43 protein-coding genes and 1 other annotated feature are annotated in these 48,234 nt (G+C 40.2%); of the genes, 37 read left to right on the top strand and 6 right to left on the bottom strand.

The features are described 5' to 3' along the window. Positions 1 to 513 precede the first annotated feature (513 nt). Positions 514 to 1,896 (bottom strand): MocR-like pyridoxine biosynthesis transcription factor PdxR, encoded by a 1,383-nt coding sequence (gene pdxR / locus CD126_RS06360; RefSeq protein ID WP_049408672.1) that lies wholly within the window; start codon positions 1,894 to 1,896, stop codon positions 514 to 516. A gap of 211 nt (positions 1,897 to 2,107) precedes the next feature. Here pdxR and pdxS point away from each other — a divergent pair, with 211 nt between their 5' ends. Further along, positions 2,108 to 2,995, top strand: coding sequence for a pyridoxal 5'-phosphate synthase lyase subunit PdxS (gene pdxS / locus CD126_RS06355; protein WP_002471502.1), 888 nt, complete (start codon positions 2,108 to 2,110; stop codon positions 2,993 to 2,995). Between the two features lies 1 nt (position 2,996). Next, positions 2,997 to 3,572, top strand: coding sequence for a pyridoxal 5'-phosphate synthase glutaminase subunit PdxT (gene pdxT / locus CD126_RS06350; RefSeq protein ID WP_049408670.1), 576 nt, complete (start codon positions 2,997 to 2,999; stop codon positions 3,570 to 3,572). Positions 3,573 to 3,883: 311 nt separating this feature from the next. Here pdxT and CD126_RS06345 read toward each other — a convergent pair whose 3' ends face one another. Beyond that, positions 3,884 to 5,098 carry a NupC/NupG family nucleoside CNT transporter gene (locus CD126_RS06345; protein WP_049408668.1) on the bottom strand — a complete coding sequence of 405 codons (1,215 nt, stop codon included), beginning with the start codon at positions 5,096 to 5,098 and terminating at the stop codon, positions 3,884 to 3,886. 160 nt (positions 5,099 to 5,258) lie between these two features. On the opposite strand from CD126_RS06345, the gene CD126_RS06340 reads away from it, so the two are divergent. The 23 genes from CD126_RS06340 to rpoC all read left to right on the top strand — a co-directional run bounded on the left by CD126_RS06340 (position 5,259) and on the right by rpoC (position 32,193). Then, positions 5,259 to 5,717, top strand: a complete 459-nt coding sequence (locus CD126_RS06340; protein WP_103370211.1) for a CtsR family transcriptional regulator — start codon at positions 5,259 to 5,261, stop codon at positions 5,715 to 5,717. 16 nt (positions 5,718 to 5,733) lie between these two features. Continuing rightward, a complete protein-coding gene (locus CD126_RS06335) occupies positions 5,734 to 6,282 on the top strand; it encodes a UvrB/UvrC motif-containing protein (RefSeq protein WP_103370210.1) in 549 nt (182 codons plus the stop codon). A 31-nt stretch (positions 6,283 to 6,313) separates the two neighbouring features. After that, entirely contained in the window at positions 6,314 to 7,285 is a 972-nt protein-coding gene (locus tag CD126_RS06330; protein ID WP_414486297.1) for a protein arginine kinase, read from the top strand. Positions 7,286 to 7,296: 11 nt separating this feature from the next. Continuing rightward, entirely contained in the window at positions 7,297 to 9,780 is a 2,484-nt protein-coding gene (locus tag CD126_RS06325) for an ATP-dependent Clp protease ATP-binding subunit (RefSeq protein ID WP_103370209.1), read from the top strand. Positions 9,781 to 10,119: 339 nt separating this feature from the next. Then, entirely contained in the window at positions 10,120 to 11,490 is a 1,371-nt protein-coding gene (gene radA / locus CD126_RS06320; RefSeq protein WP_103370208.1) for a DNA repair protein RadA, read from the top strand. A 129-nt stretch (positions 11,491 to 11,619) separates the two neighbouring features. Beyond that, positions 11,620 to 12,678 (top strand): PIN/TRAM domain-containing protein, encoded by a 1,059-nt coding sequence (locus CD126_RS06315; protein WP_049408656.1) that lies wholly within the window; start codon positions 11,620 to 11,622, stop codon positions 12,676 to 12,678. Positions 12,679 to 13,343: 665 nt separating this feature from the next. Further along, positions 13,344 to 14,798 (top strand): glutamate--tRNA ligase, encoded by a 1,455-nt coding sequence (gene gltX, locus CD126_RS06310; protein ID WP_103370207.1) that lies wholly within the window; start codon positions 13,344 to 13,346, stop codon positions 14,796 to 14,798. Positions 14,799 to 15,339: 541 nt separating this feature from the next. After that, entirely contained in the window at positions 15,340 to 15,969 is a 630-nt protein-coding gene (gene cysE, locus CD126_RS06305; RefSeq protein WP_049408674.1) for a serine O-acetyltransferase, read from the top strand. Next, positions 15,953 to 17,356, top strand: a complete 1,404-nt coding sequence (cysS, locus tag CD126_RS06300) for a cysteine--tRNA ligase (protein ID WP_049408652.1) — start codon at positions 15,953 to 15,955, stop codon at positions 17,354 to 17,356. Before cysE ends, cysS begins: the two co-directional genes overlap by 17 nt. Further along, the gene (locus CD126_RS06295) at positions 17,356 to 17,745 is read left to right on the top strand and encodes a Mini-ribonuclease 3 (protein WP_103370206.1); all 390 of its coding nucleotides are present in this window, start codon (positions 17,356 to 17,358) and stop codon (positions 17,743 to 17,745) included. Before cysS ends, CD126_RS06295 begins: the two co-directional genes overlap by 1 nt. 4 nt (positions 17,746 to 17,749) lie before the next feature. Beyond that, entirely contained in the window at positions 17,750 to 18,499 is a 750-nt protein-coding gene (gene rlmB, locus CD126_RS06290; RefSeq protein ID WP_169931258.1) for a 23S rRNA (guanosine(2251)-2'-O)-methyltransferase RlmB, read from the top strand. Continuing rightward, a complete protein-coding gene (locus tag CD126_RS06285) occupies positions 18,496 to 19,023 on the top strand; it encodes an NYN domain-containing protein (protein ID WP_049408646.1) in 528 nt (175 codons plus the stop codon). The genes rlmB and CD126_RS06285 overlap by 4 nt, the downstream gene beginning before the upstream one ends. A 69-nt stretch (positions 19,024 to 19,092) precedes the next feature. Next, positions 19,093 to 19,680, top strand: a complete 588-nt coding sequence (locus CD126_RS06280) for an RNA polymerase sigma factor (protein WP_049408645.1) — start codon at positions 19,093 to 19,095, stop codon at positions 19,678 to 19,680. A 190-nt stretch (positions 19,681 to 19,870) separates the two neighbouring features. Next, complete coding sequence (gene rpmG / locus CD126_RS06275) at positions 19,871 to 20,014, top strand: 50S ribosomal protein L33 (protein ID WP_002471506.1); 144 nt, start codon at positions 19,871 to 19,873, stop codon at positions 20,012 to 20,014. Between the two features lie 138 nt (positions 20,015 to 20,152). Further along, positions 20,153 to 20,332, top strand: a complete 180-nt coding sequence (gene secE, locus CD126_RS06270; RefSeq protein WP_049408644.1) for a preprotein translocase subunit SecE — start codon at positions 20,153 to 20,155, stop codon at positions 20,330 to 20,332. A gap of 14 nt (positions 20,333 to 20,346) precedes the next feature. Continuing rightward, entirely contained in the window at positions 20,347 to 20,895 is a 549-nt protein-coding gene (gene nusG, locus CD126_RS06265; protein WP_049408642.1) for a transcription termination/antitermination protein NusG, read from the top strand. A 170-nt stretch (positions 20,896 to 21,065) separates the two neighbouring features. Continuing rightward, positions 21,066 to 21,488, top strand: a complete 423-nt coding sequence (gene rplK / locus CD126_RS06260) for a 50S ribosomal protein L11 (RefSeq protein ID WP_002471514.1) — start codon at positions 21,066 to 21,068, stop codon at positions 21,486 to 21,488. Positions 21,489 to 21,825: 337 nt separating this feature from the next. Then, positions 21,826 to 22,521, top strand: coding sequence for a 50S ribosomal protein L1 (gene rplA / locus CD126_RS06255; protein WP_002471498.1), 696 nt, complete (start codon positions 21,826 to 21,828; stop codon positions 22,519 to 22,521). 110 nt (positions 22,522 to 22,631) lie between these two features. Beyond that, positions 22,632 to 22,776: a sequence feature (ribosomal protein L10 leader region), on the top strand. A 56-nt stretch (positions 22,777 to 22,832) separates the two neighbouring features. Then, on the top strand, positions 22,833 to 23,342 hold the full coding sequence (rplJ, locus tag CD126_RS06250) for a 50S ribosomal protein L10 (RefSeq protein ID WP_002471508.1): 510 nt from the start codon (positions 22,833 to 22,835) through the stop codon (positions 23,340 to 23,342). A gap of 92 nt (positions 23,343 to 23,434) precedes the next feature. Next, entirely contained in the window at positions 23,435 to 23,803 is a 369-nt protein-coding gene (rplL, locus tag CD126_RS06245; RefSeq protein WP_002471479.1) for a 50S ribosomal protein L7/L12, read from the top strand. A 225-nt stretch (positions 23,804 to 24,028) separates the two neighbouring features. Continuing rightward, positions 24,029 to 24,637, top strand: coding sequence for a class I SAM-dependent methyltransferase (locus tag CD126_RS06240; RefSeq protein WP_049408640.1), 609 nt, complete (start codon positions 24,029 to 24,031; stop codon positions 24,635 to 24,637). 205 nt (positions 24,638 to 24,842) lie between these two features. Then, positions 24,843 to 28,388 (top strand): DNA-directed RNA polymerase subunit beta, encoded by a 3,546-nt coding sequence (gene rpoB / locus CD126_RS06235; protein ID WP_049408638.1) that lies wholly within the window; start codon positions 24,843 to 24,845, stop codon positions 28,386 to 28,388. Between the two features lie 208 nt (positions 28,389 to 28,596). After that, positions 28,597 to 32,193 carry a DNA-directed RNA polymerase subunit beta' gene (gene rpoC, locus CD126_RS06230; RefSeq protein ID WP_162489629.1) on the top strand — a complete coding sequence of 1,199 codons (3,597 nt, stop codon included), beginning with the start codon at positions 28,597 to 28,599 and terminating at the stop codon, positions 32,191 to 32,193. A 124-nt stretch (positions 32,194 to 32,317) separates the two neighbouring features. Here the strand turns inward: rpoC and CD126_RS06225 are convergent, their stop codons facing one another. Beyond that, a complete protein-coding gene (locus CD126_RS06225) occupies positions 32,318 to 32,965 on the bottom strand; it encodes an HAD family hydrolase (RefSeq protein WP_103370204.1) in 648 nt (215 codons plus the stop codon). Between the two features lie 267 nt (positions 32,966 to 33,232). On the opposite strand from CD126_RS06225, the gene CD126_RS06220 reads away from it, so the two are divergent. The 5 genes from CD126_RS06220 to tuf all read left to right on the top strand — a co-directional run bounded on the left by CD126_RS06220 (position 33,233) and on the right by tuf (position 38,206). Next, a complete protein-coding gene (locus CD126_RS06220; RefSeq protein WP_002471473.1) occupies positions 33,233 to 33,487 on the top strand; it encodes a ribosomal L7Ae/L30e/S12e/Gadd45 family protein in 255 nt (84 codons plus the stop codon). A gap of 93 nt (positions 33,488 to 33,580) precedes the next feature. Beyond that, on the top strand, positions 33,581 to 34,006 hold the full coding sequence (rpsL, locus tag CD126_RS06215; RefSeq protein WP_002471511.1) for a 30S ribosomal protein S12: 426 nt from the start codon (positions 33,581 to 33,583) through the stop codon (positions 34,004 to 34,006). 70 nt (positions 34,007 to 34,076) lie between these two features. After that, entirely contained in the window at positions 34,077 to 34,547 is a 471-nt protein-coding gene (gene rpsG / locus CD126_RS06210) for a 30S ribosomal protein S7 (RefSeq protein ID WP_002471487.1), read from the top strand. Positions 34,548 to 34,666: 119 nt separating this feature from the next. Then, entirely contained in the window at positions 34,667 to 36,754 is a 2,088-nt protein-coding gene (fusA, locus tag CD126_RS06205; protein WP_103370203.1) for an elongation factor G, read from the top strand. A gap of 264 nt (positions 36,755 to 37,018) precedes the next feature. Beyond that, positions 37,019 to 38,206 (top strand): elongation factor Tu, encoded by a 1,188-nt coding sequence (gene tuf, locus CD126_RS06200; protein ID WP_002471493.1) that lies wholly within the window; start codon positions 37,019 to 37,021, stop codon positions 38,204 to 38,206. Between the two features lie 1,175 nt (positions 38,207 to 39,381). Here tuf and CD126_RS06195 read toward each other — a convergent pair. Beyond that, the gene (locus CD126_RS06195; protein WP_103370202.1) at positions 39,382 to 40,563 is read right to left on the bottom strand and encodes an amidohydrolase; all 1,182 of its coding nucleotides are present in this window, start codon (positions 40,561 to 40,563) and stop codon (positions 39,382 to 39,384) included. Positions 40,564 to 40,857: 294 nt separating this feature from the next. Between CD126_RS06195 and CD126_RS06190 the strand changes: the two genes are divergently transcribed. Next, the gene (locus CD126_RS06190) at positions 40,858 to 42,048 is read left to right on the top strand and encodes a glycine C-acetyltransferase (RefSeq protein ID WP_103370201.1); all 1,191 of its coding nucleotides are present in this window, start codon (positions 40,858 to 40,860) and stop codon (positions 42,046 to 42,048) included. Positions 42,049 to 42,122: 74 nt separating this feature from the next. Here the strand turns inward: CD126_RS06190 and CD126_RS06185 are convergent, their stop codons facing one another. Then, a complete protein-coding gene (locus CD126_RS06185) occupies positions 42,123 to 42,563 on the bottom strand; it encodes a hypothetical protein (RefSeq protein WP_049408621.1) in 441 nt (146 codons plus the stop codon). Between the two features lie 363 nt (positions 42,564 to 42,926). Here CD126_RS06185 and CD126_RS06180 point away from each other — a divergent pair, with 363 nt between their 5' ends. The 6 genes from CD126_RS06180 to CD126_RS06155 all read left to right on the top strand — a co-directional run bounded on the left by CD126_RS06180 (position 42,927) and on the right by CD126_RS06155 (position 47,254). Then, complete coding sequence (locus CD126_RS06180; protein ID WP_002471470.1) at positions 42,927 to 43,433, top strand: GNAT family N-acetyltransferase; 507 nt, start codon at positions 42,927 to 42,929, stop codon at positions 43,431 to 43,433. A 399-nt stretch (positions 43,434 to 43,832) separates the two neighbouring features. Next, positions 43,833 to 44,195 carry a DUF3147 family protein gene (locus CD126_RS06175; RefSeq protein ID WP_002471490.1) on the top strand — a complete coding sequence of 121 codons (363 nt, stop codon included), beginning with the start codon at positions 43,833 to 43,835 and terminating at the stop codon, positions 44,193 to 44,195. Between the two features lie 15 nt (positions 44,196 to 44,210). Next, a complete protein-coding gene (locus CD126_RS06170; RefSeq protein WP_040806280.1) occupies positions 44,211 to 44,603 on the top strand; it encodes a DUF3147 family protein in 393 nt (130 codons plus the stop codon). After that, positions 44,572 to 45,123, top strand: coding sequence for a TetR/AcrR family transcriptional regulator (locus CD126_RS06165; protein WP_103370200.1), 552 nt, complete (start codon positions 44,572 to 44,574; stop codon positions 45,121 to 45,123). Before CD126_RS06170 ends, CD126_RS06165 begins: the two co-directional genes overlap by 32 nt. Before the next feature lie 325 nt (positions 45,124 to 45,448). Beyond that, positions 45,449 to 46,405 carry an ornithine cyclodeaminase family protein gene (locus CD126_RS06160; RefSeq protein ID WP_103370199.1) on the top strand — a complete coding sequence of 319 codons (957 nt, stop codon included), beginning with the start codon at positions 45,449 to 45,451 and terminating at the stop codon, positions 46,403 to 46,405. A gap of 93 nt (positions 46,406 to 46,498) precedes the next feature. Further along, positions 46,499 to 47,254: a M48 family metallopeptidase gene (locus CD126_RS06155; RefSeq protein ID WP_103370198.1), complete on the top strand. Its 756-nt coding sequence runs from the start codon at positions 46,499 to 46,501 to the stop codon at positions 47,252 to 47,254. A 306-nt stretch (positions 47,255 to 47,560) separates the two neighbouring features. On the opposite strand, the gene CD126_RS06150 is transcribed toward CD126_RS06155, so the two are convergent. Further along, on the bottom strand, positions 47,561 to 48,166 hold the full coding sequence (locus CD126_RS06150) for a YIP1 family protein (RefSeq protein ID WP_049408616.1): 606 nt from the start codon (positions 48,164 to 48,166) through the stop codon (positions 47,561 to 47,563). Positions 48,167 to 48,234: the final 68 nt, after the last annotated feature.

Below are 48,234 nucleotides of genomic sequence, written 5' to 3'. Positions count from 1 at the left end.
CCGCAAGAGTAGGACGTTGCCAGGCAAATCGAACCCGAAAGGGTTCTTTTTTTATGTCAGGAAGGAGCTTAACTTCTACAATAAAATCTATTCGAAGTAAATGAGCTCAGAATCGACGAAACAAGCGAAAGACGTAACGAGCTTACTCGAGGTAAGTGAGTAAGGAAAGAGTGCAGTTGAGAAAGATAATGACCTCTATTTACGAGAAGAGAGAGCTTCTTAGCGCCGATGGTAGCAGACTTACGTTCCGCAAGAGTAGGACGTTGCTAGGCAAATCGAACCCGAAAGGGTTCTTTTTTAGGCTAGAAAAGAGCTTAACTTCTACAATAAAATCTATTCGAAGTAAAAGTAAAGGAATACAATTGCAAAGGCAATTGTATAAGTATAACTAACATACTAAAGTATGAAGTTATGTTTTAAGAGTAGGACGTTGCCAGTCAATCATTAAAAAAGACCTGAAAAAGGTCTCTTTTTTTCATACCTACATCTATCATATCTACAAAGCACCTATCTTCAAACTACTAATGCCTCTATCAAAGCATTCGTATGTGCTTCTAACTGATCAAAGGGAATACCTCCATAACCGATAATAAATTTAGGTTTTGTCTCTGTATCATCGTACTGATTAAAAGGGATAATGCGTAAATTCTGCGTCTCTGCCCGTGACATACACTCTTCTAAAGTGAGGCCATTATCAACTGTGAGGGTAAAGTGCATTCCTGTTAAGGTTCCGTCTACTATCAACTGGTCATCGTACTTCTGAATTTGTTCTAAAATAAAGGTAAGTTTATCTTGGTATACCTTTCTCATCTTGTTGAGATGGCGTTCAAAGCTACCTCCTTGCATGAATTGTGCAACGATATGTTGAAGATGGACTGGGACTGTATTACGTCCTTTATGTGGAAGCGCATGATAACGCTCTAGCAAAATTTTAGGCAAGGTCATATAGGCAATACGGCAACTTGGAAACAGTGACTTAGAGAACGTACTAAGGTATATGACCTTATCTTTCGTATCTAAACTTTGAAGGGCAGAAATAGGTTTCCCAAAATAACGAAATTCAGAATCATAATCGTCTTCAATAATGTAACGGTCGCTTTGTTGCTGCGCCCATTGAATGAGACGAGTGCGTTTTTTTAAATTCATCACATAGCCGGTTGGAAACTGATGTGAAGGTGTAACATAGACAATGTTATTCGGAACATCATATAAATTGTCCATGCGCATTCCAGTTGACGTCACTTCGTTCTGAATATAAGGAATGGCCTTCTTATCCAACACTTGTTTAATAGGCGGATAACTTGGCTGTTCAATAATAAATTGAGAATCGTCAAGTATATCAGTCAATAAATTGATAAGCTGTTCTGTCGAGGAACCAATGATGATTTGGTTCGGATGGCTCGTCACTCCTCTACTGTTAAAAATATAATGGGCGATTTGTTGACGTAAAATTCCTTCACCCTGAGGATGTCCGTGATGTAAAAGTGACAGATGTGATTCATCAAAGACATCACGTGCCGCTTTACGAAACTGTTGTAATGGAAAGTATTCGGCATCTATTTCCGATAAATTAAACTCATACTGGTATTGAGTAGAATGCTCGTTCATCGCGCCACTATCAAACTCATCTCCACTCATATCAAAAGGAAAGTCATCACTCGGAATCGCAGGTAATGATTCAATATCTGACACATAGAAGCCAGAACGGGGTTTCGAATAAATATAGCCTTCATCAAGTAGAAATTGATATGCATGCTCAATGGTAGTGTTACTGACGGATAAATGGTGTTGCAATGCGCGTTTAGAAGGAAACTTATCGCCGGATTGATATTGCCCTTCAATGATTTGTTGCTTTAAATCTTCGTAAAGTTTAATGTACAAGGGTGACGCTGACATTCAATCTGACATTCAATCTGACCTCCTAATTTTATCTGAAACTGTGTCTTTCACACTATCAGTTTATCTTTTACAATAAACATAATCAAGAAATAATCTGGCTAAGGTGCCGAGATGCACTGAAGTCCAATCAGCTAAGCGTTCAAGCGAGAGAATTGCATAAACGTGCGCTTACTGATAACTATCATAAAGTAAAGGGGTATTTGATATTATGTCTAAAGTAACAGGCTCAGAACGTGTAAAACGTGGAATGGCGGAAATGCAAAAGGGCGGCGTCATCATGGACGTAGTCAACGCAGAACAAGCTAAGATTGCTGAAGAAGCAGGTGCAGTAGCAGTCATGGCACTTGAACGTGTACCATCTGATATTCGTGCAGCTGGTGGCGTAGCACGTATGGCCAATCCTAAAATTATCGAAGAGGTAATGAATGCCGTATCTATTCCGGTAATGGCGAAATCACGTATCGGTCACATCACAGAAGCACGCGTCTTAGAATCAATGGGCGTGGACTATATCGATGAATCTGAAGTGTTAACACCTGCAGATGAAGAGTTCCACTTATTAAAAGATCAATTTACAGTACCATTTGTATGCGGTTGCCGTAACTTAGGTGAAGCAGCACGTCGTATTGGCGAAGGCGCTGCGATGTTACGTACGAAAGGTGAACCAGGTACAGGAAACATCGTTGAAGCAGTACGTCACATGCGTCAAGTGAACTCTGAAGTAAGTCGTTTAACAGTGATGAATGACGACGAAATCATGACTGAAGCGAAGAACCTTGGTGCGCCATATGAAGTGTTGAAATCAATTAAAGACAACGGTCGTTTACCTGTAGTTAACTTTGCGGCAGGCGGTGTGGCTACACCTCAAGACGCTGCGTTAATGATGGAATTAGGTGCAGATGGTGTATTCGTAGGTTCAGGTATCTTCAAATCTGAAGATCCAGAGAAATTTGCTAAAGCGATTGTCCAAGCGACTACACATTATCAAGATTACGAGTTAATCGGTAAACTTGCTCAAGAGTTAGGTACTGCCATGAAAGGTATGGACATTAACCAATTGTCTCTTGAAGAACGTATGCAAGAGCGTGGTTGGTAAGATGAAGATTGGCGTACTCGCATTACAAGGGGCTGTTCGTGAGCATCTTCGTCATATCGAACTCAGCGGTCACGAAGGGCTTGCTATCAAGAGAGTAGAACAGCTGGAAGAGATTGATGGGCTCATCTTGCCTGGAGGCGAATCAACTACGTTACGTCGTCTCATGACGCTTTACGGCTTCGATCAAGCTCTCGTTGAATCAGACATGCCGATCTTCGGAACTTGCGCAGGTCTCATCGTGTTAGCGAAAGATATCGTAGGTGAAGAGGGCTATTTAAGTAAGCTAGATGTGTCAGTGGAGCGTAATTCATTTGGTCGCCAAGTGGATAGCTTTGAATCAGAACTGACGATTAAAGGCGTGGCAGACGACGTAGAAGGCGTGTTTATCCGTGCACCACACATTGCCGATGTTTATGGCGATGCAGAAGTGCTTTGTGAGGTAGAAGGTAAAATTGTTGCCGTACAACAAGACCAATACCTCGGCGTTTCATTCCATCCAGAGCTCACTGATGATTACCGCGTAACAGCATATTTCATCGAGGAAATTGTAGCGAAACATCAACAAACAACAGCCTAATTAAATAGTAAATGAAGTCGGCACATTGTGTGTCGGCTTTTTTGTTTGGTTAAAAGTCTCGTAAACAGTCAACATGCTGCATTCTAGACGAACGTATTCAAACTCATGACTAAACATAGATGTCTTCAACAGAATACATTTCCACTTTACGCCGAAGATGCCTATAACTATTTGGATAGAACCTAATGGCCCTATAATCTGACGAAGTACATACGTGCCATGGCGCCTCCATCCACCCGCATTTTAACCACCTCTAGCTAACTAAAAAAAGCAGAGAATCCTGAGAGATTCTCTGCTTCGACATTCAGATATCAAATAAAGAAACCAGCAATAGTCGCTGAAATAAAGGAAACGAGTGTTGCACCGAAGAGAAGCTTCAATCCGAAACGGGCAACCATGTCACCTTTCTCACTATTTAATGATTTAATCGCTCCTGAAATGATACCGATTGAGCTAAAGTTCGCAAAGGATACTAAGAAGACAGACACGATACCGCGTGCGTGCTCTGAAATACCTTTCACTTTACCTAAGTGCTCCATCGCTACGAACTCATTGGATAACAATTTCGTTGCCATTACTGATCCTGCATGAACTGCATCGTGCCAAGGCACCCCTGTAAGGAAAGCGAATGGGGCGAAGACGAAACCGATGAGTGTTTGGAAGTCCCAAGAAATATGACCACCTGAAAGGAAAGTAAAGATGGCACTAACAATTCCGTTAAGCAAAGCGATGATTGCGATATAACCGATTAACATTGCTCCAACGATGACTGCGACTTTAAATCCGTCGAGAATATATTCCCCTAATACCTCGAAGAATGATTGTTTCTTCACTTCACTTTCTTCAATAATCAGTTTGTCATCTTTTTCATCAATACGGTAAGGATTGATGATAGATGCAATGATAAAGCCACCGAACAAGTTAAGTACCACAGCTGTTACGACATAGCGTGGCTCGATCAGTGAGAAATAGGCACCGATGATTGAAGCTGAAACGGTAGACATTGCTGAAGCGGTCAAAGTGTAGAGGCGTTGTTTATTAATCAACGCAAGTTCGCGTTTTAAAGAAATAAAGACCTCAGATTGACCGAGAATGGCTGCAGCCACTGCGTTGTATGATTCTAAGCGTCCCATACCACTGATAAATGAAATCGCTAAACCTAAGTATTTAATCACGATAGGTAGAATGCGTGTGTACTGCAAGATACCAATAAGTGCAGAAATGAAGACAATCGGTAGCAATACGTTAAAGAAGAATGGTGGATTGTGAGGATCCACGTATTTGAAACCACCGAAGACGAAGTTGACACCTTCAGCTGCTTGCTTCAACAGGTAGTTAAAGCCATCCGAAATACCACCGATGACTGCGATACCGACTTTTGTTTTTAACAAGATAAAAGCAAAGATGAGTTGCAAGAGTAAGAGCAACCCTACATAACGCCACCGAATATTACGGCGGTCTGAGCTAAATATGTAAGCGAGTGCTAAGAAGACTAAGATCCCTATAATGCCGATAATGATATGCATCGTAATTATTCATCCCTTTTAAAATTTTTCATACTCTATCATACAATAAAACGCTCCGATTCAACATCCATATTCAAGAAAAATTTAAATCATATTGGTTGAAAAAGGTCAAAGTTGGTCATATAATATAGTCAAAGAAGGTCAAAAAGAGGTGATAATCATGCACAATATGTCCGACATCATAGAACAATACATTAAGCGCTTATTTGAAGACACCAATGAAGACGTTGTTGAAATTCAACGTGCAACGATAGCACAGCGTTTTGATTGTGTACCTTCGCAACTCAACTATGTAATCAAGACAAGATTTACTAACGAACATGGTTATGAAATAGAAAGTAAACGTGGTGGTGGCGGTTACATCCGCATCACTAAAGTAGAAACGAAAGATGCCACAGGCTATATCAACCACTTACTCACGTTGATTGGCCCATCTATTTCACAACAACAAGCATATTACATTATAGATGGCTTGTTGGAAAAAGGTCATATTACTGAACGAGAATCTAAGATGATACACGCCATAGTAGATAGAGAAACATTGCAAATGGACGTGATGTCTCGAGATATCGTTCGTGCGAATATACTCAAACGGCTATTGCCAGTCATCAACTACTAAAGTGAGGTGTTAAACAGTGCTCTGTGAGAATTGCTATTTAAACGAGGCTGAAGTCAAAGTCGCAGTAAAAGGGCATAATGGTACAGAAGAGAGATGGGTTTGCGTTACTTGCGCACAAGGTGGTAATCCATGGACGGAATCCCAACAAGTACATCAAGATGATATCGAAGGTGCTTTTGTAGTTAAACAAATCTTGCAACATTTAGCAGCAAAGCACGGTATAAACTTTGAAGAGCTGAAGCACAAAGAGGAGAAACACTGTCCAGGTTGTCACATGACTTTAAATGACATTGCGCATGTAGGTAAACTTGGGTGTCCTGAGTGCTATGCGACGTTTAAAGAGGACATCATCGATATCGTACGCCGAGTTCAAGGCGGTCAATTCGAGCATATCGGTAAGACACCTCATTCCTCATATAAAAAGCTTGCACTAAAAAAACAAATTGAAGAGAAGACGTCCTATCTCAACCAACTCGTTGAGGAACAAGCTTTTGAACAAGCAGCAGTAGTCAGAGATGAAATTAAAGCATTGAAAGAAGGCGTGGAGGTGGATGAACATGAGTGACGCAGAACACCGTCCATATTCTAATGACTGGATGGATAACGATGACTTAAGTCCTGTGGTCATGTCCTCAAGAATTCGCTTAGCTCGAAATTTAGAGAATTACGTCCATCCCCTGATGTTTCCATCTGAACATGAAGGACATCGAGTGATTAACGAAGTACAAGACGCTTTGCCTGATTTAGAGCTCAAGCGTTTAGATACGATGGATCAACAGAGTAAACATCAGCTTGTAGCAAAGCATTTAATCAGTCCTGACTTGATTAAGCGACCTGCTTCAGGCGTGATGTTGAATGATGACGAATCGTTAAGTATTATGTTGAACGAAGAAGACCACATTCGCATCCAAGCCATGGGCGCTGATTTAAAATTGAATGAACTGTTTGAACAAGCGTCCAAAGTGGATGATCAACTTGATGAAGCTCTAGATATTAGTTACGATGAACAACTTGGTTATTTAACGACGTGTCCAACCAATATAGGCACAGGCATGCGAGCAAGTGTGATGCTACACTTACCGGGCTTGTCTATAATGAAACGTATGAATCGTATTGCTCAAACGATTAACCGCTTTGGTTTTACGATTCGCGGTATCTACGGTGAAGGCTCTCAAGTCTTCGGACACATTTACCAAGTTTCAAATCAGCTCACATTAGGTAGAACAGAAGAGGACATCATCGAAAGTCTTACAGAAGTAGTTCAACAAATTATTAACGAAGAATTACAAATACGAGAACGCCTCGATCGACACAATCACGTTGAGACGAAAGACCGTGTATATCGTTCGTTAGGTATTCTCCAATATAGTAGATTGATTTCGATGGAGGAAGCCTCCTATCGATTGAGTGAAGTGAAATTAGGTATTGATTTAGGCTACATTGACATGCCAGAGTTTAATTTCAATACGTTAATGACAGAAATACAATCGCCTTTCTTAATTGATGAGAATGATGAGAAATCAATTAATGAAATGCGTGCAGATAGATTGAGAAAATATTTACAATAGGAGGTCAAGCTATGCTATTTGGTAGATTGACAGAACGTGCGCAGCGTGTACTCGCACATGCTCAAGAAGAAGCGATTCGCTTAAACCATTCTAATATCGGAACTGAGCACTTACTATTAGGACTCATGAGAGAGCCTGAAGGTATTGCAGCTAAAGTGCTCGAGTCATTCGGTATTACTGAAGATAAAGTGATTGAAGAAGTGGAGAAGTTAATTGGACATGGCCAAGAACAAATGGGTGCCTTACATTACACACCTAGAGCGAAGAAGGTCATCGAACTATCCATGGATGAAGCACGTAAATTACACCACAACTTCGTCGGTACAGAACACATTCTTCTCGGTTTAATCCGTGAGAACGAAGGTGTAGCCGCACGTGTCTTTGCCAACCTAGACCTTAATATTACGAAAGCGCGTGCCCAAGTGGTTAAAGCGCTTGGCAGTCCTGACACAGGTAATAAGAATACACAAGCAAATAAATCAAATAACACACCTACGCTCGACAGCTTAGCGCGTGACTTAACTGTCATTGCGAAAGATGGCACACTCGACCCTGTTATCGGTCGCAATCAAGAAATTACACGTGTTATTGAAGTGTTGAGTCGCCGTACTAAAAATAATCCAGTGCTCATCGGTGAACCTGGTGTAGGTAAGACTGCGATTGCAGAAGGTTTAGCTCAAGCTATCGTCAATAGTGAAGTGCCTGAAACGTTGAAGAATAAACGCGTCATGTCACTCGACATGGGTACAGTCGTAGCAGGTACGAAATATCGCGGTGAATTCGAAGAGCGCTTGAAGAAGGTCATGGAAGAGATTCACCATGCAGGTAACGTGATTCTCTTCATCGACGAGTTACACACGCTCGTAGGTGCAGGTGGCGCTGAAGGTGCTATCGATGCGTCTAACATTTTAAAACCAGCCCTCGCACGTGGTGAACTACAATGTATCGGTGCGACAACGCTAGACGAATATCGTAAAAATATTGAAAAAGACGCAGCACTTGAACGTCGTTTCCAACCAATTCAAGTCGATGAACCAACTGTAGACGATACGGTAGAAATCTTAAAAGGCTTACGCGACCGCTATGAAGCACATCACCGCATCAACATTTCTGACGAAGCGTTAGAAGCGGCAGTGAAACTCAGCAATCGCTACGTTTCAGATCGTTTCTTACCAGACAAAGCCATCGACTTAATCGACGAAGCAAGCTCTAAAGTAAGACTTAAAAGTCATACCACACCACCAGATTTAAAAGAAATCGAACAAAAAATTGAGCAAGTAAAAAATGAAAAAGACGCTGCTGTTCACGCACAAGAATTCGAAAATGCAGCAAACCTTCGCGATAAACAAACGAAATTAGAAAAACAATACGAAGAAGCTAACAATAAATGGAAAAATGCCCAAAATGGCGACAACACAGCACTTTCTGAAGAAGACATTGCTGAAGTGATCGCTGGTTGGACAGGCATTCCATTAACTAAGATTAACGAAACTGAATCTGAACGCTTACTCAACCTTGAAGATACGTTACACAAGCGTGTCATCGGTCAGAAAGAAGCGGTGGACTCTATCAGTAAAGCTGTACGTCGTGCACGTGCTGGCTTGAAAGATCCTAAACGTCCAATCGGCAGCTTTATCTTCTTAGGCCCTACAGGTGTCGGTAAGACTGAGCTCGCTCGCGCATTAGCTGAATCTATGTTTGGTGAAGAAGATGCGATGATTCGCGTCGACATGAGTGAGTTTATGGAGAAACATGCTGTGAGTCGTTTAGTCGGAGCGCCTCCAGGCTATGTAGGTCACGATGACGGTGGTCAGTTAACTGAGAAAGTAAGACGTAAACCTTACTCAGTTATTCTCTTTGACGAGGTTGAAAAAGCACATCCAGATGTCTTCAATATCTTATTACAAGTTCTTGATGATGGTCACTTAACAGATACGAAAGGCCGTACAGTCGACTTCCGTAATACAGTAATTATCATGACATCTAACGTTGGTGCACAAGAACTTCAAGATCAACGCTTTGCAGGATTCGGCGGAGCTTCTGAAAATAATGATTACGAAACAATCCGTAAGACAATGATGAAAGAGCTTAAAAATGCTTTCCGTCCAGAATTCTTAAACCGTGTCGATGACATTATCGTCTTCCACAAACTTTCTCAAGACGAATTGAAAGAAATTGTAACGATGATGGTTAACAAACTTACTGATCGTCTCGCTGAACAAGACATTGTTATTAAAGTAACAGATGCAGCAAAAGCGAAGATTGCTGAAGAAGGATATGATCCTGAGTACGGTGCTAGACCATTAATCCGTGCAATTCAGAAGACAGTGGAAGACAACTTAAGTGAACTTATTCTTGCAGGTAATCAACTTGAAGGTAAAGATGTCATCATTGACCACGATGGTAATGAGTTCCAATATAATATTGAAGAACGTCAAGAAGATGAACAAGATAAAACAGCAGCAGATGATGATAAAGAAACAACAGAATCATAGAAACGAGGTTTTTCCTGCGAAGTAAAGGAAGACCATGACATAACTAGAATTATGAGATAAACATCCTGTTTAAGTCAGTGACGGCAATTTCTACGAGCCAAGTAGAAGTTGCCGTTTTTCAATAGCGGAAAAGTATTTCTCAGAATATCGCTCCGCAGTAGCTGCCTGTACACTCGATGGCTTATGGGCTGTTGATCATAATCATGCTAGGCATCTATATAGGGGTGAGACTACGACATCCTCATCTCAATGAACTTTACTCACGCCATCGCGCTCTATTTGTCTTTGTGAGGTGATGGGGTTAGAATAGATTTGTTACTATTTGATGGAGGTGTGACCGTGGCGAAGAAGAAAGTAGTCTTTGAATGTATGGCATGTGGTTACCAATCAGCTAAATGGATGGGTAAATGCCCAAGTTGTGGTGCTTGGAACCAAATGGAAGAAGTCGTTGAACGCAAAGAGTCAAGTCCGAAACATGGCGTGCGACGTCGTGAATCTCATTCTAAAGTGCAGAAATTAAACGAGGTGCATCATGAAACGACGCCTAGAATTAAAAGTAAATCAGAAGAGTTCAATCGCGTACTTGGTGGTGGAATCGTAACGGGGTCACTCGTGCTTATTGGCGGGGATCCAGGTATAGGTAAATCGACGCTCTTACTTCAAATTTGTGCTGCGTTATCGCAGTCTTACAGCGTACTTTATATCACAGGTGAGGAATCACTCAACCAAACGAAGATTCGTGCAGATCGTCTCGATGAAGATTCCAGCAACTTGAACGTCTTTGCTGAAACAGATTTAGAAATTATTCACGATACTGTGGTTAAATTGAAGCCTGATTTACTCGTCGTTGACTCTATTCAAACTGTCTTTCATCCAGATATCAGTTCAGCGCCAGGTTCCGTTTCTCAAGTTCGCGAAAGTACCCAGAGCTTAATGAATATCGCGAAACAGAACAACATTGCTACATTCATCGTCGGTCACGTGACGAAAGAAGGTCAAATCGCAGGACCACGTTTACTTGAGCATATGGTGGATACAGTACTTTACTTTGAAGGTGACGAACACCATGCTTACCGTATCTTACGTGCAGTGAAGAACCGTTTCGGCTCAACGAACGAAATGGGTATCTTCGAGATGAAACAAAGTGGTCTGAAAGGGGTCAAGAACCCTTCAGAAATGTTTCTCGAAGAACGCTCAACCAACGTGCCAGGTTCAACTATTGTCTCCACTATGGAAGGTACGAGACCGTTGTTGATCGAAGTACAAGCACTCGTGACGCCAACGACTTTTAACAACCCAAGACGTATGGCTACGGGCATCGATCACAATCGCTTGAGCTTGCTCATGGCTGTGCTTGAGAAGAAAGAGAACTATCTTCTGCAACAACAAGATGCTTATATTAAAGTCGCAGGCGGGGTTAGATTGACAGAACCAGCCGTCGATTTAGGTGTGATTATTTCCACAGCTTCAAGCTTTAAAGACCAAGCTGTAGACGGGTTAGACTGTTTCGTTGGAGAGGTCGGTTTAACCGGAGAAGTTAGACGTGTATCACGTATCGAGCAACGTGTGGAGGAAGCGGCTAAACTTGGTTTCAAACGTATCATTATACCCGAGTCTAATATCGGAGGATGGACCTTCCCTGAATCGATTCAAGTTATCGGTGTGAAGAACGTGCATGAAGCCTTGAGCTTTGCTTTAGGCAGAGGTTAGACGCGTAGATCCAAGTATCATAATAGAGTTGTGATGCGGCCATGAGTTGTTATATATTTAAAGAGATTCGATTACTGAAATGATTGAGGTAGACATGGTTACCTATGAGTTTAGAAGGGAGAAGTTACGTTGAATGCTATCCGATTTGTCGTCATCTTATGCTATATCGTGTTAGGCGCAAGTGTCGGCGTCTATTTGTTGCCGACGATCATCGCTGACTTAGGCCTAGATCACATCAGCATACTACTCAACAAGTATATTGATGGTTTGCTCGGCATCCTATTATTCTTTGTCATCTTTGGTTGGTTTATCCGAGCATTATCACGTGCGTTGAAGCGTTGTGAACATATGATTATGCGTCATAACGCGATTGAGATTATCTTTGCAGCTTTAGGTTTAATCATCGGCTTGCTCATCTCGGTAATGGTCTCTTTCATCTTTGAAATTATAGGTAACTCCGTGCTCAATCACTTCGTTCCCGTCATCATCACCATCTTGCTCAGCTATTTAGGCTTTCAGTTTGGTTTGCGTAAAAGGGACGAAATGCTCGTCTTTCTTCCAGAAAGTATGGCACGTTCCGTATCAATGAATGCACGTCACGCGGTGCCAAAGATTATCGATACGAGTGCGATTATTGATGGCCGTATCTTAGATATTATTAAATGTGGTTTTATCGACGGTGAAATTCTCGTTCCTCAAGGTGTAGTGAACGAGTTACAAATCATTGCAGATGCGAATGATAGTGTGAAGCGCGAGAAAGGCAAGCGGGGTCTGGATATACTTAATGCGCTATATGATACGGATTATCCAACTCAAATCATCCATCCGACTCGTTCACATAGTGAAATTGATACGATGCTCATTAAATTAGCGAAGCATTATCATGCACAGGTGATCACGACTGATTTTAACCTTAACAAAGTGTGTCATGTCCACGATGTGCAGGTCTTAAACGTTAATGACTTATCTGAGGCCATCAAGCCGACTGTGCATCAAGGTGACCGTTTCAACCTTCTATTGACTAAAATGGGGAAAGAAGCGGGCCAAGCAGTAGGTTACCTTGAAGACGGCACGATGGTGGTCGTGGATCACGCGAAGAAATATGTGGGCTCACATGTGGATTTAGAAGTCATTAGTCTATTGCAGACATCATCTGGTCGGATTATCTTTGCGAAAATGATTAACTAAATAATAGTGTTGAAGAGGTTTCGTATGGACTTTGTTTCACATGAAACCTTAACTATTTGCGTATATCACGAGTTGATGGACGCGTGTTGGAGTGAGGGCGGAGCAAGTCGTAGGCATCGACACGTGGACTAAAATATTTGAAAAGAAATATCTGAGCCTAGGGGTTATCATTACAGCATATTAAGTGCTACAATAATTATCGAATGTCTACTTTGTCCACAAATTAGACGTATGCTTTCTCAAATCAATAATCAACGACAATGAAATATGGAAATAGAAATTGTGAATCTTAGTTAGAAAGCATTTAAATCTGGGATGAATTTATTTTTTCAATGCTATGCCTCTCGCTTGCTTGGGAGAAGTACAGAAATTTATGATTTCGTAGTACTTCCCCCGTAAAGCTGACTAGAGTTCGAGAAAGCGATAGCCATCTCGAATTCAGACAGCAACTGCGTAGGACCACACTCAACTAATTCCTCTCGCTCTACGAGCTCTAGGAATGGATTTTCGTTGTGGTCTAGTTCCATCAAGCGTCTCGAGCCCACATTGAAAATTCACTAATTATTTATTTTAATAATGATATTCTATGATACAATACGCTATTTTCTATGTATATCCCGGATTCAATTGAATGTTATTAAATATCTTTTACAGGAGTGAATGGAATGAGTAATCGCGTAAGAGTAAGATACGCACCAAGTCCAACAGGTTACTTGCATATCGGTAATGCGAGAACTGCATTATTCAACTATTTGTTTGCCCGCCACTATGATGGTGATTTCGTGATTCGTATTGAGGATACGGACAGCAAACGTAATTTAGAAGATGGTGAATCATCTCAATTCGACAATTTAAAATGGTTAGGTATCGATTGGGACGAATCTGTAGATAAAGACAAAGGCCATGGCCCTTATCGTCAATCTGAACGTGCCGAAATCTACAATCCACTCATCCAACAATTGTTAGATGAAGATAAAGCGTACAAATGTTACATGACTGAAGAAGAGTTAGAAGAAGAGCGTCAAGCGCAAATCGCACGTGGCGAAATGCCTCGTTACGGTGGTCAGCATGCACATTTAACTGAAGAGCAAAGACAACAGTTTGAAGCGGAAGGACGTCAACCTTCTATCCGTTTCCGTGTGCCAAAAGACCGTACTTTCAAATTTACAGATATGGTTAAAGGCGACATCGAATTTGATTCTAATAATATCGGTGACTGGGTTATCGTGAAGAAAGATGGCGTACCAACGTACAACTTTGCGGTAGCTATTGATGATCACTACATGGAAATTTCAGATGTCATTCGCGGTGACGACCACATTTCTAACACACCTAAACAATTGATGATTTATGATACTTTCGGTTGGGAACCACCGCGCTTCGGTCACATGTCACTTATCGTTAATGAAGAACGTAAGAAGTTAAGTAAACGTGACGGTCAAATCTTGCAATTTATCGAGCAATATCGTGATTTAGGTTACTTACCTGAAGCATTATTCAACTTCATCACATTATTAGGTTGGTCTCCTGAAGGTGAAGAAGAAATTTTCTCTAAAGATGAATTTATTAAAATCTTTGATGAAAAACGCTTATCTAAATCACCTGCATTTTTCGACAAACAGAAATTAGCATGGGTGAACAACCAATATATGAAACAGAAAGACACTGAAACAGTCTTTGAATTGGCATTGCCACACCTTATCAAAGCGAACCTACTACCAGAACAACCTTCAGAAGAAGATCTTGATTGGGGTCGCAAACTCGTAGCGCTTTACCAAAAAGAAATGAGTTACGCAGGCGAAATTGTGCCACTTTCTGAAATGTTCTTCCGTGACGAGCAAGAGTTAGGGGAAGAAGAACAAGAAGTAATCAATGGTGAACAAGTTCCTGAATTGATGAGTCATTTATATGGTAAATTAGAAGAACTTGAACCGTTTGAAGCAGCTGACATTAAGAAATCAATCAAAGCTGTTCATAAAGAAACAGGCATCAAAGGTAAACAACTCTTTATGCCAATTCGTGTTGCGGTAACTGGTCAAATGCATGGACCAGAATTACCAAATACGATGGAAGTACTAGGTAAAGATAAAGTATTGAATCGCTTAAAAGCTTATTTATAAGACTTTATGCTACAAGAGTGAGGTAACTCGCATAGATGACTAAAAAAGCTTCAAGAAGACCGATTATTCTTCTTGAAATTAAGTACTAAATTACCTATGATTGTACTAAAGCTAGCAAATGTTTATAGAGATAAGACGATGTAAGTATGCTCATCGAATTTGCTAGATGATTTAAGCAAGATTTCAGCATCATTGAGCGTTTTACGTGCAGAGGCTAAGTACGCAAGTTAAGCAGTATGATACGAGTGTCCAGAGAGTATGCGGTTGCTGTGAGCATATCACTCGAACTTGACGGAATGCACCTCTGTGAATGAAACTAAATACCATTGAAGAGAGAAATTGTGAGTGAGCCTGGAACATTAATAGAACTTGGCATTTGAGATAGCCGAAAGTCACGCTTGAAATGTCTTTTAGTTATATCCAGACTCGTCATAGCTCACATTTAAAAAGAGTGGAACCGTGCATAGCACCTCTAACACATTTGTTAGGGGTGCTTTTCTTACAAGGGGAGGAATTTGACGTGTTTAAAGTTATAAAGAGAATGAGAGACGACGTGAAAATGGTTTTCGAACAAGACCCGGCTGCACGAACAACTTTTGAAGTAGTGATGTCTTATCCAGGACTTCATGCAGTGTGGAGTCATCTGGTTGCGCATTGGTTTTACAAAAAAGAGAAGTATGTCACAGCGCGCTTAATTTCACAGATTTCACGCTTCTTTACAGGAATTGAAATCCATCCAGGCGCTCAAATAGGTCGACGCTTGTTTATTGACCATGGTATGGGTGTGATTATCGGTGAAACTTGCCGTATCGGTGACAACGTGACTATTTATCAAGGTGTTACGCTCGGTGGTACTGGTAAAGAGAAGGGGAAACGTCACCCTGATATCGGTGACAACGTACTTATTGCTGCAGGGGCTAAAGTATTAGGTAATATTAAAGTCGATTCTAATGTGAATATTGGTGCGAATTCTGTCGTACTTCGCCCTGTACCAAGTTACTCTACAGTGGTAGGTATTCCGGGTCATGTAGTGAAACAAGATGGCCGTCGTATCGGTAAGACATTTGATCATCGCAACTTGCCTGACCCTATCTACGAACAACTTAAGCAGTTAGAAAAGCAACTCGAGAAAACTAAAAATGGAGAGATACAAGATGATTACATTATATAATACGCTGACACGCCAGAAAGAGACATTTAAACCGATTGAACCAGGGAAAGTGAAGATGTACGTATGTGGTCCGACCGTTTACAATTACATTCATATCGGCAATGCACGTCCGGCAATTAACTATGATGTGGTTCGTCGTTATTTTGAATATCGTGGCTATGAAGTGGAGTACGTTTCAAACTTTACAGACGTAGACGATAAATTGATTAAACGTTCACACGAACTCAACGAACCTGTTCCGGTAATTGCAGATCGTTTCATCGATGCGTTTTACGAAGATATCGGTGCTTTAAATGTTAAAAAAGCAACTTCTAACCCACGTGTCATGAATCACATGGACGATATCATTGAATTTATCCAACAACTCGTCGATGAAGGCTATGCTTACGAAAGTAATGGAGATGTGTACTTTAGAACACGTCAATTTAAAGATTATGGTAAGTTAAGCCATCAATCTATCGATGACTTGAAGATCGGTGCGCGTATCGAGTCAGGTGAAGCGAAAGAAGACGCTTTAGACTTTACTTTATGGAAAGAAGCGAAACCAGGTGAAATCAGTTGGGATAGTCCATTCGGCAAAGGACGCCCAGGCTGGCACATTGAATGTTCTGTAATGGCGTATCATGAGCTAGGCGCAACGATCGACATTCACGCAGGTGGAACAGATTTACAATTCCCTCACCATGAGAACGAAATCGCTCAATCTGAAGCACATAACCATGCGCCATTCGCTAATTATTGGATGCATAATGGTTTCATTAATATCAACAACGAGAAGATGAGTAAGTCTTTAGGCAACTTCGTACTCGTACACGATATCATTAAAGAGATTGATCCAGATGTGCTCCGTTTCTTCATGATTAGCGTGCATTACCGTAGCCCTATTAACTATGATTTAGAGCTTGTAGATGCGGCGCGTAAAGGTTTAGAGCGTATTCGTAACAGTTACCAAGCACTTGAAGAACGTGCAGAATTGACGACGAACGTGGAAGATCAAGAACATTACTTAACTGAAATCGATGCCATTTTAAACAATTTCGAAACGGTCATGGATGACGACTTTAACACTGCCAACGCGATTACAGCTTGGTATGACTTGGCGAAATTAGCGAATAAATACCTACTTGAACAAACGACGTCTACACGTGTGATTGCACGTCTCATGGAGGTTAACGAAATATTTAGTGATGTGTTAGGTGTACCGTTAAAAGGTAAAGAGTCAGAAGCATTGCTCGATGCAGATATCGAAGCGTTGATCGAAGAACGTGAAGAAGCACGTAAAGCGAAAAACTTTGCGCGCGCAGACGAGATTCGCGATGAATTGAAAGCACAGAATATTATTCTTGAAGACACACCTCAAGGCGTACGCTATAAACGAGGTAAATAATGAAGGCTAAGTTACTCAATCCACTGACACTTGCGTATCTCGGTGATGCTGTACTCGATCAGCATGTGCGTACTTATATCGTACTGAAATTACAAAGTAAGCCACATCGTTTACACCAAGTAGCGAAGCGCTATGTTTCAGCTAAGAGCCAAGCGCAAACGTTAGATTATTTAATGGAAGAAGATTATCTTACTGAAGAAGAGCAAGATATTATGCGTAGAGGCCGTAATGCTAAAAGTCATACGAAAGCTAAGAATACAGATATTCAAACCTACCGTAAGAGTTCCGGGTTGGAAGCAGTGCTCGGCTACCTCTATTTAGAGCAAGAAGAAACACGACTCTCATCATTGCTTGACCACATTATAGACATCGTTAATGAAAGGAAGTGACGAGGTGGAAGAGATAGTCATTGTAGGTCGTCATGCCGTTAAAGAAGCAATCACTTCAGGCCATGCGATAAATAAAATATTGGTACAAGATAGTGCAAAGAAACAACAATTAAATGACATTTTAAAAAAAGCAAAATCTCATAAATTAGTAGTACAGCAAGTGCCTAAATCTAAATTAGACCAACTTGCAGATGCACCTCATCAAGGCGTCGCTGCCATTATGGCACCGTACGAGTATACAGCGCTTGATGATTTCTTAGCGCAACAAGCCTCGCAGGACGATTTGTCCACTGTGCTGATACTCGATGGCTTAGAGGATCCACATAACTTAGGGTCTATATTGAGAACAGCGGATGCAAGTGGCGTTGATGGTATCATCATCCCGAAACGACGCTCTGTCTCGTTGACGCAAACTGTAGCCAAAGCCTCTACAGGTGCGATACAACACGTACCCGTCATACGCGTGACGAACTTGGCCCAAACGAATGAAGTGTTGAAAGATCAAGGCTATTGGGTGGTTGGTACTGAAGCGGATAATGCTACCGATTACCGACAAATGGACGCCAACATGTCGCTTGCGATAGTGATTGGCAGTGAAGGACAAGGGATGAGCCGATTAGTGAAAGACAAGTGCGACTTCTATATCAAGATTCCGATGGTAGGCCATGTGAACAGCTTGAATGCGTCAGTAGCAGCAAGCTTAATGATGTACGAGGTCTATCGTAAACGTCACGATATCGGAGCAGACTCATGAAAGACCGCTACCTCATCATCGACGGCTACAACATGATCGGTTATTCGAAAGAGTTGAGTCGCTTAGCAAAAGAGAATCTTGAGGAAGCGCGTGAACAATTGTTGATTGCCATCGCGAATTACAATGCAGTCGTGGCGGATGAGATTGTCTGTGTGTTCGATGCTTACGAGCAGGCAGGTGTTGAGAACGAGCACATCTATCATGGCGTGAAGACCGTGTTTACTAAAGAGAAAGAGACGGCTGATAGCTTCATTGAACGTTATGTATATGACTTGTACGATAAACATACGCGCCATATTACAGTAGTGACGAGTGATATGAGTGAGCAACATGCGATATTTGGCGCAGGTGCCTATCGTATATCCTCGAGAGAGATGTGGCGCAATCTGAAAGAGAACGAGATAGAGGTGTCTAAATCGCTCAAAGGCTATAGTGAAGAGAAGCCACGTACGCGAATTCACCTCTCGAATGAAATTCTTGAAGAATTTGAGAAAATCAGACGTGGACACCATGGAAATGACTGATTTTGTGGGATTGATTTTTTAAAAGGGAATCGACTATCATAGCTTTACTTTAACGAAAGGACAGAGGCTATGACCCCAAGAAAGATTCCCCTTAAGACTTCCACAATTGACACGCCATTAACATTGAAAGAACGACAACAATTTGAATTCTATTACCCACGTCTTCATGAAATCGTCCATGCGCAATTGCGGTGCTATCGCATGCCTCAAGTGGACAAAGAGGATTTGTACCAAGAAACGATGCTCAAGTTATTGAGAGTGATTCCACACTTTGAATTTAAAGATCGGCAGCCTCTCGATCATTATGTGAGGAAGGTCGTGAAGTCGGTAAAGAACGATTATCTACGCTACGCCCTTAAATGTGAAATTAGACAAGAGAGTTTAATTAACGATCGTCGCACGGAATATCAAGAAGTGGCGACTCAAGATCCGGTTGTGACATTAATTACAGCCGAATCAGAGCGCGTAGTGCTTTCCCAACATATCGAAACCTTAAGTCGTATCGAACGCGCTGTAATTTATTTCATAATTCAAGGCTTTGAGATCAAAGAAATAGCGACATTACTCAATAAAGACCCTAAAGCGATTTACAACGCGATTCATCGCGCTAAGGTCAAGTTGAGAGAGGCACTTGTAACCATGAGAGATAAAGTTTGAAAGTGTACGTTTGCGGAAAGCTTCTGCTGCTTAGGAGAGATGTTTGAGGCTGGTAAAAGTAGTGATGTTAAGCTGTTATAATAGGGCTTAGAAAGTTTCACAAACCTTCTCTACAAGATGGATGAAGTTTGACAATTTCAATATTTCTTAGGTATAGTATACTGGTATTATAATGAGCAAGGTGAGATTATTGAATAAAGTTCCACTCAGTTGTGAAGTATGTGGTTCAAGAAACTACAATGTGCACAAGACGAGCGATCGACAAACGCGTTTGGAGTTAAAGAAATTCTGTCCTCGATGCAATGCACATACACTTCACAAAGAATCAAAGTGATGTTAAAGCGTGTTGTATACGAAAGATAAAGAGACGATATAGAACATGAGTGATGGAGATTCTAAAGATGCGGAAGTAATCTCCGAGATGTGAGTCAATGTAACTACGCGATAATATAGTGGATATGGAGGTTTCGTTATGACTAAAAAAGAGAATTTCTTCCAAGGCGTTAAGTCTGAAATGGAAAAAACGAGTTGGCCAACGAAAGAAGAATTGTTTAAATACACTGTCATCGTTGTTTCAACAGTAGTATTCTTCTTAGTGTTCTTCTTTGTATTAGATATTGGAATTAAACAAGTAATAGAGTTAATTAAATAGTTAGGAGTGACGACATGTCTGAAGAAGTTGGCGCAAAGCGTTGGTATGCAGTACATACTTATTCTGGTTATGAGAATAAAGTAAAGAAAAATTTAGAAAAACGTGTTGAATCGATGAATATGACAGAACAAATATTTAGAGTTGTCATACCTGAAGAAGAGGAAACACAAATCAAAGACGGTAAAGCGAAGACACAAACGAAGAAGACATTCCCGGGTTATGTGCTCGTTGAACTTATCATGACGGATCGCTCATGGTATGTTGTGAGAAATACACCTGGTGTAACTGGCTTCGTCGGTTCTGCTGGTGCAGGTTCTAAGCCTAATCCGTTGTTACCAGAAGAAGCGCGTTTCATCTTGAAACAAATGGGCATGAACGAGAAGACAATCGATGTTGAAGTTGAAGTCGGCGAACAAGTTCGCATCACTTCAGGTCCATTTGCGAACCAATTAGGTGAAGTTGAAGAGGTTGAAGCGGACAAGTTTAAACTGACTGTGCTTGTAGACATGTTCGGAAGAGAGACGCCAGTTGAAGTCGAATTTGATCAAATTGAAAAGTTATAATATTTAAAGAGAACACATCAACACTAAATGACTATTGATTTTTATTTAGTGTTGATGTTATAATACTGTGGTCGCGCTTTTAGAGCGCTACATTTCGTCACGAAATGTATAGAGTGGGAGGGCAAAACTCAGTCCTATGACCACATCACGATATCAAGGAGGTGCACATCGTGGCTAAAAAAGTAGAAAAAGTAGTTAAATTACAAATTCCTGCAGGTAAAGCAAACCCAGCACCACCAGTTGGTCCAGCATTAGGTCAAGCAGGTGTGAACATCATGGGATTCTGTAAGGAATTCAACGCACGTACGCAAGAGGACGCAGGATTAATTATTCCGGTAGAAATTACAGTGTATGAAGACCGTTCATTCACATTTGTAACTAAGACACCACCTGCGCCAGTACTACTTAAAAAAGCAGCTGGAATTGAAAAAGGTTCAGGCGAACCTAACAAAAACAAAGTTGCTACAGTAACTAAAGATCAAGTACGCGAAATTGCTAACACTAAAATGCAAGACTTAAACGCAGCTAGTGAAGAAGCAGCTATGCGTATCGTTGAAGGTACTGCCCGTAGTATGGGTATCGTAGTAGAATAATTATTGAAATGAAATTGATATGAAGATAGAAGCAGATGGCAGCTATCAGAAGAACACTATCCTGAGTTCAAAGGTATAGCGATCGACACTAACTCACTACAATCATGTAGGTTAGTGTATAAGAATATAGCTTGTCGTCTGCTCTCAGATGTTTAGGAAGAAACACTGAACATCATCCGTTAGGCATGACCTATATGCGAAAGTTGTTCTCCGAGTGAACAACAACGAGAAACACGTCATCCTAACTAGAATGTGACAATCAACGCATGATAGGTTGATTGCTCATTCTCAAATGTGGGAGGAAATTCCGCTAAAACCACTAAAGGAGGAAAACGAAATGGCTAAAAAAAGTAAAAAGTATCAAGAAGTAGCTGAAAAAGTAGATCGCCAAAAGCACTACAGTGTTGAAGAAGCGATTGAATTAGCTAAAGAAACGAACATTGCTAACTTCGATGCATCAGTAGAAGTAGCGTTCCGTTTAGGTATTGATACACGTAAGAACGACCAACAAATCCGTGGCGCTGTTGTGCTTCCAAACGGAACTGGTAAATCTCAACGTGTATTAGTATTCGCGAAAGGTGACAAAGCAACAGAAGCTGAAGAAGCAGGTGCAGATTTCGTAGGTGAATCTGAATACGTAAGCAAGATCCAACAAGGTTGGTTCGACTTTGACGTAGTTGTTGCTACACCTGACATGATGGGCGAAGTTGGTAAATTAGGTCGCGTATTAGGACCTAAAGGCTTAATGCCAAACCCTAAAACAGGCACAGTAACTATGGATGTTAAAAAAGCCGTAGAAGAAATCAAAGCAGGTAAAGTTGAATACCGTGCTGAAAAAGCTGGTATCGTACATGCTTCAATCGGTAAAGCATCATTCGATACTGATAAATTAGTTGAGAACTTTAGAACTTTACAAGATGTGTTAACTAAAGCGAAACCATCTTCTTCTAAAGGTACTTACTTCAAATCAGTAAACGTTACAACAACTATGGGTCCTGGTATCAAAGTTGATACTTCAAGCTTCAAACTATAATTATAAATTCTCACAACAGGCGAGTGCTTCCGTGCTTAGCCTGTTGTTTTTACGCTAAATACTTTTTATGAAAATAGTTATTGACAAACTATGTGCTAACCGTTATATTGGTTAGTGTGATTATTTTACCTAAGACAGTAGGAGTTAGAAATAACTTAAAATTTATCCTACCGAGGCTAAAATTGACTTGAACGTGATTAATGAAAGTTTCAAGCACTTTTTGCCGTGGGTAGAAAGTGCTTTTTTTATTGAGTTCACTACATAACTCAAGATAAAAAAGCACCAAAACTTTTAAAAATGGAGGTGTCTGAATGTCTGCAATTATTGAAGCTAAAAAACAACATGTAACTGAGATTGCTGAACAATTGGAAAACTCAGTTTCAACTGTCTTCATCAACTACCGTGGATTAACTGTTGCAGAAGTAACTGAATTACGTAAACAATTACGTGAAGCAGGTGTTGAGTACAAAGTTTACAAAAACACTATGTTACGTCGTGCAGCAGAACAAGCTGGTATTGATGGTTTAGACGAGTTCTTAGTAGGACCAACTGCTGTAGCTACATCAACTGAAGATGTTGTTGCACCAGCGAAAGTTATCGCAGGTTTCGCTAAAGAACACGACGCTATCGAAATTAAGACAGGTATCATGGATGGAAGCTTAATCTCAGCAGATGAAGTTAAAACTGTTGGTTCTTTACCATCTCACGACGGTCTTGTATCTATGCTTCTTTCAGTATTACAAGCACCAGTACGCAACTTCGCTTATGCAGTTAAAGCTGTGGGTGAATCTCGCGAAGAAGAAGGAGAAAGCGCTGAATAATAGCGTTTTGAGCATAAACGTTTCAATTTAATCTATGACGAAGAGACATATATCTTTTCGTGAAAAACTTTTAAAAATGGAGGAATAAAATAATGGCTAATCAAGAACAAATCATTGAAGCAATTAAAGAAATGTCAGTATTAGAATTAAACGATTTAGTTAAAGCAATTGAAGAAGAATTTGGTGTAACTGCAGCAGCTCCAGTAGCAGCTGGCGGTGCAGCAGGTGGCGGCGACGCTGCAGAAGAAAAAACAGAATTTGATGTTGAATTAACTTCTGCTGGTTCTTCTAAGATCAAAGTTGTTAAAGCTGTTAAAGAAGCAACTGGCTTAGGATTAAAAGACGCTAAAGAATTAGTAGACGGCGCTCCTAAAGTAATCAAAGAAGCTTTACCTAAAGAAGAAGCTGAAAAACTTAAAGAACAATTAGAAGAAGTAGGTGCTTCAGTAGAATTAAAATAATTCTGCTGCCCATACGTCTTCGAAATCTCCTAAGAGATTTTAAATACGACTTAACAGAATTCGCAGAGTGCAGGCAAGAGATGCTTGCAAGCTGAGTAGTTCTACTCAATCTGAAACAAGAACATTTCTAGTCTGACACTTTGAGAAATGAAAACCCCGTTATTGAGATAACGGGGTTTTGTATTATTAGTAAACACTTGAGAAAGTACTAAAAGAGGTGCAACCATGAGCCATTATTATGATGAACGTCCTGATGTGAAGAGCGACATCACCCATTTTACCTATACTTATAAACATCACAATCTTAAGCTAGCGACAGATTCCGGTGTCTTCTCGAAAGGGAAGATTGATTTCGGGTCTGATTTGCTCGTTCGTACGTTTCTGAAAGATCATACACCTGGTCCGACGAAGCGTATCGTGGATGTTGGTTGTGGCTATGGGCCTATCGGGTTGATGTTTGCGCAAGTCGCGCCACATGATTCAGTTACCCTCGTCGATGTTAATCAGCGTGCGCTCGAACTCGCGAAGAAGAATGCGCAGGCTAACCAACTTGACAACGTAACGGTGCATTATAGTGATGGGCTTGCTGATATTGCTGATGAGAGCCAAGACTATGTCGTTACGAATCCGCCTATCCGTGCAGGTAAGACGATTGTTCATCGCATTCTCGAGGATGCGTTTAGTACGTTAGTGACTGATGGGGCGTTGTTTGTCGTGATTCAGAAGAAACAAGGAATGGCATCCGCTAAGAAGAAGATGGAAGCTGTATTTGGCAACGTCGAAGTGCTTGACAAAAGCAAGGGTTATTATATATTAAAGAGCTCAAAAGGTTGATTTAGACGCCTTGTTCTGATATAGTTATAGAATGTTAAAATTTATGTTCAATAAGTGTGTACTTTTACGTATAAAATAACAAAGTAAATTGCTAATAGGTTCAACAGAAAATGGTGTCATCAGAAATGCTACCGTTTTCTTTTTGTCTAATCGTGTTAGCAAAGATATTGAACGTGGACACACAATTTTTGAGGGGTGAATCTGTTTGGCAGGTCAATTTGTCCAATATGGAAGACATCGTAAACGTAGAAACTACGCAAGAATATCAGAGGTACTCGAACTACCTAATTTAATCGAAATCCAAACGAAATCTTATGATTGGTTCTTACAAGAAGGGTTACTTGAAATGTTCCGCGACATTTCACCAATCGAAGACTTTACAGGTAATCTATCTCTCGAATTCGTAGATTATCGTCTTGGAGAACCTAAATACAATTTAGAAGAATCTAAGAACCGTGATGCAACATATGCCGCACCTCTTCGTGTTAAAGTGCGCTTGATTATCAAAGAAACAGGCGAAGTGAAAGAACAAGAAGTCTTCATGGGTGACTTCCCATTAATGACAGATACAGGTACGTTTATCATCAATGGTGCTGAACGTGTTATCGTATCTCAACTTGTTCGTTCACCTTCCGTTTACTTTAATGAGAAGATCGATAAGAACGGACGCACAAACTACGATGCGACAATCATTCCTAACCGTGGTGCTTGGTTAGAGTATGAAACAGACGCGAAAGATGTCGTATACGTGCGTATCGACAGAACGAGAAAGCTTCCATTGACAGTACTATTACGTGCTATTGGATTCTCATCAGACCAAGAAATTATCGATTTACTTGGCGATAGTGAATACTTACGTAACACTCTAGAGAAAGATGGTACTGAGAACACAGACCAAGCGCTACTTGAAATTTATGAACGTTTACGCCCAGGTGAACCACCTACAGTTGAAAATGCTAAGAGTCTTCTTTACTCACGTTTCTTCGATCCGAAACGTTATGACTTAGCAAGCGTAGGACGTTATAAAGCTAACAAGAAATTACACTTAAAACATCGTTTATTTAATCAAAAATTAGCAGAACCTATCGTAGACACTGAATCTGGCGAAATTGTAGCAGAAGAAGGCACTGTCGTAGATCGTCGTAAATTAGAAGAAATTATGGACGTATTAGAATCTAATGCGAACAGTGAAGTTTACGATTTGGAAGATAGTATCGTAGATGAGCCAGTTGAAATTCAATCTATCAAAGTCTACGTACCTAATGATGAAGAAGGTCGTACAACGACATTAATCGGTAATGCGTTCCCTGACTCAGAAGTGAAATGCATTACACCAGCTGACATCATTTCATCTATGTCATACTTCTTCAACTTATTGAATGGTATTGGTTTCACTGACGATATCGACCACTTAGGTAACCGTCGTCTACGTTCAGTAGGTGAATTACTACAGAACCAATTCCGTATCGGTTTATCAAGAATGGAACGTGTTGTACGTGAAAGAATGTCAATCCAAGATACAGATTCAATCACTCCACAACAACTCATCAACATCCGTCCAGTGATTGCATCTATCAAAGAATTCTTTGGTAGCTCTCAATTATCACAATTCATGGACCAAGCTAACCCATTAGCTGAGTTGACACATAAACGTCGTCTTTCTGCTTTAGGACCTGGTGGTTTAACTCGTGAACGTGCTCAAATGGAAGTACGTGACGTGCACTATTCTCACTACGGTCGTATGTGTCCAATCGAGACACCAGAGGGACCAAACATCGGTTTAATCAACTCATTATCTAGCTATGCACGTGTGAATGAGTTTGGTTTCATTGAAACACCATACCGTAAAGTAGATATTGAAAAGAATGCGATTACTGATCAAATCGACTATCTCACTGCTGATGAAGAAGATAGCTATGTAGTGGCTCAAGCGAACTCTCGTACTGACGAAGAAGGTCGCTTCTTAGACGATGAAGTTGTTTGTCGTTTCCGCGGTAACAACACTGTTATGGCGAAAGAAAAAATGGACTACATGGACGTATCTCCTAAACAAGTTGTTTCAGCAGCTACAGCATGTATCCCATTCTTAGAGAACGACGACTCTAACCGTGCGTTAATGGGTGCGAACATGCAACGTCAAGCGGTACCATTGATGAATCCTGAATCACCATTTGTTGGTACAGGTATGGAACACGTTGCTGCACGTGACTCTGGTGCTGCGGTTATCGCAAGACATAGAGGTCGCGTAGAACATGTTGAATCTAACCAAGTACTCGTTCGTCGCTTAATCGAAGAAGACGGTCAAGAGTACGAAGGCGAAGTAGACCGTTATCCATTAGCGAAGTTCAAACGTTCAAACTCAGGTACATGCTATAACCAACGCCCAATTATCTCTACGGGAGATATCGTAGACAAAGGTGAAATCTTAGCTGATGGTCCATCTATGGAACTCGGTGAGATGGCACTTGGACGTAACGTCGTTGTAGGTTTCATGACTTGGGATGGTTATAACTACGAGGATGCCGTAATCATGAGTGAACGTTTAGTTAAAGATGACGTTTACACTTCTATCCACATTGAAGAATATGAATCTGAAGCACGCGATACGAAACTCGGACCTGAAGAGATTACTCGTGACATTCCAAACGTTTCAGAGAATGCACTTAAGAATCTCGACGAACGCGGTATCGTTTACGTTGGTGCTGAAGTTAAAGACGGAGATATCTTAGTAGGTAAAGTAACGCCTAAAGGTGTGACTGAACTTACTGCCGAAGAGCGCTTATTACACGCTATCTTTGGTGAGAAAGCACGTGAAGTTCGTGATACTTCATTACGTGTACCACACGGTGCAGGCGGTATCGTGTTAGATGTTAAAGTCTTTAACCGCGAAGAAGGAGATGACACATTATCTCCAGGTGTTAACCAACTCGTACGTGTTTATATCGTTCAGAAACGTAAGATTCACGTAGGTGACAAGATGTGTGGTCGTCACGGTAACAAAGGTGTTATTTCTAAGATTGTTCCTGAAGAAGATATGCCTTACTTACCTGATGGTCGTCCTATTGACATCATGTTAAACCCACTCGGTGTACCATCACGTATGAATATCGGACAAGTATTAGAGCTACACTTAGGTATGGCTGCTAAGAACTTAGGTATCCACGTTGCTTCACCAGTATTTGATGGTGCGAACGACGATGACGTGTGGTCAACAATTGAAGAAGCAGGTATGGCACGTGACGGTAAGACAGTGCTTTACGACGGTCGTACAGGTGAACCGTTCGACAACCGTATCTCTGTCGGCGTTATGTACATGCTTAAACTTGCTCACATGGTAGACGACAAACTTCATGCTCGTTCTACTGGACCTTACTCACTCGTTACGCAACAACCACTCGGTGGTAAAGCTCAATTCGGTGGTCAACGCTTTGGTGAGATGGAGGTATGGGCACTTGAAGCATACGGTGCTGCTTATACACTTCAAGAAATCTTGACTTACAAATCAGATGACACAGTAGGCCGTGTTAAGACGTACGAGTCTATTGTAAAAGGTGAGAACATCACTAAACCAAGCGTTCCTGAATCATTCCGCGTATTGATGAAAGAATTACAAAGTTTAGGTCTTGATGTTAAGATTATGGATGAACAGAATAACGAAATCGACATGCATGACAACGAAGATGAAGAAGTTGCTGAACGCAAAGTCGATTTACAACAAAAATCTGCTCCAGAATCTCAAAAGCCTGATTAATTGTCACTTAAATAAGTTAAAGAATGCTTTATTGACTAACCACTTTGACGTTAGAGGTAGCAAGCTTGATGTAACGCCATCACTTGCTGCTCTAGCGCCTAAGGTTAGAAATGAATGCTCCGAGACAAATGAGGAATCAATCAATTTGCACAGCTAATCTATATTGAAGGAGGTAGGCTCCTTGATTGATGTAAATAATTTCCATTACATGAAAATAGGACTTGCTTCACCTGAAAAGATTCGTTCTTGGTCTTTCGGTGAAGTTAAAAAGCCAGAAACAATAAACTATCGTACTTTAAAACCAGAGAAAGACGGTCTATTCTGTGAGCGAATCTTTGGACCTACGAAAGACTGGGAATGTAGTTGTGGTAAGTACAAACGTGTACGCTACAAAGGTATGGTATGTGACCGCTGTGGTGTAGAAGTAACGAAATCTAAAGTTCGTCGTGAAAGAATGGGTCACATCGAACTTGCAGCACCTGTATCACATATTTGGTATTTCAAAGGTATTCCAAGTCGCATGGGTCTATTATTAGATATGTCTCCACGCGCACTTGAAGAAGTAATTTACTTTGCTTCATACGTTGTAGTAGATCCAGGTCCAACTGGTTTAGAGAAGAAATCATTACTCTCTGAGGCAGAGTACAGAGAATACTACGATAAATACCCAGGTCAATTCGTAGCGAAAATGGGTGCTGAAGGTATCCAAGATCTACTTGACGAAATTGATTTAGACGGTGAACTTAAATCATTACGTGACGAGTTAGAATCAGCTACAGGTCAACGTTTAACTCGTGCGATCAAACGTCTTGAAGTCGTTGAATCATTCAGAAACTCAGGTAATAATCCTGCATGGATGATCTTAGATGTGCTTCCAATCATCCCACCTGAAATTCGTCCAATGGTTCAATTAGATGGTGGTCGTTTCGCGACAAGTGACTTGAACGATTTATATCGTCGTGTCATCAACCGTAATAACCGTTTGAAACGTCTATTAGACTTAGGGGCACCTGGCATCATCGTTCAGAACGAGAAACGTATGTTACAAGAAGCTGTCGACGCACTTATCGACAACGGTCGTCGTGGCCGTCCAGTAACTGGTCCAGGTAACCGTCCATTGAAATCACTTTCTCATATGCTTAAAGGTAAGCAAGGACGTTTCCGTCAGAACTTGCTCGGTAAACGTGTAGACTACTCAGGTCGTTCTGTTATCGCAGTAGGACCAAGCCTTAAGATGTATCAATGTGGTCTGCCGAAAGAAATGGCGCTTGAACTCTTCAAACCATTCGTGATGAAAGAGCTTGTTCAGCGCGAAATCGCAACGAATATTAAAAATGCTAAAAGTAAGATTGAACGTATGGACGACGAAGTATGGGATGTCCTTGAAGATGTTATCAAAGAACACCCAGTACTCTTAAACCGTGCGCCAACATTACACAGACTTGGTATCCAAGCGTTCGAACCTACATTAGTTGAAGGTCGTGCGATCCGTCTTCACCCACTTGCAACTACAGCTTATAACGCTGACTTCGACGGTGACCAAATGGCGGTTCACGTTCCATTATCTAAAGAAGCACAAGCCGAAGCACGTATGCTCATGCTTGCTGCTCAGAACATCCTAAACCCTAAAGATGGTAAACCAGTTGTTACGCCATCTCAAGACATGGTATTAGGTAACTATTACATTACGCTAGAACGTAAAGAAGCAGTGAATACAGGTCAAATCTTTAATGATGCTAACGAAGTGCTTAAAGCATATGCTAACGGCTATGTACATCTACATTCACGTATCGGTGTACACGCTAGCTCATTCAACAACCCAACATTCACTGAAGAACAGAATAGAAAGATCTTAACTACAACAGTAGGTAAGATTATCTTTAACGAAATCATTCCAGATTCATTCGCTTACATTAACGAACCAAGTCAAGAGAACCTCGAAGTACGTACACCAGATAAATACTTCGTAGATCCAGCTCAACTTGGCGAAGGCGGATTGAAAGAATACTTCGATGATAAAGAACTCGTTGAACCATTCAACAAGAGCTTCTTAGGTAATATCATCGCTGAAGTCTTCAATCGTTTCAGCATCACTGATACATCTATGATGCTTGACCGAATGAAAGACCTCGGTTTCAAATTCTCTTCAAAAGCAGGTATTACTGTCGGTGTATCTGACATCGTGGTTCTTCCTGACAAACAAGAGATTCTAGACGAAAGTGAAGCATTAGTTGAACGTGTAACTAAACAATATAACCGTGGTTTAATCACTGAAGATGAACGTTACAACGCCGTAGTTGAAATTTGGACAAATGCCAAAGATAAGATCCAAGGCGAATTAATGCAATCACTTGAAAAGACTAACCCTATCTTCATGATGAGTGACTCTGGTGCCCGTGGTAACGCATCTAACTTCACTCAACTTGCAGGTATGCGTGGTCTGATGGCAGCACCATCTGGTAAGATCATCGAATTACCTATCACATCATCATTCCGTGAAGGTTTAACTGTATTAGAATACTTCATTTCTACACACGGTGCGCGTAAAGGTCTTGCCGATACAGCGCTTAAGACTGCCGACTCAGGTTACCTCACTCGTCGTCTCGTTGACGTTGCTCAAGACGTTATCGTGCGCGAAGAAGATTGTGGTACTGACCGTGGTCTCCTCGTTTCAGATATCAAAGAAGGTACTGAAATGATCGAACCATTCGTAGAACGTATTGAAGGACGTTATTCTAAAGAAACAGTTCGTCACCCAGAAACGGATGAAATCTTAGTTCACCCTGACGAACTCATCACTTCTGATTTAGCTAAGAAGATTGTTGATGCAGGTATTACTGAAATGTACATCCGCTCAGCATTCACTTGTAATACACGTCACGGCGTGTGTGAACGTTGTTATGGTAAGAACCTTGCAACAGGTGAAAAAGTTGAAGTCGGAGAAGCAGTCGGTACCATCGCCGCACAATCCATCGGTGAACCAGGTACACAGCTTACAATGCGTACATTCCACACTGGTGGGGTAGCAGGTAGTGACATCACTCAAGGTTTACCTCGTATCCAAGAGATCTTCGAAGCACGTAATCCTAAAGGTCAAGCTGTGATTACAGAAATCGAAGGTGTCGTTGAAGAAATTAAACTTGCGAAAGACCGTCAACAAGAAATCGTGATTAAAGGTGCTAACGAAACAAGAAGCTACCTCGCTTCAGGTACTTCAAGATTGAAAGTTGAAGAAGGTCAAGAAGTAGCACGTGGTGAAGTATTAACAGAAGGTTCTATTGAGCCTAAACACTACCTCTCTGTAGCAGGTCTTAACGCTACTGAAAGCTACTTACTTAAAGAGGTTCAAAAAGTTTATCGTATGCAAGGTGTTGAAATCGACGATAAACACGTTGAGGTCATGGTACGTCAAATGTTACGTAAAGTTCGTATTATCGAAGCAGGTGACACAGGCTTACTACCAGGTTCACTTGTCGACATTCACAACTTTACTGACGCAAACCGTGCAGCATTCCAAGAACGCAAACGTCCAGCAACTGCTAAACCAGTACTTCTCGGTATTACGAAAGCGTCTCTTGAAACTGAAAGCTTCTTATCAGCAGCTTCATTCCAAGAAACAACTCGTGTACTTACAGATGCGGCAATCAAAGGTAAACGTGATAACTTACTCGGCTTGAAAGAGAACGTTATCATCGGTAAATTGATTCCAGCTGGTACAGGTATGAGACGTTACAGCGACGTTCATTACGATAAGACTTTATCTGAAGCAGACATGACAAGTGAAGACGTTCAATTCACTGAATAAGATATAAGACAAAGCAGCAGCCCTTAGATGGGTTGCTGCTTTTTGTATTGTAGCGCGATTTGCGAACACATAGGTAAAGCGAAAGGCCTGCACTTCAAACCTTTCGCTTTCATCACTTTTAAGATTATTTAATTTCTGTCAGTAAATCGTTCACGTTATGGACGATAAACGTTGGGTTTTGACTCATCAATTCACGAGAAGAGTGCGAACCCCAAGTCACGGCACAAGAAGCAATATCTGCAGCTTTAGCCATTTGAATATCAAATATAGCATCGCCGATATAAATTGTTTCCATCTTATTCAACTGATGTACCCGCGCAATATAGTTTACGCCATCGGGAGCAGGTTTATATTTATCCACTTTATCTGAACCAACTACCTCTGTGAAATAGTCTTTAATACCTAGTATCGTCAAGTTTCGATCAATCACTTCACTGTGTTTACTAGATACCATAAACATATTGATGCCTTGATTGCGCAACTTAATTAAGATTTCTTCAATTCCAGGGAATAGCGTCAAATACTTATTTTCAACCTTTTTATATTCAGCTCTGAAATCTTCGATGAGTTGAGAGAGTGCTTCTTCACTTAATTGTTGTTCGCTCATTTCTGGAAAGCTTTTTTCGATCGGGATACCCATATAGTGTTGGATTGTCGTCTTACTAGGAATGTTGAGGTTATGCTTTTTAAAAGCATGTTGCGTAGCGATAACACCGCATTGACTTGAGTCAGCGATCGTTCCGTCGAAGTCAAAAATGTAGTTTTTATACATGATGATTAAATCTCCTTTTTCTGTTTGGATTAGTGTAACACAAACGCTTGTATTTGAGACCACTCATTTTATGATCAAAGAAAGGAATTTGACTAGTAGAAAATCGCTATAGGTGGTTTAATTTCGCAAACGTATCTGATAACATAAATGGAGTATAAGACAACGTAGCAATGAAGCCAATATAATTCACTAATTGTATTGACGGGGCATCTAACTCATGTTATTATTGTTAAGGTTGATGCAAGCAGAACTTTGGAGGATATGTAAATGTCTAATGAAAAAGTTGCACGCTTTAACAAACAACGCTATGTTGTTGGTCTGAAACAAACGCTTAAAGCTTTGGACAAAGACCAAGTTACATCATTGATTATTGCGAAAGACGTCGAAGTTTATTTGTTGACGGACGTGTTGAACAGAATCAATCATAAAGCGATACCTATTGACTATTTCGAAAGCAAACGCGCTTTAGGATCAGAGGTAGGTATCAACGTAGATGCCACAGTCGTGGCGCTACTGAAGTGAATTAGTAAGCTGAGCCTTACTAAATTTTCTTTAACTCAAAAATGAACCACCTGGATGTGTGGGATTATAAAACAAGAGAGGAGGACACATTCAATGCCAACTATTAACCAATTGGTGCGCAAACCAAGAAAAAGCAAATCTAAAGTATCAGATTCACCAGCATTGAATAAAGGTTTCAACAGTAAAAAGAAAAGATTTACTGACTTAAACTCACCACAAAAACGTGGCGTTTGTACTCGTGTTGGTACTATGACACCTAAAAAACCAAACTCCGCGTTACGTAAATATGCACGTGTGCGTTTATCTAACAATATCGAAGTTAACGCATACATCCCTGGTATCGGCCACAACTTACAAGAACACAGTGTTGTACTTGTACGTGGTGGACGTGTAAAAGACTTACCTGGTGTGCGTTACCATATCGTACGTGGTGCACTTGATACTTCAGGTGTTGATGGACGTAGACAAGGGCGTTCATTATACGGAACTAAGAAACCTAAAGACGAAAAGAAAAAATAAGTTTAAGATTGCGTAAATCGTGATTATAAAAATGAAATTACGACTATACTAGGAAGGGAGGATTCTCAATATGCCTCGTAAAGGTTCAGTACCAAAAAGAGACGTGTTACCAGATCCAATTCATAATTCTAAATTAGTTACTAAATTAATTAACAAAATTATGTTAGACGGTAAACGCGGTACAGCACAAAAAATCTTATACTCTGCATTCGAAACAGTACAAGAACGTACTGGTCGTGATGCAATGGAAGTATTCGAAGAAGCTATCGACAATATCATGCCTGTATTAGAAGTTAAAGCTCGCCGTGTAGGTGGCTCTAACTACCAAGTACCAGTAGAAGTTCGCCCTGAGCGTCGTACTACATTAGGTTTACGTTGGTTAGTCAACTACGCTCGTCTTCGTGGTGAAAAAACGATGGAAGAGCGTTTAGCTAACGAAATCTTAGATGCTGCTAACAACACAGGTGGCGCTGTTAAGAAACGTGAAGACGTTCATAAGATGGCTGAAGCCAACAAAGCATTTGCTCATTATCGTTGGTAAGATAGTTAAATTGACCCTGAGCGACAGTTGCGAATACCACGAGTATATTCCTTCTTGTGCTTAGGGCATCGCCATATGGATAGTATTTATTCACAGTAATACTGGAAGGAGAAAAATACATGGCTAGAGATTTTAGTTTAAAAAAGACTCGTAATATCGGTGTCATGGCCCACATCGATGCTGGTAAGACAACTGCGACTGAACGTATTCTTTACTATACTGGCCGTATCCACAAAATTGGTGAAACACACGAAGGTGCTTCACAAATGGACTGGATGGAACAAGAGCAAGACCGTGGTATTACAATCACATCAGCTGCCACTACTGCTCAATGGAATGACCACCGTGTAAACATCATCGACACACCAGGACACGTAGACTTCACAGTAGAAGTTGAACGTTCATTACGTGTGTTAGACGGTGCGGTTACAGTACTTGACGCTCAATCAGGTGTAGAACCTCAAACAGAAACAGTTTGGCGTCAGGCTACAACTTATAGCGTTCCTCGTATCGTGTTCGTAAACAAAATGGACAAATTAGGTGCAAACTTTGAATACTCAGTAAGCACTATCCATGATCGTTTACAAGCTAACGCTGCGCCAATTCAATTACCAATTGGTTCAGAAGACGATTTCGAAGCAATCATCGACTTAGTTAAGATGAAATGCTATAAATACAACAATGACTTAGGTACAGATGTTGAAGAAATCGACATCCCTGAAGATCATAAAGAAAGAGCTGAAGAAGCTCGTACTACATTAATCGAAGCTGTTGCAGAAGTCAGCGACGATTTAATGGAAAAATATCTTGGTGACGAAGAAATCTCAATCGACGAATTGAAAGATGCAATTCGTTACGCAACGAACGAAGTAGAATTCTACCCAGTTCTTTGTGGTTCAGCGTTCAAGAACAAAGGTGTTCAACTTATGCTTGACGCTGTTATCGATTACCTACCATCACCATTAGATGTTAAACCAATCGTTGGTCACCGTGCTGAAGAACCAGACGAAGAAGTGGTTTGTAAAGCAGATGACGATGCAGAATTCGCTGCATTAGCATTCAAAGTTATGAGTGACCCTTACGTTGGTAAATTAACATTCTTCCGTGTGTACTCAGGTACACTCGACGCTGGTTCTTACGTGAAGAACTCTAGTAAGAACAAACGTGAACGTGTTGGTCGTTTACTTCAAATGCATGCGAACCACCGTGAAGAGTTAAACACAGTTTACTCTGGTGACATCGCTGCAGCTGTAGGTCTTAAAGAAACTGGTACAGGTGACACTTTATGTGGCGAGAAGAATGACATTATCTTAGAATCAATGGAATTCCCAGAGCCAGTTATTCACTTATCAGTTGAACCTAAATCTAAAGCTGACCAAGACAAGATGACTCAAGCTTTAGTTAAATTACAAGAAGAAGACCCAACATTCCGTGCGCATACTGACGACGAAACTGGACAAGTTATCATCGGCGGTATGGGTGAGTTACACTTAGACATCTTAGTTGACCGTATGAAGAAAGAATTTAACGTTGAATGTAACGTAGGTGCACCAATGGTTTCATACCGTGAAACATTCAAGACACAAGCGTCAGTTCAAGGTAAATTCGCGCGTCAATCTGGTGGTCGTGGTCAATACGGTGACGTTCAAATCGAATTCACACCAAACGAAACTGGTGCAGGTTTCGAATTCGAAAACGCTATCGTTGGTGGTGTAGTTCCACGTGAATACATTCCATCAGTTGAACAAGGTCTTCAAGATGCTATGGAAAATGGTGTCTTAGCTGGATATCCATTAATCGACGTTAAAGCGAAATTATTTGATGGTTCATACCACGATGTCGACTCATCTGAAATGGCCTTCAAGATCGCTGCGTCATTAGCGCTTAAAGAAGCTGCGAAAAAATGTGATCCAGTAATCTTAGAACCAATGATGAAAGTTACAATCGAAATGCCAGAAGAATACATGGGCGACATCATGGGTGACGTTACAGCTCGTCGTGGCCGTGTAGATGGTATGGAACCACGCGGTAACGCACAAGTTGTTAACGCATTCGTACCACTTTCTGAAATGTTCGGTTATGCAACTTCATTACGTTCTAACACTCAAGGTCGCGGTACTTACACTATGTACTTCGATCACTATGCAGAAGTACCTAAATCAATCGCTGATGAAATCATCAAGAAAAACAGTGGTTCTGCAGAATAATAACTGAATACAACTGAATAAAGTTACGTTTATTCTGAATTGTATTCGTTAGGCAGAGCAAAGTTTTATGCATTGATTTTTTGGTTAAAATGCATTATAAATGAACTGTATAGGTTTGTTTAAACTATGTTAGAAACAACAGTGAACTAGGAAGACTATCGTATGGTAGTTTCTTCCTAGGGAGCTGATTCTCATGATGGTGAGAAACTGTCATGAGAGATAAATAATACAAACAATTTTCTATCGAAGAGGAGAGATTCTATAATGGCTAAAGAAAAATTCGATCGCTCAAAAGAACATGCCAATATCGGAACTATCGGTCACGTTGACCATGGTAAAACAACTTTAACAGCTGCAATCGCAACTGTATTAGCAAAAAATGGTGATACTGTAGCTCAATCTTACGACATGATTGACAACGCTCCAGAAGAAAAAGAACGTGGTATCACAATCAACACTGCTCACATCGAGTACCAAACTGACAAACGTCACTACGCTCACGTTGACTGCCCAGGACACGCTGACTACGTTAAAAACATGATCACTGGTGCAGCTCAAATGGACGGCGGTATCTTAGTTGTATCTGCTGCTGACGGTCCAATGCCACAAACTCGTGAACACATTCTTTTATCACGTAACGTTGGTGTACCAGCTCTTGTTGTATTCTTAAACAAAGTTGACCAAGTAGACGACGAAGAATTATTAGAATTAGTTGAAATGGAAGTTCGTGACTTATTAAGCGAATACGACTTCCCTGGTGACGATGTACCAGTAATCGCTGGATCTGCATTAAAAGCATTAGAAGGCGACGAAGAACAAGAAAACAAAATCTTAGAATTAATGCAAGCAGTTGACGACTTCATCCCAACTCCAGACCGTGACTCTGACAAACCATTCATGATGCCAGTTGAGGACGTATTCTCAATCACTGGTCGTGGTACTGTTGCTACAGGCCGTGTTGAACGTGGTCAAATCAAAGTTGGTGAAGAAGTTGAAATCATCGGTATGGCTGATGAATCACAAAAAACAACTGTTACTGGTGTAGAAATGTTCCGTAAATTATTAGACTACGCTGAAGCTGGTGACAACATCGGTGCGTTATTACGTGGTATTGCACGTGAAGACGTTCAACGTGGTCAAGTATTAGCTGCTCCTGGTTCAATCACACCACACACTAAATTCAAAGCTGAAGTTTACGTATTATCTAAAGACGAAGGTGGACGTCACACTCCATTCTTCTCTAACTACCGTCCACAATTCTATTTCCGTACTACTGACGTAACTGGTGTAGTTAACTTACCAGAAGGTACAGAAATGGTTATGCCTGGTGACAACGTTGAAATGGACGTTGAATTAATTTCACCAATCGCTATCGAAGACGGTACTCGTTTCTCTATCCGTGAAGGTGGACGTACTGTAGGTTCAGGCGTTGTAACTGAAATCAAAGAATAATAACGAGTATATCTTTTTAGAGCTCCCTTTATGGGGGCTCTTTTTTGACTAAAAATAACTAAAAAGACCCGGAACATGATGTTCCGGGCCTTTCTCTCCTACTATAAGAAAAGTGATGCTTATGAAAGTATTAAGTTCCTTCTTTAGAAGGAGAGACCACATAGTGGTTCCTATCGAAGAATTACTACATCTTATGATAGATTTAGGAATGTTAATTCTAGTCTTCATAGGATTAGTAGTATCGATAGTTAATATTAAAGAAAAGTAATATTAAATGACCATACAAGCTTTAGCTTGAATGGTAATCTAATCATCAAAAGCCACCGTATAAGAACGAGCTTATATTATTAAATTAGCATACTTTCGTATGAAATACTATAAATAATTGAAAGAGTAAAAAAAGAGTGGTATAGATAGGCTTTAATATATAAAGTTTAAATGAATCAAATCATGTAAATCAACACTTGTAAAAAACTGATATGTTGATCTTAAGCTATGTTACTAAAACTTCACACTTTTAATTTAGACTATCCGGGTGACAGATTCTTCACTGTAATATGTATATAAGCAAGTTGGAAGATGGTGGCAATCCTAAATAAAGGAGAGTGATGCTTATGATAGCATTTACTTTATTCTTTAGAAAGGAGACGCCACGTTGTGGTTTCAATTGTAGAATTACTACATCTTATGATAGATTTAGGAATGTTAATTCTAGTCTTCATAGGATTTGTTATCTCAATGATTACCATAAAAAAATAAAAATCATTCCAACTTTTGTTAGAATGATTTATAGAAATTATTCTAGCCACCGTCTAAAAACGGGCTTATAGGGTGTAAGTGTTCCAGCACTTGCACCTTCTTTAATTTAAAGATAGCACAGTTTGTCGATAAAGTCTATCTTTAAAATGATAAAGCATTTACTATTTAAATATTACAATAAGAAAATCACTCAGAAAAGTAAGTATCCACCGAGCGTCTACATTTGTTGGTATTTTATGACTGATGATTAAGACTAAATTGATTATAAAGCTCAACTACTGATGAAAGAATTTAAGCCCTATTGAATAAAAATCTCTCTATTCAAGTGAGATATTGAGTGAATAAAAAAGGAGTGAGATAACGCACATCACTAAGATCTTGTTATCCCACTTCTTTATTAATATAAATGTATAAATCTACGCTTTCTCATCTTCGAACACATTTTCCAGATCAAGAATCTTTAAGAAAGTACTTAAAGCATATTTCAAAGCTGCCTCATCGATATCGAAATAAGGACTGTGGTGCGGATGCATCGTATCTTTCTGCTCGTTGCCGCAACCAGTCAAGAAGAACCCACCTGGTTTCACCGTTTGATAGTAAGAGAAGTCCTCACCAATCATCATCAAATCACTATCATGATAAATCAAATTGAGATCTTGTGCTGCGTGTTTAATCGTTTCATAGCACTCGTGGTTGTTATCCACAGGGAGATAACCTCTAATGTATTCAAAGTCATACGTAATATCATTGGCCACTGCCAGTCCTTGCAATAGCTTCTCCATCTTATATTTAATATGCGCTTGGATGTCTGTATCAAATACACGAACCGTTCCACGACAATATGCAGAGTCTGGAATCACGTTATCTGCCGAACCAGCTTGAACCATGCCGAAACTAATCACCGCATGTTTCACAGGGTCAATCGTACGTGTCACGATCTTCTGTGCGCTGAGAATAAATTCCGCCATCACAACGACAGGGTCAATCGTTTCGTGAGGCTTAGCGCCATGCCCGCCACGACCGTGAATTGCGATGTTAAATTCATCAGGAGAAGCCATCATCGCACCAGAGCGAGAATAGATCGTACCTGTAGGATAGCCAGACCATAAATGATTTCCATAAATACGGTCTATGCCCTCAAGACAGCCGGCTTCGGTCATTTCTTGTGCACCACCTGGCATGAGTTCTTCGCCATGTTGGAAGATGAGCACGACATTACCGTTAAGTTGGTTTTTATGTGCCTCTAGAATCTCAGCTAATGAAAGCAGAATAGCCGTATGACCATCGTGACCACATGCATGACTCACACCACTGTTGCGAGACTGGTAATGAGATTCTCTTGCTTCTTCAATAGGTAACGCATCGAAATCAGCGCGCAAAGCAATCGTCGGACCATCGCCATGGCCTCTGAACGTCGCTACGATACCATTGCGACCCACCGGCTGCTGTACTTCACATGACAAATCATGCAGCTTACTCAAGATATACTCGTGTGTGTGATATTCTTCAAATGATAACTCTGGATATTGATGTAAGTAGCGTCGCGTTTGTATCATTGTCGTTTCGTAGTCGCGTGCAAGTTCGAACCAATCTGTCATGTTTATCCTTCTCCTTACTTAATTTCACCTCATTATAACACGATTTGCGCCTCTGCAGTAAGGTCTGACCCCGCCTTTTAACTGTGATAGTGTTACATGTAAAATAGACCGAGGCTATCATGATAAAAGCGCTTTCTGAAATGACCGTATTCGCTTTTCACTCAATATAAAATAGGGTATGATAAAGATGAGGTTAGATTTAATATCATGTATAACATACGAAAGGTCAGCGAGTTGAATCATCTCGCGCCTCGACTTTCATGGCTTGTTACACATAACAAAGGAGGACTATGAGTGGTACAATCACTACACGATTTCTTAGATGAAAATCTCAATTACTTGAAGGAGAACGGCTTATACAACGAGGTTGATACGATTGAAGGGGCAAACGGTCCTGAAATTCAAATCGACGGCAAGAAATATATCAACCTATCTTCAAATAACTACTTAGGCTTAGCTACAGACGAAGACTTGAAAGCTGCAGCTAAAGAAGCGATTGATACCCGCGGTGTTGGTGCTGGTGCGGTACGTTCAATCAACGGTACACTCGACATCCACGACGAACTTGAACAAACACTTGCTGAATTCAAAGGTACAGAAGCAGCAATCGCATACCAATCAGGTTTCAACTGTAATATGGCAGCAATTTCTGCAGTAATGAATAAAAACGATGCGATTCTATCAGATGAATTAAACCACGCTTCAATCATCGATGGTTGTCGCTTATCTAAAGCGAAGATTATCCGCGTGAACCACTCTGATATGGATGATTTAAGAAAGAAAGCGAAAGAAGCGGTTGAATCAGGCGAGTACAACAAAGTAATGTACATCACTGACGGCGTATTCAGCATGGACGGTGACGTTGCGAAGTTACCAGAAATCGTTGAAATCGCTGAAGAATACGGCTTACTCACTTACGTTGACGATGCGCACGGTTCAGGTGTTATGGGCAACGGCGCTGGTACAGTGAAGCACTTCGGCTTACAAGATAAGATCGACTTCCAAATCGGTACATTATCTAAAGCGATTGGTGTTGTCGGCGGTTATGTTGCAGGTAGCCAACAACTCATCGATTGGTTGAAAGCACAATCTCGTCCATTCTTATTCTCAACTTCACTTGCGCCTGGAGATACGAAAGCGGTTACTACTGCAGTTAAAAAGCTTATGGCATCAACAGAGCTTCACGACAAACTTTGGGATAATGCGAAATATCTTAAAGAAGGCTTACAAAAACTTGGTTTCGACACTGGTGAATCAGAAACACCAATCACACCAGTTATTATTGGTGATGAAAAAGATACACAAGAATTCAGTAAACGTCTTAAAGATGAAGGTATCTACGTGAAATCCATCGTCTTCCCAACAGTGCCACGCGGTACAGGACGTGTACGTAACATGCCTACTGCAGCACATACGAAAGAAATGTTAGACAAAGCATTAGCTGCTTATGAAAAAATCGGAAAAGACATCGGTATTATTAAATAATTATCAAATGTTAAAGACATGAATCATCCCCCGTTCGCTATCTGTAGCGAGCGGGGGATTTGTTGCGCTTTGATTTAGCGCTTCATTTTATCTCGTGCTTCTCTTAACGCTTTACTTTGCATAAATGGAATAACGACCCAAATAATGTGTAGTAATATCGTTAAGATAACGAGAAGGATAGGAATAAAGATTTCCATGATACTGATATCAATAATAAATGAAATAATGATAAATGCTGTGATAAACGGTAAGGCACAAACGACAACAAGTACCAGTAAGACGAATTGAAGTACTTGTGTCGCGAAAGAATTAATTAAGTCTAATCCTATAATTGCTAGGTAGGCTAAGGTAATAATAATTAGAAGCACTACCAGCCATCCTTCTGAAATACCATTTTGACTCTCAATATGTTTTTGATAAGGCGTTAATGTAGGTAGAATAAATAAAAACATCGTTGATAGCCATGCTAATATACCAAAGAATACAAACATGATTTTTGAATTATTGCTATTCATCGTAAACGACCTCCATTCTTTTCTGTCTTTTCTGGAGTTGAATCGTAAGGTGGACTATCTTTCTTGTATATTACATAGCAAATTAATTTGTTCTCATTAGTAAATATACCCTTTTTTCACAATATTAATTCATTATATAGTTTGCCTATAACGATATTTTTATTTGATCATTTTTTGCGATGGTTATGGAAAATGAAAGGATGCGCAGTATTACTTTTATCATCGTGAGGAATTTTATGCTCATCAAGTCAAATAAAGGGGTTGCATTTTACCTAAGAAAGTCTTAAGATGAGTTCGTTAGAATTAATGAGCTGTATGAAAATAAAAATTTCATAACGACTTAGCAGAAAGAGGGGTGTCAACATGGCTGAATTTAGAGAATTAACCATGGCGGATGAAGAACGTTATTGTGAATATATTAAAGAATGGATCGATAATGACGAACTCGTTGTCCCACGTGTAACGGACATCGTGAAATACGATGACTTCGAAGACCTTGTGAAGTCACTCGAAGCGAATAAGTCGCATGACGAAAGTATCGATAATACAACATACTTCCTCATCGTTGAAGGAACAATCATCGGTGCGGCAAATATTCGTCATGACTTAAACCACAAATTGAAGAAAGTGGGCGGTCATGTTGGCTATGGCGTGCGGCGCAGTTATCGCGGTCAAGGCTATGGAAGCAAGATCTTGAAAAAAGCGCTAGATTATCTATCACGTATCGATGTTAAAGAGGCGTTGGTGACTTGCGAGAAGTCGAATACGTCATCGGCTAAAGTCATCGAGAAGAATGGTGGCGAAGAAATCGAGCCGAGCGTGATGGAAGACGGTACTGAGGTGCGTCGCTTTATTATTGAAATTGCATAAGATGATGTGAAGTTGGAGAACCTAATGCGGGCTGAGGCTTGTCATTAGGTTCTTTTTCGGTGGCAGGACAAGAAGAAGTTGTTGTTTTCGCGGTGCTGCATCTACAACGTGGACTTTGTAATTCGGCTTTGTCCACTTTGTTCTCTTCACATTAATTAACTCGATGATCGTACATCAACTCCCGTAAAATAATTTAAGAAGCGCAGTAGAGAGTTGTCTTCATAAGGGTTTTTATATTTATGAATGCTAGGGGATAAAGACAACACAAGTATAAATGTCCGCCTTCCTCATTAAGAAAGCCCTTACATTAAATTAACTATTTACATCCTACCGTGACGGCGTTATGATAATTAGTGAACGAAACGTATCGTTTTATAATAGAAGGAAGAAGGATGTAAGATGTTTGGCATATCACTCGTTAGTTTAATCTTGAGATTTCTAATAGGTGGGCTTGCCGTAGCGGCCGCATCAGTGCTCGCGAAGAAAGTTGGAGGTAAGATCGGTGGCATTATTGCGACAATGCCGGCAGTTTATCTCGCAGCAGTGATTGCGCTTGCGATTGACCATCGAGGACAAACGCTCGTCAACATGTCGATTCACTTAAGTTCAGGAGCGATTCTAGGTATTGTTGCATGTATTGTTACGGTATTTGTGACGGCCTATTATATTAAGAATAAAGGCTTCCAACGCGGAACCGTGTTTGCAGTCTTATTTTGGCTCGTATTATCTTGTGCATTTTTCGGAATCAAACATTTAATGTAAGGAGAGCGAATGTCAGTGAAATCACTCGTCATTAAATTTGTACTCGGCGGCGCAGCAGTAGCCTTAAGTTACATTATATCTATGGTCATACCTTGGAGAGAGTTTGGAGGGATCTTCGCAACGTTCCCCGCAGTTTATCTCGTATCGATGTATCTCTCTGGATACGAATTCGGCGACAAAGTAGCGATGCACGTGAGTCGTGGCGCAGTCTTTGGTATGATAGGTGTACTAGCCAATATATTAGTGACATGGATCATGTTAACTTATACAGGAATGTGGTTATTAAGCATCATCGTTGGATTTATCGCATGGTTTGTCACTGCAATGATTGTGTTTGAGCTAGTCGAGTTGATAGCACATAGAAGAGGTGGCGCACATGGCAGGGAGACCCAAAGATCCCACGGTTAATCAGAAAGTATTTAACGCAATAGACGATATTTTAAGTAAACAACATTATCATGATATGACCGTTGATCAAATTGCGAATCAGTCCGGTGTATCGAAGACGACGATTTATCGACGTTGGTCTGACAAATCCTTTATCATCATCGATATGTTTCTCGAACAGACCGAGACCTACAAACCCCATCCTGTGAGTTTGTATGACGATTTGTATCAGTTTCTCATTCACGTCATGCACATCTATAAATCCAATTTAGGCATTGCAGTGATGGAAATCTTGATCAATCAGTATCATAAAGAGGCCAAGATGCGTTTCATGGAGGCATACTTTAGCGAGAAACGTAGCGTGTTGAAAGATATTATTGAGACATATACGACGATAGACGATGAAGATTTGTTTATAGATTTAATCTTCTCGCCGATCTATTTCAATTTGATTATTAAGCCTGAAGTATTAGATGAGGCTTATATTGATAAAATATTGCGATTAATATTGAGAATGTACGAACTTTATCATCAACAGTAGTTGCTCTATGTAAAAGTGTTGAGCGTTCTTTAAAAGTTGAGCGCACTTTATAATAGGAAGGCACGCGTTTAAAAAATGATTATGAGTATAATAGCGAGCTGGAGTGTGATTACAGTCATACTTCAGCTTAATTTATGTCAATTTGTTATCATAAAGATGAGTTAAATCACTTCTGTTTCAGGGTAGGATATCAGTAAGTGAAGTAGTGAATATATGGACTTTGTAGGTGCTTTAAAAGACGAAGTTCCAATGAACATTAATTTTACCTATACTAAGAGCTAAAAGTGCTCATACATAGAATTTAAGAAGAAAGGGAGCGAAAGCGATGAGATATATTAGTGCACAAGACCAACGTGACGTTATGGATATGAAAGAAGTCGTAAAGGTGACAGGACAAGCGTTACAAGCCTACTCAGAAGGAAAGACTGAGACGCCTCTTCGTTACACATTACCGTTTAACGACGATAACCGTTATTTAGTCATGCCAGCAATTTGTGATGAATTACAGGTAACAGGTGTGAAGATTGTCAGTTTCGTACCGGGCAATCCACAACGTGGTAAGCAAACAATTGAGGGTTCCGTAATGCTGACAGATCATGAAACTGGTGAAACCCTCGCTGTACTCGATGGGGCATTTTTAACTAAAATCAGAACTGGCGCGATCTCAGGTGTCGCAACGCAGTACATGGCGCGCGAAGATGCTGACACGTTGTGCGTCATTGGAACAGGTGAGCAAGCAGAAGGATTGATTGAAGCGGTGCTTGCAGTTCGCGATATCAAGCGCATTCAATTCTTCAACCGTACGTATGAGAAAGCAGTGCGTTTTGCGGATGAAATAAAAGCACGTTTCGACTATCTTGAAACAGAAGTGTTTGAAGATGTGAACGACGCGATGAAAGGCGCTGACGTCGTAGTCACAGCAACGAACTCGCCTAAGCCTGTATTTGAAGGGAAATTAGATGCCGGCGTTCACTTAAATGCGGTAGGTTCGTTCAAACCAGATATGCAAGAACTTCCAAGTGATGCCTTAGCTCACGCTGATAAAGTGGCTGTAGAGTCTAAAAACGCTGCGCTAGAAGAGACAGGCGACTTTATTGAAGCAATGAAAGCTGGAAAATTTGATGAAGCGGATCTTTACGGAGAACTTGGTCGTATTGTGAGTGGCGAACTTACAGGACGTGACAATGATGATGAAGTAACGGTCTTTAAATCAGTAGGACTTGCGATTGTGGATATTGTCGTGGCGCAGTATTTCTATGAAAAGTTGGCTGAAGAGAAATAAGGTTGAAATAGGAATGTAGAGAATGAACTGGTGTATGAAAGAAATACTAATTTCAACCTTCTTCAATACTTTAATAAAGGGATTTTGTGATTAATGAGAATTGTTTCGTTAATACTGTTAATTATTGCTATTTTGTTTAAGTTTGGAATTGTCCATTTATCTTTTATTAACGATGCGCAAATGAGATTTATCTTTTTATTTGCTATTGGGCTATTCGTCTACGCATTTGTAAAACCACATATAGACATCATTTTCTCGAATAAGAAAAAGGTGAGTAGTGAATTTATTCAAAGAACTGTGCCTGAATTAAAGGGTGAAGAAATCGATATTTTATCTGCAGATGTGCCATACAAAGCTAATTTATTCGCTTTAAAGAGAAGAAGATCTTCAATAATCATCGATAATCGTATTCTTGATCAACTTTCGGACGAAGAGTTGCGCTTTTTTATCATGCATGAGTATAGTCATATCAGAGATAATGACCCTTTAAAAATGCAGTTAGCTTCTTTGAGTGCTATTGCATTAGTGCCATTCATTGTTTCAATATTATTGGATATCTTCTCATTACCTAATAACGCTATAGCTATTACTGCTGTCTTTGTGCTATTCGTTATAATTTACCTTTCAGGTTTAGCAGGCTCTTTTAAGTATAAAAGACATATCGAGTTGAAATGTGATACTTACGGAGCTAAATACGTTGATAAAGAGGATATCGAGAATGCATTTCATCAATTAGTTAAATTAGGACCCATTAACAATAAAAAACGAGGCGCCTTATCTTCTCATCCTAGTGTAAATGAGCGTTTAAAGAATTTAGGTATTGCGATTGAAGATGAGGGAAAGAGTTAGAGGTATAGATTTCCGGTTAAAAAAGTATGAAATCGAAAGAAACTAGAGCATCAAATTTTTACTGAACATCCTCTAAAGTTGTGCTGAGGTTAAGTAGGTAATTTTAAAGGCTTGTTCCTAGATGATTAGGAAACAAGTCTTTTTTATTGCTTTTGAACTAATTATAAATCCCAGGGTGTATAAGTAGACTCGATTATGTTAAGACAGACTGTAATATTAAGTGCTACAAAAATAACGGTCAGCAATTTATAATCACTGACCGTTAGATATTTCTATTGATTTTGTATCGTTTCTTGATTACATTCCTTAACCTGCATTCATCATTCCTATTGCAATAAGAACTATCAATGCAACAATAGCCCAAATAACTGCTGATTTTTTAGAAAGTTTAGCAGTAAAGTAATAATATAAACCAATTACATAAGCAGATAAGAAATATTGTAAATTGATTGCCTCCAAGAAACCGTTACCTTTATCAAATATGTTGAGACTTGCTATATTATACTCGCCCAAATCAATTCCTGCAATTGCTTGAATTGCGAAAACTATAAGCACGAAAGTATAAACAATAATGTTATAAGAAAGTGATGCAGAAAAAATACTTAAAGCTGAGACATCAGATTTCATAATTTTAGAAATTACTAAAAAGATTAAGAAAGCAATTAATATAAGCAAAATAAAGTTACCTATCGCTCCACCAATGATCATAGGCCATTTGAATTGATTATAGGCATCTATGGCTTGTTGACCAGCATCATTTTTTTTAAGTAATTTAGTCTGATCGATAGCGATAAAGTGAAGCCAACTTACAAAAAATGAAATAATTAAGAAAGCGATTAACTTAACCAACCACTTCGGATGCTCTCTTAACTTAGCGAAATGATCGGCAAAGGGTAATTTCGAATTCTCCATGAACTAAGTCCTCCTCAATATGTAATCACTTTCACATTAACATTAAAAGCGATCCATTGGAATATAAT

Origin of the sequence: Staphylococcus pettenkoferi (genome assembly GCF_002902685.1) — a bacterium.
GTDB classification, from domain to species: Bacteria; Bacillota; Bacilli; order Staphylococcales; family Staphylococcaceae; genus Staphylococcus; species Staphylococcus pettenkoferi.
This window is presented reverse-complemented; position numbering and strand designations above follow the sequence as displayed.

Bases quoted from the DNA above. Each gene is read 5' to 3' on its own strand.
- pdxR (WP_049408672.1), bottom strand. From the start codon at position 1,896: ATGTCAGCGTCACCCTTGTACATTAAACTTTACGAAGATTTAAAGCAA.
- pdxS (WP_002471502.1), top strand. From the start codon at position 2,108: ATGTCTAAAGTAACAGGCTCAGAACGTGTAAAACGTGGAATGGCGGAA.
- pdxT (WP_049408670.1), top strand. From the start codon at position 2,997: ATGAAGATTGGCGTACTCGCATTACAAGGGGCTGTTCGTGAGCATCTT.
- CD126_RS06345 (WP_049408668.1), bottom strand. From the start codon at position 5,098: ATGCATATCATTATCGGCATTATAGGGATCTTAGTCTTCTTAGCACTC.
- CD126_RS06340 (WP_103370211.1), top strand. From the start codon at position 5,259: ATGCACAATATGTCCGACATCATAGAACAATACATTAAGCGCTTATTT.
- CD126_RS06330 (WP_414486297.1), top strand. From the start codon at position 6,314: ATGGATAACGATGACTTAAGTCCTGTGGTCATGTCCTCAAGAATTCGC.
- CD126_RS06325 (WP_103370209.1), top strand. From the start codon at position 7,297: ATGCTATTTGGTAGATTGACAGAACGTGCGCAGCGTGTACTCGCACAT.
- gltX (WP_103370207.1), top strand. From the start codon at position 13,344: ATGAGTAATCGCGTAAGAGTAAGATACGCACCAAGTCCAACAGGTTAC.
- cysE (WP_049408674.1), top strand. From the start codon at position 15,340: ATGAGAGACGACGTGAAAATGGTTTTCGAACAAGACCCGGCTGCACGA.
- cysS (WP_049408652.1), top strand. From the start codon at position 15,953: ATGATTACATTATATAATACGCTGACACGCCAGAAAGAGACATTTAAA.
- CD126_RS06295 (WP_103370206.1), top strand. From the start codon at position 17,356: ATGAAGGCTAAGTTACTCAATCCACTGACACTTGCGTATCTCGGTGAT.
- CD126_RS06285 (WP_049408646.1), top strand. From the start codon at position 18,496: ATGAAAGACCGCTACCTCATCATCGACGGCTACAACATGATCGGTTAT.
- CD126_RS06280 (WP_049408645.1), top strand. From the start codon at position 19,093: ATGACCCCAAGAAAGATTCCCCTTAAGACTTCCACAATTGACACGCCA.
- secE (WP_049408644.1), top strand. From the start codon at position 20,153: ATGACTAAAAAAGAGAATTTCTTCCAAGGCGTTAAGTCTGAAATGGAA.
- nusG (WP_049408642.1), top strand. From the start codon at position 20,347: ATGTCTGAAGAAGTTGGCGCAAAGCGTTGGTATGCAGTACATACTTAT.
- rplA (WP_002471498.1), top strand. From the start codon at position 21,826: ATGGCTAAAAAAAGTAAAAAGTATCAAGAAGTAGCTGAAAAAGTAGAT.
- rplJ (WP_002471508.1), top strand. From the start codon at position 22,833: ATGTCTGCAATTATTGAAGCTAAAAAACAACATGTAACTGAGATTGCT.
- rplL (WP_002471479.1), top strand. From the start codon at position 23,435: ATGGCTAATCAAGAACAAATCATTGAAGCAATTAAAGAAATGTCAGTA.
- CD126_RS06240 (WP_049408640.1), top strand. From the start codon at position 24,029: ATGAGCCATTATTATGATGAACGTCCTGATGTGAAGAGCGACATCACC.
- rpoC (WP_162489629.1), top strand. From the start codon at position 28,597: ATGAAAATAGGACTTGCTTCACCTGAAAAGATTCGTTCTTGGTCTTTC.
- CD126_RS06225 (WP_103370204.1), bottom strand. From the start codon at position 32,965: ATGTATAAAAACTACATTTTTGACTTCGACGGAACGATCGCTGACTCA.
- CD126_RS06220 (WP_002471473.1), top strand. From the start codon at position 33,233: ATGTCTAATGAAAAAGTTGCACGCTTTAACAAACAACGCTATGTTGTT.
- rpsL (WP_002471511.1), top strand. From the start codon at position 33,581: ATGCCAACTATTAACCAATTGGTGCGCAAACCAAGAAAAAGCAAATCT.
- rpsG (WP_002471487.1), top strand. From the start codon at position 34,077: ATGCCTCGTAAAGGTTCAGTACCAAAAAGAGACGTGTTACCAGATCCA.
- fusA (WP_103370203.1), top strand. From the start codon at position 34,667: ATGGCTAGAGATTTTAGTTTAAAAAAGACTCGTAATATCGGTGTCATG.
- tuf (WP_002471493.1), top strand. From the start codon at position 37,019: ATGGCTAAAGAAAAATTCGATCGCTCAAAAGAACATGCCAATATCGGA.
- CD126_RS06195 (WP_103370202.1), bottom strand. From the start codon at position 40,563: ATGACAGATTGGTTCGAACTTGCACGCGACTACGAAACGACAATGATA.
- CD126_RS06185 (WP_049408621.1), bottom strand. From the start codon at position 42,563: ATGAATAGCAATAATTCAAAAATCATGTTTGTATTCTTTGGTATATTA.
- CD126_RS06180 (WP_002471470.1), top strand. From the start codon at position 42,927: ATGGCTGAATTTAGAGAATTAACCATGGCGGATGAAGAACGTTATTGT.
- CD126_RS06175 (WP_002471490.1), top strand. From the start codon at position 43,833: ATGTTTGGCATATCACTCGTTAGTTTAATCTTGAGATTTCTAATAGGT.
- CD126_RS06165 (WP_103370200.1), top strand. From the start codon at position 44,572: ATGGCAGGGAGACCCAAAGATCCCACGGTTAATCAGAAAGTATTTAAC.
- CD126_RS06160 (WP_103370199.1), top strand. From the start codon at position 45,449: ATGAGATATATTAGTGCACAAGACCAACGTGACGTTATGGATATGAAA.
- CD126_RS06155 (WP_103370198.1), top strand. From the start codon at position 46,499: ATGAGAATTGTTTCGTTAATACTGTTAATTATTGCTATTTTGTTTAAG.
- CD126_RS06150 (WP_049408616.1), bottom strand. From the start codon at position 48,166: ATGGAGAATTCGAAATTACCCTTTGCCGATCATTTCGCTAAGTTAAGA.